This is a genomic window from Enterobacter ludwigii (assembly GCF_001750725.1).
GTDB classification, from domain to species: Bacteria; Pseudomonadota; Gammaproteobacteria; order Enterobacterales; family Enterobacteriaceae; genus Enterobacter; species Enterobacter ludwigii.
This window is the reverse complement of record NZ_CP017279.1, coordinates 2,289,972-2,347,642: the sequence shown is the minus strand read 5'-3', so window position 1 is coordinate 2,347,642 and position 57,671 is coordinate 2,289,972. Positions and strand designations below refer to the sequence as shown.

50 protein-coding genes (2 of these 50 cut by a window edge) are annotated in these 57,671 nt (G+C 50.1%); 47 read left to right on the top strand and 3 right to left on the bottom strand.

What is annotated here, in order from left to right; all coding sequences use genetic code 11:
• The 8 genes from ecpA to BH714_RS11055 form a co-directional block, all read left to right on the top strand.
• Window positions 1-304 carry the 3' portion of a common pilus major fimbrillin subunit EcpA gene (ecpA, locus tag BH714_RS11090; RefSeq protein WP_020883247.1) on the top strand. It extends 281 nt beyond the left edge of the window, so the window shows 304 of its 585 coding nt (coding positions 282-585); its start codon lies off the left edge, out of view; its stop codon occupies window positions 302-304.
• 51 nt (window positions 305-355) lie between these two features.
• A complete protein-coding gene (locus tag BH714_RS11085) occupies window positions 356-1,033 on the top strand; it encodes an EcpB family pilus assembly chaperone (RefSeq protein WP_032678543.1) in 678 nt (225 codons plus the stop codon).
• A 55-nt stretch (window positions 1,034-1,088) separates the two neighbouring features.
• The gene (locus BH714_RS11080) at window positions 1,089-3,581 is read left to right on the top strand and encodes a TcfC E-set like domain-containing protein (RefSeq protein WP_040017959.1); all 2,493 of its coding nucleotides are present in this window, start codon (window positions 1,089-1,091) and stop codon (window positions 3,579-3,581) included.
• A 4-nt stretch (window positions 3,582-3,585) separates the two neighbouring features.
• Window positions 3,586-5,202 carry a fimbrial protein gene (locus BH714_RS11075; RefSeq protein WP_167353664.1) on the top strand — a complete coding sequence of 539 codons (1,617 nt, stop codon included), beginning with the start codon at window positions 3,586-3,588 and terminating at the stop codon, window positions 5,200-5,202.
• On the top strand, window positions 5,202-5,894 hold the full coding sequence (locus BH714_RS11070) for a fimbrial biogenesis chaperone (RefSeq protein WP_472323098.1): 693 nt from the start codon (window positions 5,202-5,204) through the stop codon (window positions 5,892-5,894). The genes BH714_RS11075 and BH714_RS11070 overlap by 1 nt, the downstream gene beginning before the upstream one ends.
• 96 nt (window positions 5,895-5,990) lie before the next feature.
• Window positions 5,991-6,719: a winged helix-turn-helix domain-containing protein gene (locus BH714_RS11065; protein WP_014170839.1), complete on the top strand. Its 729-nt coding sequence runs from the start codon at window positions 5,991-5,993 to the stop codon at window positions 6,717-6,719.
• Window positions 6,694-7,167 (top strand): hypothetical protein, encoded by a 474-nt coding sequence (locus BH714_RS11060; protein WP_020883251.1) that lies wholly within the window; start codon window positions 6,694-6,696, stop codon window positions 7,165-7,167. The genes BH714_RS11065 and BH714_RS11060 overlap by 26 nt, the downstream gene beginning before the upstream one ends.
• A 359-nt stretch (window positions 7,168-7,526) precedes the next feature.
• Window positions 7,527-9,014, top strand: a complete 1,488-nt coding sequence (locus BH714_RS11055; protein WP_229216795.1) for an EAL domain-containing protein — start codon at window positions 7,527-7,529, stop codon at window positions 9,012-9,014.
• A gap of 41 nt (window positions 9,015-9,055) precedes the next feature.
• Here the strand turns inward: BH714_RS11055 and yegD are convergent, their stop codons facing one another.
• On the bottom strand, window positions 9,056-10,408 hold the full coding sequence (yegD, locus tag BH714_RS11050) for a molecular chaperone (protein WP_040017957.1): 1,353 nt from the start codon (window positions 10,406-10,408) through the stop codon (window positions 9,056-9,058).
• Window positions 10,409-10,538: 130 nt separating this feature from the next.
• Between yegD and alkA the strand changes: the two genes are divergently transcribed.
• Window positions 10,539-11,411, top strand: coding sequence for a DNA-3-methyladenine glycosylase 2 (gene alkA, locus BH714_RS11045; RefSeq protein ID WP_040019053.1), 873 nt, complete (start codon window positions 10,539-10,541; stop codon window positions 11,409-11,411).
• Here alkA and BH714_RS11040 read toward each other — a convergent pair.
• Window positions 11,376-14,705: a diguanylate cyclase gene (locus tag BH714_RS11040; RefSeq protein ID WP_040019052.1), complete on the bottom strand. Its 3,330-nt coding sequence runs from the start codon at window positions 14,703-14,705 to the stop codon at window positions 11,376-11,378. The genes alkA and BH714_RS11040 overlap by 36 nt on opposite strands.
• A gap of 343 nt (window positions 14,706-15,048) precedes the next feature.
• Between BH714_RS11040 and udk the strand changes: the two genes are divergently transcribed.
• The 3 genes from udk to asmA all read left to right on the top strand — a co-directional run bounded on the left by udk (window position 15,049) and on the right by asmA (window position 18,236).
• Window positions 15,049-15,690, top strand: coding sequence for a uridine kinase (gene udk / locus BH714_RS11035; protein ID WP_020883256.1), 642 nt, complete (start codon window positions 15,049-15,051; stop codon window positions 15,688-15,690).
• Between the two features lie 91 nt (window positions 15,691-15,781).
• Window positions 15,782-16,363, top strand: coding sequence for a dCTP deaminase (gene dcd, locus BH714_RS11030; RefSeq protein ID WP_020883257.1), 582 nt, complete (start codon window positions 15,782-15,784; stop codon window positions 16,361-16,363).
• A gap of 22 nt (window positions 16,364-16,385) precedes the next feature.
• Window positions 16,386-18,236, top strand: a complete 1,851-nt coding sequence (gene asmA / locus BH714_RS11025; protein ID WP_040017956.1) for an outer membrane assembly protein AsmA — start codon at window positions 16,386-16,388, stop codon at window positions 18,234-18,236.
• Between the two features lie 46 nt (window positions 18,237-18,282).
• Here the strand turns inward: asmA and BH714_RS11020 are convergent, their stop codons facing one another.
• Entirely contained in the window at window positions 18,283-19,866 is a 1,584-nt protein-coding gene (locus BH714_RS11020) for a TerC family protein (protein WP_020883259.1), read from the bottom strand.
• A 692-nt stretch (window positions 19,867-20,558) separates the two neighbouring features.
• Here BH714_RS11020 and BH714_RS11015 point away from each other — a divergent pair.
• The 35 genes from BH714_RS11015 to BH714_RS10845 form a co-directional block, all read left to right on the top strand.
• Entirely contained in the window at window positions 20,559-21,698 is a 1,140-nt protein-coding gene (locus tag BH714_RS11015) for a polysaccharide export protein (RefSeq protein ID WP_014170829.1), read from the top strand.
• Window positions 21,699-21,704: 6 nt separating this feature from the next.
• Window positions 21,705-22,148, top strand: coding sequence for a low molecular weight protein-tyrosine-phosphatase Wzb (wzb, locus tag BH714_RS11010; protein ID WP_032678535.1), 444 nt, complete (start codon window positions 21,705-21,707; stop codon window positions 22,146-22,148).
• A gap of 2 nt (window positions 22,149-22,150) precedes the next feature.
• A complete protein-coding gene (wzc, locus tag BH714_RS11005) occupies window positions 22,151-24,313 on the top strand; it encodes a tyrosine-protein kinase Wzc (protein ID WP_032680628.1) in 2,163 nt (720 codons plus the stop codon).
• 22 nt (window positions 24,314-24,335) lie between these two features.
• Window positions 24,336-25,178 carry a colanic acid biosynthesis glycosyltransferase WcaA gene (gene wcaA / locus BH714_RS11000; protein ID WP_032680629.1) on the top strand — a complete coding sequence of 281 codons (843 nt, stop codon included), beginning with the start codon at window positions 24,336-24,338 and terminating at the stop codon, window positions 25,176-25,178.
• Complete coding sequence (wcaB, locus tag BH714_RS10995) at window positions 25,178-25,669, top strand: colanic acid biosynthesis acetyltransferase WcaB (RefSeq protein WP_014170825.1); 492 nt, start codon at window positions 25,178-25,180, stop codon at window positions 25,667-25,669. Before wcaA ends, wcaB begins: the two co-directional genes overlap by 1 nt.
• Complete coding sequence (wcaC, locus tag BH714_RS10990; RefSeq protein WP_014170823.1) at window positions 25,666-26,883, top strand: colanic acid biosynthesis glycosyltransferase WcaC; 1,218 nt, start codon at window positions 25,666-25,668, stop codon at window positions 26,881-26,883. The genes wcaB and wcaC overlap by 4 nt, the downstream gene beginning before the upstream one ends.
• On the top strand, window positions 26,858-28,078 hold the full coding sequence (gene wcaD, locus BH714_RS10985) for a colanic acid polymerase WcaD (protein ID WP_020883262.1): 1,221 nt from the start codon (window positions 26,858-26,860) through the stop codon (window positions 28,076-28,078). Before wcaC ends, wcaD begins: the two co-directional genes overlap by 26 nt.
• Before the next feature lie 16 nt (window positions 28,079-28,094).
• A complete protein-coding gene (wcaE, locus tag BH714_RS10980; protein WP_040017955.1) occupies window positions 28,095-28,841 on the top strand; it encodes a colanic acid biosynthesis glycosyltransferase WcaE in 747 nt (248 codons plus the stop codon).
• A gap of 15 nt (window positions 28,842-28,856) precedes the next feature.
• Window positions 28,857-29,405 (top strand): colanic acid biosynthesis acetyltransferase WcaF, encoded by a 549-nt coding sequence (wcaF, locus tag BH714_RS10975; RefSeq protein WP_020883264.1) that lies wholly within the window; start codon window positions 28,857-28,859, stop codon window positions 29,403-29,405.
• Between the two features lie 24 nt (window positions 29,406-29,429).
• Window positions 29,430-30,551, top strand: coding sequence for a GDP-mannose 4,6-dehydratase (gmd, locus tag BH714_RS10970; RefSeq protein ID WP_014170819.1), 1,122 nt, complete (start codon window positions 29,430-29,432; stop codon window positions 30,549-30,551).
• Between the two features lie 2 nt (window positions 30,552-30,553).
• Window positions 30,554-31,519 (top strand): GDP-L-fucose synthase, encoded by a 966-nt coding sequence (gene fcl, locus BH714_RS10965; RefSeq protein WP_014170818.1) that lies wholly within the window; start codon window positions 30,554-30,556, stop codon window positions 31,517-31,519.
• Between the two features lie 2 nt (window positions 31,520-31,521).
• Window positions 31,522-32,001 carry a GDP-mannose mannosyl hydrolase gene (locus tag BH714_RS10960; RefSeq protein WP_072126435.1) on the top strand — a complete coding sequence of 160 codons (480 nt, stop codon included), beginning with the start codon at window positions 31,522-31,524 and terminating at the stop codon, window positions 31,999-32,001.
• A complete protein-coding gene (gene wcaI / locus BH714_RS10955) occupies window positions 31,998-33,221 on the top strand; it encodes a colanic acid biosynthesis fucosyltransferase WcaI (protein ID WP_025203687.1) in 1,224 nt (407 codons plus the stop codon). The genes BH714_RS10960 and wcaI overlap by 4 nt, the downstream gene beginning before the upstream one ends.
• A 3-nt stretch (window positions 33,222-33,224) precedes the next feature.
• Window positions 33,225-34,661 (top strand): mannose-1-phosphate guanyltransferase, encoded by a 1,437-nt coding sequence (gene cpsB, locus BH714_RS10950; protein WP_040017954.1) that lies wholly within the window; start codon window positions 33,225-33,227, stop codon window positions 34,659-34,661.
• Window positions 34,662-34,770: 109 nt separating this feature from the next.
• Complete coding sequence (cpsG, locus tag BH714_RS10945) at window positions 34,771-36,141, top strand: colanic acid biosynthesis phosphomannomutase CpsG (protein ID WP_032680630.1); 1,371 nt, start codon at window positions 34,771-34,773, stop codon at window positions 36,139-36,141.
• Window positions 36,142-36,203: 62 nt separating this feature from the next.
• Window positions 36,204-37,598 (top strand): undecaprenyl-phosphate glucose phosphotransferase, encoded by a 1,395-nt coding sequence (gene wcaJ / locus BH714_RS10940; RefSeq protein ID WP_040017952.1) that lies wholly within the window; start codon window positions 36,204-36,206, stop codon window positions 37,596-37,598.
• 1 nt (window position 37,599) lies between these two features.
• Complete coding sequence (gene wzxC, locus BH714_RS10935; RefSeq protein ID WP_014170812.1) at window positions 37,600-39,078, top strand: colanic acid undecaprenyl disphosphate flippase WzxC; 1,479 nt, start codon at window positions 37,600-37,602, stop codon at window positions 39,076-39,078.
• Window positions 39,079-39,095: 17 nt separating this feature from the next.
• Window positions 39,096-40,376 (top strand): colanic acid biosynthesis pyruvyl transferase WcaK, encoded by a 1,281-nt coding sequence (wcaK, locus tag BH714_RS10930; RefSeq protein ID WP_024908095.1) that lies wholly within the window; start codon window positions 39,096-39,098, stop codon window positions 40,374-40,376.
• Window positions 40,373-41,593: a colanic acid biosynthesis glycosyltransferase WcaL gene (wcaL, locus tag BH714_RS10925; RefSeq protein ID WP_014170810.1), complete on the top strand. Its 1,221-nt coding sequence runs from the start codon at window positions 40,373-40,375 to the stop codon at window positions 41,591-41,593. The genes wcaK and wcaL overlap by 4 nt, the downstream gene beginning before the upstream one ends.
• Before the next feature lie 12 nt (window positions 41,594-41,605).
• Window positions 41,606-42,997: a colanic acid biosynthesis protein WcaM gene (gene wcaM, locus BH714_RS10920; protein WP_025203690.1), complete on the top strand. Its 1,392-nt coding sequence runs from the start codon at window positions 41,606-41,608 to the stop codon at window positions 42,995-42,997.
• 177 nt (window positions 42,998-43,174) lie between these two features.
• On the top strand, window positions 43,175-44,071 hold the full coding sequence (galF, locus tag BH714_RS10915; RefSeq protein WP_040017950.1) for a GalU regulator GalF: 897 nt from the start codon (window positions 43,175-43,177) through the stop codon (window positions 44,069-44,071).
• A 354-nt stretch (window positions 44,072-44,425) separates the two neighbouring features.
• Entirely contained in the window at window positions 44,426-45,508 is a 1,083-nt protein-coding gene (gene rfbB, locus BH714_RS10910; protein ID WP_040017948.1) for a dTDP-glucose 4,6-dehydratase, read from the top strand.
• A 53-nt stretch (window positions 45,509-45,561) separates the two neighbouring features.
• A complete protein-coding gene (locus BH714_RS10905; protein ID WP_040017947.1) occupies window positions 45,562-46,506 on the top strand; it encodes an NAD-dependent epimerase/dehydratase family protein in 945 nt (314 codons plus the stop codon).
• Window positions 46,506-47,540 carry an MraY family glycosyltransferase gene (locus BH714_RS10900; protein ID WP_040017945.1) on the top strand — a complete coding sequence of 345 codons (1,035 nt, stop codon included), beginning with the start codon at window positions 46,506-46,508 and terminating at the stop codon, window positions 47,538-47,540. The genes BH714_RS10905 and BH714_RS10900 overlap by 1 nt, the downstream gene beginning before the upstream one ends.
• A complete protein-coding gene (locus BH714_RS10895) occupies window positions 47,541-48,101 on the top strand; it encodes a PglD-related sugar-binding protein (RefSeq protein WP_032678522.1) in 561 nt (186 codons plus the stop codon).
• Between the two features lie 38 nt (window positions 48,102-48,139).
• Window positions 48,140-50,026, top strand: coding sequence for a polysaccharide biosynthesis protein (locus BH714_RS10890; protein ID WP_040017944.1), 1,887 nt, complete (start codon window positions 48,140-48,142; stop codon window positions 50,024-50,026).
• Window positions 50,027-50,107: 81 nt separating this feature from the next.
• Window positions 50,108-50,647 (top strand): dTDP-4-dehydrorhamnose 3,5-epimerase, encoded by a 540-nt coding sequence (rfbC, locus tag BH714_RS10885; protein ID WP_032678520.1) that lies wholly within the window; start codon window positions 50,108-50,110, stop codon window positions 50,645-50,647.
• Window positions 50,644-51,462: an NAD-dependent epimerase/dehydratase family protein gene (locus BH714_RS10880; protein WP_032678519.1), complete on the top strand. Its 819-nt coding sequence runs from the start codon at window positions 50,644-50,646 to the stop codon at window positions 51,460-51,462. Before rfbC ends, BH714_RS10880 begins: the two co-directional genes overlap by 4 nt.
• Window positions 51,455-52,714, top strand: a complete 1,260-nt coding sequence (wzx, locus tag BH714_RS10875; protein WP_032678518.1) for an O45 family O-antigen flippase — start codon at window positions 51,455-51,457, stop codon at window positions 52,712-52,714. Before BH714_RS10880 ends, wzx begins: the two co-directional genes overlap by 8 nt.
• Window positions 52,701-53,675, top strand: coding sequence for a glycosyltransferase family 2 protein (locus tag BH714_RS10870; protein ID WP_040017942.1), 975 nt, complete (start codon window positions 52,701-52,703; stop codon window positions 53,673-53,675). Before wzx ends, BH714_RS10870 begins: the two co-directional genes overlap by 14 nt.
• Before the next feature lies 1 nt (window position 53,676).
• Window positions 53,677-54,825 carry an O-antigen polymerase gene (locus tag BH714_RS10865; protein ID WP_032678516.1) on the top strand — a complete coding sequence of 383 codons (1,149 nt, stop codon included), beginning with the start codon at window positions 53,677-53,679 and terminating at the stop codon, window positions 54,823-54,825.
• A complete protein-coding gene (locus BH714_RS10860) occupies window positions 54,818-55,354 on the top strand; it encodes a serine O-acetyltransferase (protein WP_032678515.1) in 537 nt (178 codons plus the stop codon). Before BH714_RS10865 ends, BH714_RS10860 begins: the two co-directional genes overlap by 8 nt.
• Window position 55,355: 1 nt before the next feature.
• Window positions 55,356-56,366, top strand: coding sequence for a WaaS/CpsH family glycosyltransferase (locus tag BH714_RS10855; RefSeq protein WP_040017941.1), 1,011 nt, complete (start codon window positions 55,356-55,358; stop codon window positions 56,364-56,366).
• Window positions 56,367-56,413: 47 nt separating this feature from the next.
• Window positions 56,414-57,286 carry a glucose-1-phosphate thymidylyltransferase RfbA gene (gene rfbA, locus BH714_RS10850; protein ID WP_040017940.1) on the top strand — a complete coding sequence of 291 codons (873 nt, stop codon included), beginning with the start codon at window positions 56,414-56,416 and terminating at the stop codon, window positions 57,284-57,286.
• 60 nt (window positions 57,287-57,346) lie between these two features.
• On the top strand, window positions 57,347-57,671 hold the 5' end (the start) of the coding sequence (locus tag BH714_RS10845; RefSeq protein WP_080765208.1) for a glycoside hydrolase family 1 protein. The gene runs 1,148 nt beyond the window's last position; only the first 325 of its 1,473 coding nucleotides appear in the window; the start codon lies at window positions 57,347-57,349; its stop codon lies beyond the right edge, outside the window.

Below are 57,671 nucleotides of genomic sequence, written 5' to 3'. Positions count from 1 at the left end.
CAATGCAAGCGGTGATGCATCTACACTGAATGTGGGCGTGGCATGGAATGGTCAGGCGCTGTCTAACTCTGCCGAAACCGTTCTGGTGAATGCGGCTTCCACTTCAGGTCTGGAAAGCCTGCTGGCCGATGGCGCCTATAACGGCGCTGAGCGTGTAAGCGATCAGTCCAGCTTCAAATTCTCCATCGCTTCAGCGACTTCTGACGGTTCGACTGCTGTAACTGACTATTCTGCGCTGCCGGATGGTTACTGGACGGGTGACGTAAAAGTTCAGTTCAATGCAACCTGGACCACTCCAGCGTAATGAATATTAATTCGGGAGAGGCTCTCTCCCGAATTTCTCAGGAATGCACTGATGAAGAAATATTTGCCACTCGCAGCGCTGGCAGGGATGGCTATATCCTTTTCCAGTCTGGCGATTAATGTGGGTGATATCACGTCGATAATGACGGCCGATCAAAACGCGTTATCAAAAGAAATTATTAACACCACTGATTCCGCCCGCTATGTGAGCGTTACCGTAAAAAGGCTCTCCTCACCGCTGCCTGACGGAACAGAAATGCAATTTGAAACGTCGGGAGAATTACTTTCTACACCGGCGAGCCTTATTTTACCCGGTGATGCGAAAGATGTTTTTCGCTTTTTCTATAAGGGCCCTGAAGATGACAAAGAACGTTATTACCGGCTGCAGTGGGTTGACGAACCCGTAAGCGAAAGCGCATCGACTAAGGCTGGCAAAGCCGCGATTGCGACGGCGTCGGCAGAAATCGGGACAATTCTGGTCGTGGCGCCACGCAAGGAACGATTTGAATACGGTCGTGACGGGGATGTCATCACCAACAAAGGCAACGTCTCGTTTCGGGTCATTGCTTACGGAGCCTGCAAAGAGGCGTCACAGGATCGGGGACGCGGGTGTCGCGAGCGTTATTACGTCATGCCAGGTACAAAAATAAGATTGCAGAAAAGCGATGTGTCAAACAGTCGCACCCGCATTGGGATTTGGCATGGCAAGCAATTTATTACAGTGAAGTAATACACGGCGTCATTTCCGGTACCAGTAATAAAAATACCGAAAAGTAAGGATGCGTATGTCTTTTAAATATCTTATAGGAGGGAGTTTATTACTCTCTTATGCGCTAACATCAGGGGTTGCGCATTCTGCACCGGTTAAGATTGGTAATTATGTTATTCCAGGGGCATTCGCGCGTTCTCTTGAACAGGGGATGACGGTCCCCGTTTATATCCGCTACCAGGAGACGGATACAAAAAGCCAACAAAAAATTGCTGATGCGGTCATCTCGCTGGTTGAGGGAAATATCGTTGTAAAATCCATTATGATTGCCGATTTGCCCAATAACGCGGTGCTTTCAGAGAAAACGCGCGAGATGGTGGAAAAAATAGGCGATGCGAAATTTATCGACAATACCTCTCTTGCCCTTTCGCGAGACGCACGGCTGAAATTAAACGTCTCCTCTTTTCATCTGGAGATGATTGTCAGCCGGGATGCCCTGACTGAAGCGGTGGTCGCCCGCAGTTCATTGCTGGGACCGTCCAGCGTTGATCGACTGTCTACTGTGCTGAATTACAACTTTGGCACCTATTACAATGACTACCGTAATGGCAGCAGCTCCCGCAGTTATTTAACACTGGATAACACCACCTCGTTGAGAGAGCACCACCTCAATATCAATGGCTCGGTCTATGGTATTGGCGAGAGTAACCGCTCCAGCAAACTGTATCGTGCCATGTATGAGCGCGATTATGAGGGTTATCGTCTGGCGTTGGGCATACTCGACACCTGGAACGTTCAGTCGATCGCCAGCCTCAATGCGCTGAATGGCGGCAAGATCTACGGCGTCAGCTACGGCAATAAAGGCAGTACGGTGGTTGAAAACACCTCCCTGTCCTTGATCCCAATAACCATATTTTTACCGTCTGCCGGTGAAGTGCATGTGTTTCGTGATGGGCGCTTGTTAAGCGTTCAGAACTTCAACATGGGCAGCTACGAAATTGACACCAGCCGGTTCCCTTACGGTGTGTATGACGTCACGGTGGATGTCGTGGTAAATGGCCGGACGGTGAACACCCGCGTCAGTCGGGTGAATAAAATTTTTGCCCGCCAGCAGGCCGCAGGCCTGCATGAAGTCGCATGGCAAATTTTTGGCGGTTCACTTGATTACGACCGCGTGAGTTATAAACGCAATCATTACCGTGATGCCGGCAGTGAACAGACCTGGATTGCGGGTGGTGCGGCCTCGTTAACCCTGGCAATGCTCTCCGGGCTAACCCTGAAAACGACAGGCTATGGGTTTGATGACAATGCCGTCAATGAAACGGACATTACCCTTAACGTCAACGAATATGTCAGTGTCGGGACACAAACGCTGGTGGCGAACGACGGAACATGGCGCAACGTCAGCAGCGCCAGTCTTAATGCTCCAGGCGGGTTTGGATCGCTGTGGGCGTCGCGGGAAGACAGCAAAATCGGTAACCGTCTGCCGGTGCAGGAGCGGGATAACTATTCGGTTGGCGCAACATTGAACCTGAGCCGGTTTATTCCGCACGGTGGCACGTTAACGGTCAGCCAGACCGAAAACCGCTATTCCGGTAATACCTACCGAAACCTGGATTACAGTACCACCCTCTATGCAGGACGGTACGCCACAGTGGGGTTACGGGCCGGGGTACAGCGCTATTACTACAACAATACGAATGATGACGGACGTCAGGAACGCTATGTCAGCCTGGATTTATCGCTGCCGCTGGCCTCGTGGATGAGTGTCGGGGTTTCACGCGATCGCTACGGCGCAACACAGGGCAATATCAGCGCGCGTAAACAATTTGAGGATAGCGTCATTACGTCTGCAGGCATTTCTGCCTCGACTCGCCTGAGTGGAGAGCAGAACTACGACAACAATTACTCTGTAAATGGCAACCTGAGTTATGACACCCGCTATAACGGCGGGACGGTTTCGGTGACCCGTTCAGCGGACAACTCGACCAATATGAACTTCTCCTCTCAGGGTTCCGTTGCCTGGGCGGGTGGGGATTTTGGTCTGAGCAAAGAGCGACAGCGCTCGGGCATTATTGTGAAAACCGATCTTGTGGGTGATGGAAAGCTGGCCGCAAAAATAAATAACCGAAATTATATTCTTAGCGGCAAATCGAGCTTTATTGCACTCCCGCCTTACGCGCAATACAAGCTGGAAATTATGAATGATAAAAACTCTGAAGACAGTTTTGACATTGTCTCGGGCCGTAAACAGGCGCTTAACCTTTATCCCGGTAACGTCGGCGTGGTGTCACCTGAGGTGAAAAGCATGGTGACCGTGTTTGGCCGGGTGCGATATCCCAATGGTGAACTGGCGTCAAATACGGACATCCATAACCACATTGGCAAAACGCGCACCGACGCGAAAGGTGAGTTCGCCATTGATATTGATAAGAAGTATCCCGTTATTACCCTGGTGTCCGCCAACGGTAATATCTGCGAAGCGGATTTAGATCTGGAAAAAGCCAGGGGCGCTGCGTGGGTAGGGGATGTTAAATGTGCACCGCAAACCACGATGGCGCAGAGATAATGCTATGAAAAAAAGTGCTTCCGTTTTTATTCCGCTCCTGTTTTTGGCGGGATTGATTCCCTTCACCGCAAGGGCACTGACCGCCTCATCGTCAGGGGCGATCAACAACACGTTTTTATTTATCGAGAACGACATTGACGGTGAGTATTTCATTACGCCGTCCGCGTTAGATCCCCGTTTCAGCGGCTCAAATACCTGGGTTAAATACGGCACATCTCAGGTCAGCCTCGGTTACCTGGGTTATGTCATTTGGACTGCGCCGGCCAATAATTATCAGGATATGTGGATTGATAATTCGCCCATTGATGCTCCTTTCACAGGAATACGCTGCTACCGAGGTTCGCAGTGTCCGACGACGGGCTACATTGCCGGGCAGGGGGTGGATAACAATGGTTTTTACCACGCGCAGGTTGGATCCGTGGCGGGGGTTATTGGCGGAGCGTATGGCTTTGCTTCGCTGAGCAACTCAGCCTATGAGTATTTTCGTAATATGCCGACGGGTGGCAGCGAAACCTATGTTTTTAACCGCTGCTATACCTCGGTTAACTATGATTACGCCTCAGGACAACGCTGTAAGGATCAGACAACAGGTCGCTGGAATTACATCAATTACACGTTAAACAAGCGGGGACATCTGGCGCTGGAATCAACAAGTGCCTTTCAGGAGCTGTGGATCGCCAGTGATGGAACCCCAAGCATCACAAATGATTCCGGATCCTGTGAGCTGGGTGTCGTCAGTAACGTTGATGGCGTAATTTGTAAAATGGTCAAATACAACCTTGAGCAGACGCAAAATTTGACGGCATCGTTGACGTTCAGAGCGTATATCGATTCTGCTGCGTTGGGTTTTACCCCTTCCGCAACCACCGTGAAATATTCGGGAAATGGCTCGACATGGTATAACTTCAGCGCCTCGACGGCGTATTACAACGTCTTTTCGACATCTGGCCAGTATATCTATGTCTTTTTGTCGAAAACATTCCTTAAGAATCTGGTGGATGCAGGCGTCAGTATTACCAACAGCCAGCCCTTTACGTTTGCGTTTACGAATGCATTAACTCCGGAGTCAGGCTATTACCAGTTTACCCCCTCTTTGCAGCTCAATATTGTGCCGAAGGAGTATGGGATTAGCATTGTCTCATCGAATAATACGGCCTCTGCCAGTGGAAGCGGCACCATCGGAGATGACGCGCCGATCGAGATGGATTACGTCGTCACCGTATCGGGACCCCGTCAGGCTGACAGTATTACGGCCCAGGTTATCGGGGACAGCACGACAATCAACGATATCCCTTACTGCCTGTTTACGTCGGCCCAGGGGGGGATAAACGTGCCTGTCCCTGCCTATCTGCAATACAACACCGCGTCGGGAAGCCCTACTCAGGTGAGGAACAGCTGCAGTGAAAATGCCATTAGTCTGAACGATGCGTTATGGCAACAGGTGCCATGGGATGCCAACAACACGGATGATGGCAGCTTTTTCAGCACCAACTTAACGCTGCTGTTCCCGATGAATGATTCCCGCTCAGCACTGACGGTGGCTGGCGCTGACTGGGAAGGCGTGGTCAGCGCCAGTGGTGAAATCAAAGTCACCGCGAACTGGCTGGGAGTAACAAAATGATGCGCTGGCGGAAGGTCACGGAGGGTGTGGTGGGACTCTGCATTGCGCTTTACACGCTTTCTGCCCACGCGCTGTATCTGGACTCCACGATCTATGATATCCCCGCAGAGCGGTCGTTCATTAGCAAACATATTTACAACGACAGCCACAAACAGAATGTGTACAGCATTTCGGCGATTAAAATCGACCGTCCAGGACCGGGTGGGGAAAAGCGTCTGCCAATAAAGGACGGGGAGTTGCTGTTTACACCGCTCACGTTTTCGCTCGCCCCGGACGCCGGGGAGTATTTTAAGATCTTCTATCGCGGGCCCGAGGATGACAAAGAGCGTTACTACCGGATTCAGTTTCGCGAGATGCCGGTAACGCTGTTTGCTCAACGTCATTCAGGCAAAGCAAGTGAAGCTGTGCCCGCTATTGCATTGGATACGATACTGGTGGTCAGGCCCAGAAAGCTGACGCTAGGTTATACTCTGGATGAGCAAAAAGGGGCGCTGACAAATACCGGCAATACGTTTTTCAGGATCATCGTACACAAGGGATGCCAGTCAACCGATGACGAGGCGACGATGCGCTACCTGCTGCCTGGAGAGACCTACCGAAGCAGCGCGTTAAACACTAAAAATAAAAAATTCATCGTTGCGTTGAAAAAATATATACCGATAGGCGATGGTTGTTTTAAAAATAACAGTTAAAGTTTAAAGAAACAGTTCTTATATTGCTAACTGAACTCTGGGAATATATTCTGTACTGCGTGCTGGCATTGCCGCCGATAATAAAAGAGTTCCCGGATGAAAAAGATAATCAATGATCATATTGTATACGATTCAGAGACCAGAGCGCTAAGTGTACAGGGAGAAAGAGTGGTTCTGTCCGCTGCAACGGCAAGATTACTGGAGCTCTTTATTGCGAATAACCGCAAACAATTACATCGGGATCTGATTATAGAAGAAGTGTGGGGAAGGTATGGGTTGATCCCATCAGGTCACAGTCTGAATAAAAATGTCAGTATTTTGCGCAAAACGTTAGCAGAACTGGGAATGGATAATCTGATCGCAACTATCCCCCGAGAAGGATTTGTTTTTCAGGCGCAGATCGAAAACGTAAAAGAAGATGCGTTGCCGCATAGCATCACTGCATTAACCTCCGCCACCAAACCCGGGTTAAGGCGATACGGTAAAACGATCGTTGGCGGAATGTTAGGCATCAGCCTGGTGATATCTGGCTTTGTCCTTCTGCCAAAATTATTACGAGATACCGATGGTGTCGTGCATGTACAAAAATCCGGTTCCTGTGAAATATTTACGACAGATGATAATTCAGTTGAGAAAATATCCACTTTTTTGAATTCATCCCGATGGCAGCAATTCAAATCTATCTGTAAGGGAAGAAATAAGGTCATTGTGTTTTATGATGACAATGGATTGTCTGCGGGTAATAAACTAAAGGAATCATTTTTCAGTATATGTACGTTAGGCTCCCGGGGAGTTGCACATGCGTGCGAAAATTATGTATTTTAGTCTTGCCGTAGCGCTTGTTATCATTTTTTTGTTTTTATTTAAACGTCATGAGGTTCCGGCAGCGCTGGTATGCTCAGCGAAGAACCATCTTGTGCTCAATACGCAAAAAACAGGTATGCACATCGAAGGGGAGGTATTGCTGGTTTTCAGGATATCATCTGCTGAAGAGGGGGTATTGTCACAAGTGGGCGTGATTAATGTTAATGGGAAAAGCTACGCCATTAACCGTTCCACGATGCTTAAATTTTTAGGTAATGATAGTGACGGCTACATACGTACCCAACGGGTTTCTGTGATCAAAAATGATAATGATGATTTGCCTGATGAGATCACGGGATTAATTATGTCTAAGCAACACAACTTCTATTATAAAATAATGCATATTGCGCACAATGTGTACGGTATACGCGATTTGCGACGCACCCTGTTGGTGTGTCGGGCAGCGTAATCCTCAGAATAGGGTATCGTCTTATTCTGAAATAATAACCTATGTGTCGCATCATTTATGGTTTTTTATTCTGTTAAAATAGTGTTTATTATCACTAAAGTTTGTCCGAATGTGAATATAAGCGCATAAGTTTGTACTCATTTCGGACCTCAGAATTCGCTACCGATACAGCAAGAATATTCTTATCATTTCCCCTGCGCTCAGTTTTATTGCAAGGGGGATGAGCTACTACACATTATGCAATCTAAAGGCATTTTATTTGTTTTACCTTAAGTATATGTGAATACCAGGTCAATTGTGAATACACTTTCCTGTTCGGGAAGGCTGCGTTTTACAATGAAAACGTGATGGTGATTATTATGAATAAGAAAAAGGTCTTCCTGCTCAGTTATGACATTTATCTTTTCGCCGGGCTTAGGGCTTTTTTGCCTAATCTGGTACTGGTCGACAGTCAGACATTTATATCAGAGTCAGACCTTTCTTTTCAGCAATACAACTCCTGTCTGTTAATTGTTGATAACCGGATGCCCTTTTTCCTGGTGAAGAAATGGCTACATCGTAACAGTAGCCAGTTTATCATGGTAAACAGCGTTGTTCTCAGGTTGAGCGAAAATGAGTGTATTAATCGAGGCTATGAATACAGTACCTCAATTGATGTAACACTGCATTATACGACCGTCATCGATATACTCACGCGTATACTGATGACCACCCCGCAACCGGAATCACGCGTAAAATCAGATGAGCTGGACGTTTTCGCGTTAACCGAATTTGAGGCAGACATGCTTAATGCCATGATGACGAAAGAGGGGCAGGCCGAATTCTGCCGGGCAAATTCATTGACCACAAAATCCCTGTATCGCTACCGGGATAAAATAACGCACAGGCTTGGTTTTAAAAATTTTATTGAATCTATTATTTTTCTTATCCGCAATGGTTTCCTGACTGAAAGAGATGTGGGGCAGAACAGTACGTTAATGCGCAAATCCACCGGGCGTAGTTATGATAATAATGATGCGGGGCGTCTGAGTCTGGCACTCAAAAATGATGAAATTTTACCTTATTATCAACCCGTTGTCGGTGCAGGTGGTGAGCTGTGTGGTATAGAGATTTTGGCCCGCTGGCCATTAGGGCATAATTACACGATTTCGCAGCGAGAATTTATTCCGCTGGCAGAAAGCTGTGGCCTGATTAATGAACTCACCAGCTATTTAATGCATAAAGTTGCCAGTGACTTAAAGCAAAAGAATAACGGGTTAAATACACCGCTGTTTGTGGCGTTTAATGTCAGTCCAACCACGTTAAGTAACCCGGTGTTTTATTGGGAGTGCCTCAATTTTTTAGAGCTGACAGAATCGTTACCGGTGAAGCTCATGATTGAGATCACCGAAAATCAAACGCTGGCCGTGACGCCTGCAATAAAAGAACTGATCCGTTCACTGCGTAATCGCGGGGTGATGTTTGCGCTGGATGACTTTGGTACAGGATACGCGAATTTATGCTATCTGAATGAACTCGAACTGGATGTCATAAAAATTGATAAGACCTTTATCAACGCTATCCAGGCTGATAACCAACCGCTGCCGATGCTGGAATCGATTATTAATCTGGCGATGATTCTTGGGCTGCGTACCGTGGCGGAAGGGGTGGAGTACGCTTATCAGCGAGAGTGGCTTATCAGCAAACAGGTGGATTACCTGCAGGGGTATCATTTCCTGCCCCCGGTGCCGTTCGCTGATTTCCGGCGATTTGTCGAGCAAAGCCAGCCGACGACACGAGAAGCGGCATGCAAAAAGGGCAGCGTGCTGCCAGGTAAAAAGGAAAATGTGCGTTTTAACGCGCTGTAAACGACGGAAGCCCTGCGCATTTCGAGGGCTTCCGTCGGGGCTTAACGGAACATCACCTGTGCCCAGCGGGCCAGACCTGCCGTTACGGAGCCAAAGTCATCGCCACCGGCAATCGGAATACCCGGAAGCTGTTCCGCCAGCGCTTTCTTGATAAGCGGTGAACGGGCGCTACCGCCGGTCAGGTAAATCACATCCGGCTTCTCTTTGCCATTCTCCAGCGCCAGTTGCACCTGCTCGAGGATCCGCTGCAGCGGCTGGGCGAGTGCCGTTTCCAGCCCTTCCTGCGATATCGCGGTCGCCAGCTCATCACTGATAAAAGGTAATGAGACAGCGTGTTCAGCACGGTCAGAGAGGGCGATTTTGCTCTCTTCAGCGGTACGCACTACGCGATAGCTGAGACGCTGACGCCACACTTTATAGAGCAGGGCGACTTTATCCGCGTCCTGCGCGTCGCGTACCAGATCGTTCAGGAAGCGCCCGTTCGCGGTGCTGTAAAAATCACTCTGCGCCGGAACGTCGTTGATGGCGATGGCGTTCCACCAGGGCAGAATTGGCAGGGCAATGCCTTTTTCGGTTTGTCCGCCCATGCCGAGCAGCGGCATCAGGCTTTTAAATGCCAGAGCAATGTCCAGGTCGTTACCGCCTACGCGGCAGCCGCTGTGGCCCAACAGGCTGGTTTCGCGGTCACGACGCTGATGCCATTGTGGCCCCATCAGCAGTAAAGAGCAGTCGGTGGTGCCCCCGCCGATATCCACAACGAGCACGCGTTGCTCTTGCGTTAATGTGGCTTCAAAATCCAGTCCTGCCGCTACCGGCTCATACTGGAAGACCACGTCACGGAAACCGGCTCGGTGTGCGGCGCGCTTGAGGATCCCCTGCGCTTGCTGGTTAGCCTCTTCACCGCCCAGACCCTGGAAGTTGATCGGGCGACCAATAACGGCCTGCGTGATGGGATCGGGTACCTGGGTCTGCGCCTGGTTACGGATGTGCAGCATCATGGCGCACACCAGGTCTTCGAACATCGCCACCTGCTGTGGTTTTAACCCGCTGGCGCCCAGAAACGACTTCGGGGATTTAACGAAGTAAACCTCTTCCGGATCGTCAATGTAATGGCCCAGCGATGAGAGGCCAAACTGCACGCTGGAAGGGGTCACGTCGATATCTTCGTCGCGGTTAAAACTGACCGCACGGCGCAGCAGCGCCTGGGTTTCCGCCGCGGTAGCGGGAACCTGATGATGACGGAACAGCCATTCGCTGACCGCTTCGCGAGTGGGTGCGCAGAGCATTGATGGCAGCAGCGTGCTCTCTTTTTCCATCTTCAGGAGCTGTGGTTGCCCGTTTTGCATAATGGCAACCGAACAGTTTGCCGTACCGTAGTCAAATCCAATAAACACGATTAATCCCCATGCCAGTGAGAAGGGGCGAGACTTTAGCGAAATGTCTGCCTGGCGACAACAGGAATATGAAAGCAAGGCGAAACAAGGCCTTTCGGTTTATGCTGAGGGGAACAAAAAAGGAGCGATGATGTATACCCTGACCTGGCAACCCCCTTACGACTGGCAATGGATGTTTGGTTTCCTTGGCGCACGTGCGGTAGCGGGCGTAGAGACCGTCACGGACCACTATTACGAGCGCAGTTTCGCCTGTGAGGGGCATCAGGGGATATTTCGCGTTACGCCGGACAGCCAAACCCCTACGCTTACCGTGACGCTCAGCCCGGGCTTGATTCCGGTTGCGCAGACCTGCCTTGAGCGTATCGGGCGACTTTTCGATCTTGACTGCGATCCTCAGGCGATCCGCTCGACACTGGGGGATCTGGGGGCAGCACGACCAGGCTTACGGTTGCCGGGGGCGATGGATGCCTGGGAGCAGGGTGTGCGGGCGATACTCGGGCAACTGGTTAGCGTGGCGATGGCGGCAAAATTGGCTTCCCGCGTTGTCGCCCTGTGCGGGGAGCCGGTTGAAGACGCCCCGGGTTATCTCTGCTTCCCGACCCCGCACGCGCTGGCCGCAGCGGACCCGCTGGCGTTGAAAGCGCTTGGAATGCCGGTAAAGCGGGCGGAGTCGATCGTTCACCTGGCTCAGTCTGTGGTTGACGGGACGTTTCCGCTTTCCCCTCCTGCGGATATTGAGGCGGGAATGAAGGCCTTACAGCAGCGGCCCGGGATAGGACGCTGGACGGCAAACTACCTGGCCCTGCGCGGCTGGCAGGCGAAGGACGTTTTTCTGCCGGATGATTATCTGATAAAGCAACGTTTTGCCGGGATGACGCCTGCGCAAATTCGGCGCTACGCCCAGCGCTGGCAGCCCTGGCGCTCGTATGCGTTGCTGCACATCTGGTATACCGACGGCTGGGCGCCATCAGTTGATGGCGAAATAGCTGGTATTAAGCAGTAGATCCAACGGCTGCGGCTCGGCGATGGTGTCGCCGTAAATAAAATCAATGCCGATGCCGGAGAGCGTGTCCATCATGATGGGCTGGTTACACGGACCGGCGATGGTTTTCATGCCCAGGCGCTGGGCGTGCCCCTGAACGATCGTCACCATCATCTCATCCATCAGGTTGCCATAAACATTCGTCACCATTTCCGTATCAAGCATCAGATAATCGGCCATATTGGCGCTGAGGTGGCTAAAGACGTTCATATCGCGTCCCACCTGGCTGAGCACGACGCGGCAGCCAGCATGGCGAAGCTTTTGCAGGCCCTGCTGCAGGTTCTCATCCGGATTACATACCACGTCGGCAGCGATAACCAGATGCAGCAGACGGCCTGGCATGGGGCTCTTCTCCAGTAGGTCGACAAGTTCATCAACCAGCGTGACGCTTGCTAAACCTGCTTCAGACAGCGGAAGCGCGACCCCCATGCCTTTGTGGGCGACCTGTGCGGCGGAGGTGCGGAAAAACTCGTTGAAGATACGTCTGTCAAGGGCGTGCAACAGTTCAGGCTCCGCAAGTCCGGAGCGGAACGCATGCTCTTCCTGCACTTCGCCCTGGCTGGTCCACAGGCGTAATGAAATCAGCCAGAAGTTGCAGCTTTCCGGTATCCGTGGAGACGCGACGCTGCGGGCAATCATCATCAGATGATTGTCTTTAATCATGTGCCACTGCTCATCAAGCGACATCATGCTGCGCATGCCGTGGTCCCGTTCCTGCTGGGGTTCATAAACCGTGACGACGCCGCGTCCGCTGTTTTTCGAGGCGTAACAGGCGATATCCGCCTGCGACATGATTTCTGAAGCCTGATGGTTATTTTCATCAATCAGAGTAATACCCGCGCTGGCGCCGATCCGGTGCAGACGTCCTTCCCACATAAAGTGATAGTCATTGATGGTGTTAATCAGGCGGCCGGTAATATAACGCGCGCTTTCGATATTGCAGTCCGGGAGCAACAACCCGAATTCGTCCCCGCCGAGACGAGCCAGCACGTCGCTGGAGCGGAGCATGGTCAACATTAATGACGAAAGCTCCCGCAGCAGAGCATCACCCGCCGCATGGCCTGCGGTGTCGTTGACGGCTTTAAAACGATCGAGATCGATAAACACCAGCGCATGACGCTGGCGTGTCTCCTGTACGGTCTGTAAGAGCCGTTTGAGGTGGTTTTCGAAACTGACCCGGTTTGCGAGGTGGGTGAGGGCATCGTGCGAGGCACTGTAACTGAGCTGACGCAGCATTTTGCGCGATTCCGTCACGTCCTGAATCACGATCACGGAGCCAATGTTTTGCCCGTCCAGCGTACTGAGCGGGGTGATGCTGTAGTGGATATCGTAGTTGCCGCCGGTACGGCAGTTCAGCACCACGTCCTGGTCTATATCGGAACGGGACATATCGCCGCTGTGAATATTCTCCATCAGCGGTCCCTTTTCACCAAAGGTAATGTGCAACACCTTCAGAACAGGCTGCCCGATAGCCTCGGTCTGCAGCCAGCCGCTCATCTTCTCGGCAACCGGGTTCATAAAGGTGACATTCATGTCGATATCGGTACACAACACCGCTTCGCCGATGGAATCGAGGGTAATGTGCAAACGCTCTTTTTCCTGGAACAGCGCTTCGTTGAGCTGCTTCACCTCGGTCATGTCCATGTTGATGCCGAGCAGGCGTTCGACTTCACCCTGTTTGTTCAGTACCCGGTTCGCCAGAGAGCGTATATGGCGCACGCCTTCTTTAACACGAATGCGGAACTCAAGCTTAAACGGCAAACGTGAAATGAGGGAATCCCGGAGCACCTTTTCAGCGTGAGCGCGGTCTTCCGGGAGCATCGTTTCGTGCCAGAGCTGCCAGGTGGGCTTGATGTGCGGCGGGATCTCATACAGCTCAAACATCCGCTTATCCCAGCTGATAATGTCTGGCTCCAGATCCCACTCCCAGATGCCGATACCGCCCGCTTCGTTGGCGAGGGTGATGCGCTCCATCAGGCGTTTATTGACCCACTCGGTCTGCTTCAGGTCGTTAATATCTTCAATCTGGGCGATAAAATAGAGCGGTGAACCGTCGGTGTGGCGCACCACGGAGACGGCAAGCAGGGCCCAGACCACTTCACCATTGCGGGTGTAGTAACGCTTCTCAAGGGTGTAGGTGTTGATGTCGCCGTTGACCAGCTGCTCCAGCTGTTCGAGATCGGTATTCAAATCTTCCGGCCAGGTTAACTGCTGGAAGGTGAGGGCCTGAAGCTCCGTCTGGCTGTATCCCAGGAAGTTACACAGGGCTTTATTGGCCTGAAGCCACTGCCCCTCAATGCTGACCAGCGCCATGCCGATGGCGGAATACTCCATCGCGTTACGAAAACGCGCTTCACTTTCGGTGATATGTTTGCGTTCGGCGCGAAAGGCATACATCACCATGGTCATAATATTGGCCGGCAACAGCATCATCAAAAAGGGCAGCCAGGGAGCGTTTAGCGTCACCAGCAGGTTTTGCGGCGTCATGGATGCAGGGTTACGCGTCATGATCAGCGAGACCATCATCACGGTGACCAGAAACACCAGAAACGCCTCCATTCGCGGCAGGCGCACGGCGCTCCACATAAGCAGAACGATAACGCAGGTGAAGGGCCACGGCAGCCAGGTAATCGCCATCCAACTGAGAGCCAGCGTCACGGCCATGGTGGCGAGCGTTTCCAGCAGCAATTTTGGGTTGCGGTGACGCAGCAGATAATGTGGTTTAAACAGTAACCCTAACGGCACCAGCGCCAGCGCACCAATGGCTTCTGATAACACCCAGACGAGGAAATTACGCAGCGGCTCCGGACCCGGCACCAGAAGATACACCAGCACTCCGCCAACCAGCGGTGGCACCAGCGCACTGCCGATGGACAGACGGATCCAGTCATTCAGATTCTGCAGGGGGTTATACCATGGGAGCAGTTTACGCAGTAACACCGCGCCAATCACGGCTTCAACCACGTTGATAGCGGTATAGGTCGGGTTGATCGACGACCAGGAGAAAAGCATCCACGCGGCCAGGATATTGCCAAACGAGCAGGCCAGGGCGATACCCGGCCACATCTTTCCTGCATGACGGTAAAAGGCCACCATCATGATGGCGGTAGGGAACCAGAGCGGGGCGAGCAGGGTGCCGAAGCGGGTCAGCTCCAGCGAAAATAAGGTAAAGATAAAGGTGACCAGGCCCAGACAGACAAGTCGCAATAAAGGATGTGTGGTGGTAACCAAAACCCGCTGGTATTGTTTATTCATTACCGCTTTATCCAGAGACGCCATGCCGTCAGGAGAGAAGTCCGGACGAGTGAATTTGATAATTTGGTTTATGCTAGTACAAACAATTTACAATTCATATGGCGACTGCTCATAATTTGACATCATAGACTTATTAAATAGTTACTCGGTAAAAAATCCCCGACAAACGCTGAAAAAACGTGCGTTTAAATTTCACAAAGGGATCATTTCGTCGCTTTTCACCCTGTCTCGCAGAACCTGCGCTTTCGACTGGTATCATGCCCGCGAAATCCCTATAATTGCCGCGTTTGACGCTCCGGCGTCGTCCTTCCTTAACATCCAGGTTAATCAGGTCGCTAAATTTATGACTGATAAGTCTCATCAGTGCGTCATTATAGGCATCGCCGGCGCATCGGCTTCAGGTAAAAGTCTTATTGCCAGTACGCTTTACCGCGAACTGCGTGAACAAGTTGGTGATGAGCATATCGGCGTCATTCCCGAAGACAGCTATTACAAAGATCAATCCCATCTGTCGATGGAAGAACGCGTAAAAACTAACTATGACCATCCTAATGCGATGGATCACAGCTTACTGTTCCAGCATTTAGAAGCACTTAAAAGCGGCCAGGCAATTGAACTTCCCGTCTATAGTTATGTAGAACATACCCGTACGCAGGAAACGATCCGTATCGAACCGAAGAAGGTCATTATCCTTGAAGGTATTTTGCTTCTGACCGACTCCCGTCTGCGTGAATCAATGAACTTCTCGATTTTCGTCGATACGCCGCTGGATATCTGCCTGATGCGCCGCATTAAGCGTGACGTGAATGAGCGTGGACGTTCGATGGACTCCGTGATGGCGCAATACCAGAAAACTGTCCGCCCGATGTTCCTGCAATTCATTGAACCATCCAAGCAATACGCCGATATCATCGTGCCTCGCGGCGGTAAAAACCGCATAGCCATTGATATCTTAAAAGCGAAAATCAGCCAGTTTTTTGAATAAGCCGCGCGAATTGTGTACCGTTCAGGGATAACCTGGTTTTGCCCTGAGTCTTTATGGCTTCAGGGTACGATGCATGAAAGGAGAAAGTGCGATGCGTCTTTGTGATCGCGATATTGAAGCCTGGCTGGATGAAGGCCGTCTGTCTATTACACCACGTCCACCCGTGGAGCGTATCAATGGTGTGACTGTTGATGTGCGCCTGGGAAATAAATTCCGCACCTTTAGCGGCCATACCGCACCGTTCATCGACCTTAGCGGGCCGAAGGATGAAGTCAGCGCCGCGCTTGATCGCGTGATGAGTGATGAAATCGTTATTGACGAGGGCGAAGCCTTTTATCTGCATCCGGGTGAACTGGCGCTGGCGGTGACCTATGAATCCGTGACGCTGCCTGCGGACCTGGTCGGCTGGCTCGATGGCCGTTCTTCTCTGGCGCGACTGGGGCTGATGGTTCACGTGACCGCGCACCGTATCGATCCAGGCTGGTCGGGCCGTATCGTGCTCGAGTTCTTCAATGCCGGTAAACTGCCTCTGGCACTGCGTCCCGGGATGATGATCGGCGCACTGAGCTTTGAACCGCTAACCGGTCCGGCAGATCGTCCTTATAACCGCCGTCAGGACGCTAAATATCGCGACCAGCAGGGTGCGGTCGCGAGCCGTATTGATAAAGACTGATCGTTAGTCCACTGAGGATGCTATGAGAAGAGTTCTGACAACGCTGATGATTTTGCTGGTGGTTCTGGTTGCTGGCCTTTCGGCGTTAGTCCTGCTTGTTAACCCTAATGATTTCCGTGCTTACATGGTGCGGCAGGTCGAAGCGCGTAGTGGTTATCAACTGAAGCTTGATGGGCCGCTGCGCTGGCACGTCTGGCCGCAACTCAGCATTCTCTCAGGCCGCATGTCGTTAACCGCGCCGGGTGCCTCCCAGCCGCTGGTCTCTGCCGATAACATGCGTCTTGATGTGGCGTTGATCCCGCTCTTTTCACACCAGTTGCAGGTCGACCAGGTGATGCTGAAAGGGGCGGTGATTCAGCTGACTCCGCAAACTGAAGCCGTGCGGGACTCGGATGCGCCGGTCGCCCCGCGGGAAAATACGCTGCCCGACGAGCCGACGGATACGGGTTGGTCATTTGATATAGCCAAACTGAAAGTCGCCGACAGCGTGCTGGTTTTCCAGCATGAGTCCGACGAGCAGGTAACCGTCCGTAACATCAACCTGAAGATGGAGCAGGACGCCCATCATGTTGCCTCGCTGGAGTTTAGCGGAAGGCTGAACCGCGATCAGCGCGATCTCAATCTGTCGCTGAACGCCAACGTGAATGCCTCAGATTACCCCCATCAGCTCACGGCGGATATTCAGCAGCTGAACTGGCAACTGATGGGAGCCGATCTTCCTGCCCAGGGGATCACCGGTCAGGGAACGCTGCAGGCCGTGTGGCGCGAAGAACAAAAACAGCTTGAGCTGGATAATCTCAACCTGCAGGCGAACGACAGCAGTCTGACAGGGCAGGCGAGCGTCACGCTTGAGGAGAAGCCGAAGTGGGTAATGAATCTGCAGTTTGACAAGCTCAATCTGGAGAACTTACTTCCGCCTCAGCCAGCAGGTGCAACCGACGGGAACGCTGCTCAGAATGGGCAAAGCCAGCCGTCCAAGCCGCGTCCGGTCATCTCCTCGAGTCTTGATCAGCCAGACTATAACGGTCTGCGCGGATTCACGGCCGATATCTTACTGAAAGCTAACAGCCTGCGCTGGCGCGGTATCGATTTTACCGACGTGAGCAGCCAGATGTTTAACCATAACGGTTTGCTGGTGATCTCCGAACTGAGCGGCAAAATGGGCGCCGGACATCTTTCTCTGCCGGGCACGCTGGACGTGCGTAAAGAGACGGCCAGCGCCGAATTCCAGCCGCGTCTCGACAACGTTGAGATTGGTACCATCCTTAAAGCCTTTAATTACCCGATCTCCTTAACGGGCCAATTGACGCTGGCGGGTGACTTCTCGGGGACGAAGATTGATGCTGAGGCTTTCCGCCGCGAATGGCAGGGGCAGGCCCATCTTGATCTGAAAGATTCCCGTATGGAAGGGCTTAACTTCCAGCAGCTGGTGCAGCAGGCGGTGGAGCGCAGCAGTGATGTCAAAGCCCAGGAAAATTACGACAGCGCAACGCGCCTCGACAGCTTTACCACTGACCTGACGCTGGATAACGGGCAGCTTACCCTCGACCGAATGCAGGGAACCTCTTCACTCCTGTCGTTAACCGGTGAAGGTAAGCTGGATCTGGTGAAAGAGACGGCGGATACCCGATTTAACGTGCGGGTACTTTCCGGCTGGCAGGGTGAAAGTAAACTGATCGACTTCCTTAAAGAGACGCCGGTTCCACTCACTGTCTATGGCAAATGGCAGGCGCTGAATTACAGCCTTCAGGTGGATCAGATCCTGCGCAAACATCTGCAGGACGAAGCGAAACGTCGTCTGAACGACTGGGCGGATCGGAATAAAGATTCACAGTCAGGGAAGGATGTGAAGAAGCTGTTAGATAAGCTTTGATGCCCGAGCGCCCGGTAGCGCACATGCTACCGGGCAAAACAACTCACTAAACCTCATAGTCCAGTTCTTCTTCATCCCGCAGTGGAATGAGCTGCACCTTCTGTACACGGTGGCTCTCAACCTGCAACGTTTTAAGCAGATAGTCCCCCACCTGAACCTCTTCTCCCGGTTGCGGGATACGCTGCAAATATTCCATCAGCAGACCGGCAATAGTGTGGTATTCGCGTTTTTCATCCAACGGCAGCGGCACATATTGCACCAGGTCTTCCAGCGGCATATGGCCGTTCGCCGTCCACGACCCGTCGGCATTTTTCTGGATGTCGTGGCGCGCATCAATCTCATCCACCTCGTTGGGCAAATTACCGGCGATGGTTTCCATGACGTCGCTGAGCGTGACCAGTCCTTCAACGGAACCGAATTCATCCACCACAAAGGCAAAGTGAGTGCGCGCGTTACGGAACTGCTCAAGGGCAGAAAGCAGCTGCAGTCCTTCAGGGAAGACCAGCGGCTGGCGTACCAGGGCACGCAGATTGAGTGCTTCACCGTGCAGCTGCTGTTGCAGCAGGTCGATGACGTGCACCACGCCCAGCAACTCCTCTTCCTCTTCACCGCCGGTGACAACCACGCGGGTGTGCTGGTTTTTATCCAGCAGTGCGCGAATGTGCTCCTCCGGTGCCGTCAGGTCGATATGCTCAATGTCATGCCGTGATGTCATGATGCTGCTGACCGTCCGCTGATTCAGATTGAGCACCCGCTCAATCATCAGTCGCTCCTGCGGATTAAAGATCAGCCCGTCACTGTGATCGGCAAGCATCGCGGCGGATTCCGCATCCAGTTCTGCATCCTCTTTTTTCCCGCTCAGCAGGCGCATGACCGTGTCGGCCGTGCGTTGACGTAACGTCTGATTCGCTGAGAGGAAGCGGCGACGGTTGAATATCGCCAGCTGGTTCAGCGCTTCAATCATTACTGAGAAACCAATGGCGGCATACAGATAGCCTTTCGGAATGTGGAATCCAAACCCGTCTGCCACCAGGCTAAAGCCAATCATCAGCAGGAAACTCAGGCAGAGAATAACAATGGTCGGGTGGCTGTTAACGAACCGGGTCAGGGCTTTACTTGCCATCACCATCAGCGTAATGGCAATGATCACTGCGGCCATCATCACGGCCAGGTGGTCAACCATCCCGACGGCGGTGATCACCGAGTCCAGTGAGAAGACGGCGTCCAGCACCACGATTTGCGCCACCACAGGCCAGAATTTTGCCCCGCGTCGCTGGGTCGGGTTTTCACTGTCTTTGCCTTCGAGCCGCTCATTAAGTTCAACCGTCGCTTTAAACAGCAGGAACAAGCCACCGAAGAGCATGATCAGGTCACGGGCGCTGAAGCTCAGGCCGTGAACGGAGAACAGAGGCTGTGTCAGCGTGACCAGCCAGGAGATAGAGGCCAGCAGCAGCAACCGCATCACCATCGCCAAAAGCAGGCCCGTTACGCGAGCGCGGTCACGCTGAGAAGGGGGCAGTTTTTCGGCGAGGATGGCGATAAAGACCAGATTATCAATACCGAGCACCAATTCGATGACGACCAGCGTCACCAGTCCGGCCCAGATTGATGGATCGGCAATCCATTCCATAGTAATAGCAATACCTTCTGTTATATGACGAATGTCACACTTCGATCATGGATAAAGCGGCGGGAAATTGCAATGCCGGGCTGAGATTTCTCTTAATAAGGCCGAACAAAAAGAGAGCAATACGCTGGCGCTGTAAATAAGGTAATTACGTATATTTTATTACGCACAGTACATTTTAGGATATATCGCAATTAATGGTTTTTATTGTTTCTTTGTCAATATAAAGAAAATCCTAAAAGGTCAAAAGTTTGCTCTTAATATTAATCTTAAAAACAGTTATTAGGACAGTTGTCTCCTTGCCTGCTATTAGGTTAGCTGCAACAATTCCTCCAGCATCAAATGTTAAATCTCCTTGTTGCTATTATTGTTTCGGTCTTCAGGAATGGTTATTGATTATCCGTCGGGCGTTTTTGCGGCTGATATATTTCCAGAAGACCTTGTTCAAGAGGGTGTCTATCCATAACACATTGTTTAGTCAGTGGATTGGTAACTGAAAGCCAAGGGCGGTAGCGTGCCTGAAAGCGTGTGAATCAGCCTCGATTATTCTGTCAATAGCCAATGGATGAATAAGCTTTTTTTAGGACTGATGCCAGTTATATTTCTATTTGATTAACTGCATGCTGAAACCCAATACGACCCGGCTTATTTTAAATTGCACAGGATAATTACTCTGCCAAAGTGATAAATAATCAATGATGAAATCCAAAATGAAATTGATGCCATTATTGGTGTCTGTGACCTTGATGAGTGGTTGTACGGTCTTTCCCGGCAGCAATATGTCAACAATGGGTAAGGATGTGATCAAGCAGCAGGATGCCGATTTTGATCTCGACAAAATGGTGAATGTTTATCCACTCACGCCACGTCTGGTCGAACAATTACGCCCACGTCCGAATGTTGCTCAGCCGAATATGTCTCTGGATCAGGAGATTGCCTCCTACCAGTACCGCGTGGGGCCGGGTGATGTTATCAACGTCACCGTCTGGGACCACCCTGAACTGACCACACCAGCGGGCCAGTACCGTAGCTCAAGCGACACCGGTAACTGGGTACAGTCAGACGGCACCATGTTCTATCCCTATATTGGCAAGGTACACGTTGCCGGGAAAACGCTCGCCGAAATCCGCAGTGATATTACCGGCCGCTTAGCGCAGTACATCGCCGATCCGCAGGTGGACGTTAATATCGCCGCATTCCGCTCGCAAAAAGCCTATATCTCCGGACAGGTGAATAAATCCGGTCAACAGGCCATCACCAACGTACCGCTGACCGTTCTGGATGCCATTAACGCCGCCGGCGGTTTAACCGACGGTGCCGACTGGCGCAACGTGGTTCTGACGCACAACGGCAAAGAGCAGCGCATTTCGCTGCAGGCGCTGATGCAAAACGGTGACCTGACTCAGAACCGTCTGCTCTATCCGGGCGACATTCTCTACGTACCGCGCAATGACGATCTGAAAGTGTTCGTGATGGGCGAAGTTAAGAAACAGAGCACCCTCAAAATGGACTTCAGCGGCATGACCCTGACCGAAGCGCTGGGTAATGCAGAGGGTATTGATCTGACCACCTCCAACGCCACCGGTATCTTCGTGATCCGTCCGCTGAAAGGTGAGGGCAGTGCGAAAGGCAAGATTGCCAACATCTACCAGCTGGATATGTCCGATGCGACGTCTCTGGTGATGGCAACGGAGTTTCGTCTCCAGCCATACGATGTGGTGTATGTCACCACCGCACCGGTTGCCCGCTGGAACCGTCTGATCAACCAGTTGCTGCCAACCATCAGTGGCGTTCGCTACATGACGGATACGGCGCGCGACATTCATACCTGGTAATCCGCGATGTTTAACAAAATTCTGGTGGTATGCGTGGGGAACATTTGCCGTTCCCCCACGGCTGAACGGCTGCTGAAACTCTACCAGCCCGAACTGACCGTTGAATCCGCAGGGCTGGGTGCGCTGGTCGGTAAAGGTGCCGATGAGCGCGCAACGAGCGTGGCCCGCGATCATAACCTTTCTCTCGACGGGCACATCGCCCGTCAGGTCACCGGCCGTATGTGCCGGGAGTATGACCTGATCCTGACGATGGAAAAACGCCATATCCATGCGCTGTGTGATATCGCACCGGAGATGCGCGGCAAGGTGATGCTGTTTGGTCACTGGGACAATGAACGCGAAATCCCCGATCCATATCGCAAAAGCCATGAGGCCTTCGAGGCGGTATACACCTTACTTGACCAGTCTGCCCGTCAGTGGGCGCAGGCACTGAAAGTTCAGCAGGGATAACAATGACAGAAAAAACAAAACCTTCTGCCGCCCCGACTTCGGGCAGTGATGAAATCGATATTGGTCGCCTGGTCGGCACCGTCGTAGAGGCAAAGTGGTGGGTGCTTGGGATCACCGCCGTGTTTGCCGCGGCGGCCGTCGTCTATACGCTGTTTGCGACGCCCATCTACAGTGCCGATGCGCTGGTGCAGATTGAGCAGAATACCGGTAACTCGCTGGTGCAGGACATTGGCTCCGCACTGGCGAACAAACCGCCGGCTTCCGATGCGGAAATTCAGCTGATCCAGTCGCGCCTGGTTCTGGGTAAAACCGTGCACGACCTCGGCCTTGATATCTCCGTCACCAAAAATACCTTCCCGATCTTTGGTGCCGGCTGGGACCGTCTGATGGGACGCAGCAACGACACGGTCAAAGTGACTGACTTTGTGCTGCCAAAAGGAAGCGCGGATCAGACCTTTACCCTGACGGTGTTAGGCCCAAAACAGTACCAGTTAACCAGCGATGCGGGCTTTAGCGCGCGCGGTGAAGTGGGGCAGATGCTGACGAAAGAGGGTGTCAGCATGATGGTCAGCGCGATCCACGCCCAGGAGGGCGGTGAATTTACCGTGACCAAATTCTCCACGCTGGGAATGATTAACAATCTGCAGAACAACCTGACCGTCACCGAAAACGGCAAGGACACCGGTGTCCTGAGCATGACCTTTACCGGTGAAGATAAGGATCAGATCCGCGACATCCTCAACAGCATCACCCGTAACTATCTTGAGCAGAACGTTGAGCGTAAATCGGCTGAAGCAGCGAAAAGCCTGGCATTCCTCGCCAAACAGCTTCCGGAAGTCCGCGCCCGTCTGGATGATGCCGAGAACAAGCTGAACGCCTATCGTCAGGATAAAGACTCTGTCGACCTGCCGCTGGAAGCGAAATCCGTTCTCGACTCGATGGTTAACATTGATGCCCAGCTTAACGAGCTGACCTTCAAAGAGGCGGAGATTTCCAAGCTTTATACCAAGCGTCACCCGGCCTACCGTACGCTGCTGGAGAAACGCCGCACGCTGGAAGAAGAGAAGGCGAAACTCAACGATCGCGTCACTGCGATGCCTAAAACGCAGCAGGAAATCGTACGTCTGACCCGCGATGTGGAATCCGGACAGCAGGTGTACATGCAGCTGCTGAATAAACAGCAGGAGCTGAAAATTACCGAAGCCAGTACCGTTGGTGATGTGCGCATCGTTGACCCGGCCATCACCCAGCCAGGGGTGCTGAAGCCGAAGAAAGCCCTCATCATTCTCGGCAGCATTATTCTGGGTCTTATCCTCTCCATCGTTGGCGTGCTGCTTCGCTCGCTGTTCAACCGTGGAATCGAAAGCCCGCAGGCACTGGAAGAGAGCGGTATCAACGTCTACGCCAGCATCCCGCTGTCGGAGTGGCAAAAATCGCGTGACAGCGTCAAAACAACCAAAGGCGTTAAGCGTTACAAACAAAGCCAGCTGCTGGCCGTGGGTAACCCAACCGATCTGGCCATCGAAGCGATTCGTAGTCTGCGTACCAGTCTGCACTTCGCCATGATGCAGGCCAAAAACAACGTCCTGATGCTGACCGGTGTCAGCCCGTCAATTGGTAAGACCTTTGTCTGTGCCAACCTGGCGGCGGTGGTGAGCCAGACCAATAAACGGGTGCTGCTGATCGACTGTGATATGCGTAAGGGCTATACCCACGAACTGCTGGGTACCAATAACGTCAACGGGCTGTCGGAAATCCTGCTGGGCAAAGGTGAGATTAGCCAGAGTGCAAAACCGACGACGGTGCCGAAGTTTGACCTTATTCCGCGTGGTCAGGTGCCGCCAAATCCATCAGAGCTGCTGATGAGTGAACGTTTTAGCGAGCTGGTGGAGTGGGCGAGCAAAAACTATGACCTGGTGTTGATTGATACCCCACCAATTCTGGCGGTGACCGATGCCGCCATTGTGGGCCGCCATGCCGGCACCACGCTGATGGTGGCGCGTTACGCGGTGAACACGCTGAAGGAAGTGGAAACCAGCCTGAGCCGCTTCGAGCAAAACGGAATTGAAGTGAAAGGGGTGATCCTGAACTCCATCTTCCGTCGTGCGACCGGTTACCAGGACTACGGTTACTACGAGTACGAATACAAGTCTGACAGTCACTAATCGTTAGCTTTCGGGGAAGACCATGACTACACAACGCCCTTTAGTTTCTATTTATATGCCGACATGGAATCGTCAGCAGCTGGCGATCCGCGCAATAAAATCTGTGCTGCGACAGGATTACGATAACTGGGAACTGATCATCGTTGATGACTGTTCTTCCTCATACGAACAGCTGCAAAAGTTTGTGACTGACCTTAACGACCCGCGCGTGGTTTACACGCACAACGAGATTAACTCCGGTGCGTGCGCGGTGCGTAACCAGGCGATTATGCAGGCTAAAGGCCAGTATCTGACCGGCATCGACGACGATGACGAATGGACGCCGAACCGTCTGTCGATCTTCCTGTCGCACAAAGCACAGCTGGTGACGCATGCGTTTTTGTATGCCAACGACTATGTCTGTCAGGGTGAAGTTTACTCGCAGCCTGCCAGCCTGCCGTTGTACCCGAAATCGCCTTACTCACGCCGCCTGTTCTTTAAACGCAACATCATTGGTAATCAGGTCTTTACCTGGGCGTGGCGCTTTAAGGAGTGCCTGTTCGATACCGAGCTGAAGGCTGCGCAAGATTACGACATCTTCCTGCGCATGGTGATGGAGTATGGCGAGCCGTGGAAGGTGGAAGAGGCGACGCAGATCCTGCATATCAATCACGGGGAGATGCAAATCACCTCGTCGCCGAAGAAATTCTCTGGTTACTTCCACTTTTACCGCAAGCACAAGGACAAGTTCGACCGTGCCAGCCGGAAGTATCAGCTGTTTACCCTCTATCAGATCCGCAATAAGCGCATGAACTGGCGCACGCTGCTCACGTTGTTGTCCGTGCGTAACGGCAAGCGTCTGGCTGATGGACTTCGGGGGAAATAATGTTTCTGGAAGATTGCCGCGCTAACAGCTGGAGCCTGCGCCCGTGCTGCATGGTTCTGGCGTACCGCATCGCGCATTTTTGCTCGGTGTGGCGCAAGAAAAATGTTTTAAACAATCTCTGGGCAGCACCGGTGCTGGTGCTGTACCGCATCATTACTGAATGTTTTTTTGGTTATGAAATTCAGGCCGCTGCCACCATTGGTCGCCGTTTTACCATTCATCACGGTTATGCCGTGGTGATCAACAAATTCGTTGTAGCCGGTGATGATTTCACTATTCGCCATGCGGTCACCATCGGTAACCGTGGGCCCGACAGCCTGGCCTGCCCGGTGATTGGCAATAACGTCGAGCTGGGCGCGAACGTGGTCATCATTGGCGACATCACGATTGGTAACAACGTCACGATAGGCGCAGGGAGCGTGGTGCTGGACAGTATTCCGGATAACGCGCTGGTGGTGGGTGAGAAAGCCCGCGTGAAGGTGATCAAATGAACATTCTGCAATTTAACGTCCGTCTCGCAGAGGGCGGGGCGGCCGGTGTGGCGCTGGATCTTCACCAGCGCGCGCTGCAAAAAGGACTTCAGTCTCGTTTTATTTACGGTTATGGCAAAGGCGGTAAGAAAAGCGTCAGCCACGATAACTACCCGCAGGTGCATAAGCACACGCCGCGCCTGACTTCCGTGGCCAACATTGCCTTGTTCCGCCTGTTTAACCGCGATCTGTTTGGCAATCTTAATACCCTTTATCGCACCGTGACGCGCTCCCAGGGGCCGGTTGTGCTGCATTTCCACGTGCTTCACAGCTACTGGCTGAATCTGGAAGAGGTGGTGGCGTTTTGTCAGAAGGTGCAGGCCCACAAACCGGATACCCGCTTCGTCTGGACGCTGCACGATCACTGGAGCGTGACCGGTCGCTGCGCCTTTACCGACGGGTGTGAAGGCTGGAAAAGCAACTGCCAGAAGTGCCCGACGCTGAGCAACTATCCGCCGGTGAAAGTGGATCGTGCCCATCAGCTGGTGGCCGGAAAGCGCCAGCTGTTCCGCGACATGCTCTCGCTCGGCTGTACGTTTATCTCTCCAAGCCAGCACGTGGCCGATGCCTTTAACAGTCTGTATGGGGCAGGGCGCTGTCAGATCATCAATAACGGTATCGACGTGGCGACGGAAGCGATTCTGGCCGAACTTACCCCGGTTGCAGAAACCCCGGGTAAACCAAAAATCGCTATCGTTGCGCATGACCTGCGTTACGACGGCAAAACCAATCAGCAGCTGGTGCGCGACATGATGGCGCTGGGTGACAAGATTGAACTGCACACCTTCGGCAAGTTCTCGCCGTTCGAAGGGGCTAACGTGGTGAATCACGGGTTTGAAACCGACAAGCGCAAACTGATGAGCGCCCTCAATGGGATGGATGCGCTGGTATTCAGTTCGCGCGTGGATAACTACCCGCTGATCCTGTGCGAAGCGCTCTCCATCGGTGTGCCGGTGATTGCCACCCACAGCGATGCGGCACGTGAAGTGCTGGAAAAATCGGGCGGGACCACGTTTGCGGAGCATGAGGTGCTGCCCCTGGTGCAACTGCCGAAGGCGCAGATCGCGCAGGCCGTTTTTGGCACCGACCTGGAATCGTTCCGCAACCGCAGCCGCAAGGCCTACAGTGGACAACAGATGCTGGAGGAATATGTCTCGTTCTATCAGAGTCTGTAGTTATCTGCTGCTGCCGCTGATTTACCTGCTGGTCAACGTCAAAATTGCCCAGCTTGGCGAAAGTTTCCCGATAACCATAGTGACCTTCTTGCCCGTTCTGCTTCTGCTGTATGTCGACAAAATCAACCTCAAGAAGCTGATGATGGCCTTAGGGCTGGGCGTGGGTCTGACGCTATTTAACTACATCTTTGGTCAGTCTCTGGATGCCAGTAAATACGTCACCTCCACCATGCTGTTTGTTTATATCGTCATTATTATTGGCATGGTCTGGAGTATTCGCTTCAAGGTTATTTCACCACATAATTATCGGAAAATCCTTAGGTTCTTTTATATTGCCGTTGCGTTAATTGTTATGCTTGCTGCACTGGAAATGGCACAAATTATTTTGACCGGTGGCAGTAGCCTGATGGAGATAATTTCGAAATATCTCATTTACAGTAACAGCTATGTATTGAACTTCATCAAGTTTGGCGGAAAGCGTACGACAGCCCTCTATTTTGAACCGGCGTTTTTTGCTCTGGCACTAATCTCAATTTGGCTCAGCATCAAACAGTTTGGTATCAAAACCCCTAAGACCGATGCTATGATTCTTGCAGGAATTGTTCTGTCAGGATCGTTCTCAGGGGTAATGACATTTATCCTGTTTTACCTGCTGGAGTGGGCGTTCCAGTACCTGAACAAAGATGCGATTAAGAAAAAACTGCCGCTGGCGATTATCTCTCTGACAGTATTTATGGTTGGCGTGATATTTGCCTTCCCATACATCTCAGAACGCCTGGGAGATTTGGGAACCGAAGGCTCGTCATCCTATTATCGTATCATTGGTCCGCTGGTGATGGTGGGCTATTCCTTAACCCATATCGATGGTGTAGTAAGATTCGGCTCACTTTACGAATATGTTGCATCATTCGGAATCTTTAACGGTGCGGATGTCGGTAAAACCATAGACAATGGCCTGTATCTGTTAATTATCTATTTTTCGTGGTTCGCCGTACTGTTGACACTGTGGTATCTGTTTAAAGTTTTCAAAATGATGATTAACGCGTTTGGTGATAACCAGAACTTTCGCGTGCAGCTTTATCTGTTTACACCGGTGTCGTTGTTTTTTACCGGGTCAATATTTAGCCCGGAATATGCTTTCTTGATTGTCTGTCCGTTTATTCTGCGCAAAGCGCTTAATATTACGAACGTATGACGAAATGAGGTGATTTATGTTTCTTAGCGTCATTACTGTCGCTTTTCGTAATTACGAAGGGGTGGTAAAAACCTGGCGCTCGCTGCGCAACCTGGCGCGCGATCCAAGCCTCACCTTTGAGTGGATTGTGGTCGATGGCGGCTCGAACGATGGTACGGCAGAGTTTCTGGAAAAACTCAACGGTGAGTTCAACTTACGTTTCATCAGCGAGAAAGATAAAGGCATCTACGATGCGATGAATAAAGGCATCGACATGGCGCAAGGCCGTTATGCCATCTTCCTGAATTCCGGTGACGTATTCCATGAGGATGTGGCGTTATTTGCCCGTCAGCTGGCACGCCAGAAAGAGGATGCGATGTACATTGGCGACGCGCTGCTCGATTTTGGCGATGGCCATAAAGTTTGCCGCGGTGCGAAACCCGGCTGGTATATCTACCACAGTTTGCCTGCCAGCCATCAGGCCATTTTCTTCCCGGTAAAAGGTCTGAAAAAACAGCCTTACGATCTGCAGTATAAAGTTTCTTCAGATTATGCGCTGACTGCCAGTCTGTATAAATCAGGTTACCCGTTCCGTCGAATTAAAGGGCTGGTATCTGAATTTTCAATGGGCGGCGTGTCAACGTCTAATAATCTGGAACTGTGCCAGGATGCCAGAAATGTGCAGCGTAAAATATTAGGCGTGCCGGGGTTCTGGGCGGAATTATCTTATTTATTACGTCTGCGTACCACGGGTAAAACGAAAACCTTATATAACAAAGCCTGAATATAAGGAAACGTAATGCAGGATCTTAAAGGTTTCTCCGTGCCGAAAGGCTTTCGGGGCGGGAGCGGTATTAAAGTGCAGTTGTGGTGGGCCGTACAGGCCACCTTATTTGCCTGGTCACCGCAAATACTGTACCGCTGGCGAGCTTTTTTATTGCGACTGTTTGGCGCAAAAATCGGAAAAAACGTAGTCATTCGCCCGTCGGTAAAAATTACCTACCCGTGGAAATTAACGCTTGGGGATTATGCGTGGGTAGGGGATGACGCGGTGTTATATACCCTTGGCGATATTACGATTGGCGCAAATTCAGTGGTTTCACAGAAGTGTTATTTGTGCACCGGCAGTCACGATTTTATGAGTCAGCATTTTGATATTACCGCCACTCCGATTGTGATTGGAGAAAAATGCTGGCTGGCGACAGATGTTTTTGTTGCACCTGGTGTTTCTGTTGGCGATGGCACGGTAGTCGGTGCCCGCAGCAGCGTTTTTAAATCGCTACCGGCAAATAAAATTTGCCGTGGCAACCCCGCAGTGGTGATACGCGAACGCGTTGAAACTGATTAAATTCATAAGTAGAGGAATATAAACATGTCTAAAGTCGCTCTCATCACCGGCGTTACCGGACAGGATGGTTCTTACCTGGCAGAACTGCTGCTGGAAAAAGGTTATGAAGTACACGGTATTAAGCGTCGTGCTTCTTCATTCAACACCGAACGTGTGGATCACATTTATCAGGATCCTCATGCGGCGAACCCGAAATTCCATCTGCACTACGGCGACCTGACCGATACTTCCAACCTGACCCGTATTCTGCAGGAAGTGCAGCCGGATGAAGTGTACAACCTGGGCGCGATGAGCCACGTTGCGGTCTCCTTCGAATCTCCGGAATACACCGCTGACGTTGACGCAATGGGTACGCTGCGTCTGCTGGAAGCGATTCGCTTCCTCGGCCTTGAGAAGAAAACCCGTTTCTACCAGGCATCCACCTCTGAGCTGTACGGTCTGGTGCAGGAAATTCCTCAGAAAGAGACTACCCCGTTCTACCCACGTTCTCCGTACGCCGTGGCGAAATTGTACGCGTACTGGATCACCGTGAACTACCGTGAATCCTACGGCATGTATGCCTGTAACGGCATTCTGTTCAACCACGAATCCCCACGTCGCGGTGAAACATTCGTTACCCGTAAAATCACCCGCGCTATCGCTAACATCGCACAGGGTCTGGAATCTTGCCTGCACCTCGGCAACATGGATTCCCTGCGTGACTGGGGCCATGCCAAAGACTACGTAAAAATGCAGTGGATGATGCTGCAGCAGGAAAAACCAGAAGACTTCGTTATCGCAACCGGCGTGCAGTACTCCGTACGTCAGTTCGTTGAGATGGCTGCCGCTCAGCTGGGTATCAAACTGCGCTTCGAAGGTACCGGCGTGGAAGAGAAAGGCATCGTGGTTTCCGTAACGGGCCATGACGCACCGGGCGTGAAACCGGGCGACGTGATTGTACAGGTTGACCCACGTTACTTCCGTCCTGCTGAAGTGGAAACCCTGCTGGGCGACCCAACCAAAGCACACGAAACACTGGGCTGGAAACCAGAAACGACTCTGCAGGAGATGGTTTCCGAGATGGTTGCCAAAGATCTTGAAGCAGCGAAAAAACACTCCCTGCTCAAGTCTCATGGCTACGAGGTTGCCATCGCGCTGGAGTCCTGAGAATGACAAAACAACGTATTTTTGTCGCGGGTCATCGCGGAATGGTGGGTTCCGCGATTGTTCGCCAGCTTGAACAGCGCGGTGATGTCGATGTGATTGTCCGTACCCGTGACGAGCTGAACCTGCTCGACAGCAAAGCGGTACAGGACTTCTTCGCCAGTGAACGTATAGACCAGGTGTATCTGGCGGCGGCGAAAGTGGGCGGCATTGTTGCCAACAACACGTATCCGGCGGATTTCATCTACGAGAACATGATGATTGAGAGCAACATCATTCACGCAGCGCATCTGCACAACGTGAATAAGCTGTTGTTCCTCGGCTCATCCTGTATCTACCCGAAAATGGCGAAGCAGCCGATCGCTGAGAGCGAACTGCTGCAGGGCACGCTGGAAGCAACCAACGAGCCGTATGCGATTGCCAAGATTGCCGGGATCAAGCTGTGCGAATCCTACAACCGTCAGTATAACCGCGACTATCGTTCGGTGATGCCAACCAACCTGTACGGACCGCATGACAACTTCCACCCGAGCAATTCGCACGTGATCCCGGCGTTGCTGCGTCGTTTCCACGAGGCAACGGCCGAAAATGCACCGGATGTGGTGGTGTGGGGCAGCGGTACGCCAATGCGTGAATTCCTGCATGTGGATGATATGGCGGCTGCCAGCATCCACGTAATGGAGCTGGATCGTGAGGTGTGGCAGGAAAACACCGAACCGATGCTGTCGCACATTAACGTCGGTACTGGCGTGGATTGCACCATTCGTGAGCTGGCGCAAACCATCGCGCAGGTGGTGGGTTACAAAGGCCGCGTGGTCTTTGACGCCACCAAACCGGACGGCACGCCGCGCAAACTGCTGGACGTGACCCGTCTGCATCAGCTGGGCTGGTATCACGAAGTATCACTGGAGCAGGGGCTGGCAAGCACCTACCAGTGGTTCCTTGAAAACCAGCACCGCTTCCGGGGGTAATGATGTTTTTAAGTCAGGAAGATTTTGCCACGGTAGTGCGTTCCACTCCGCTCATCTCAATTGATTTGGTGGTGGAGAACGAACGCGGCGAGTTCTTGCTGGGAAAACGAACCAACCGTCCTGCACAGGGCTTTTGGTTCGTGCCCGGCGGGCGCGTGCAGAAGGATGAGACGCTGGAAAATGCTTTTGAGCGTCTCACTCTGGCGGAACTGGGCCTGCAACTGCCGATGGCGGCAGGCCAGTTTTACGGGGTCTGGCAGCACTTCTATGACGATAACTTTTCGGGCACCGGTTTCACCACGCACTATGTGGTGCTCGGTTTTCGCCTGAAGGTGAGTGAGGCAGACCTGCGTCTGCCTGATTCTCAGCATGACGACTACCGCTGGCAGACGCCAGAGGCGTTGCTGGCCAGTGACAATGTGCATGACAACAGTCGTGCCTATTTCCTGGCCGATCGTCAGTCCGGAGTGCCGGGCTTATGAAAATTCTGGTGTACGGAATCAACTATTCGCCGGAGTTAACCGGAATCGGTAAATACACCGGCGAAATGGTCGAGTGGATGGCGAGCCAGGGACATGACGTGCGGGTCATTACCGCGCCGCCATACTACCCGGAATGGAAAGTTGGTGAGCGCTATTCAGGCTGGCGCTACCGTCGCGAAGAGGGTGCCGCGACCGTCTGGCGTTGCCCGCTGTACGTGCCGAAACAGCCCTCAACGCTGAAGCGGTTACTTCATCTGGGCAGCTTTGCCCTGAGCAGTTTCTTCCCGCTGATGGCGCAACGTCGCTGGAAGCCGGATCGCATTATCGGTGTGGTGCCAACGCTGTTCTGCACCCCAGGCATGCGCCTGCTGGGCAAACTCTCCGGCGCGCGCACGCTGCTTCACATTCAGGATTATGAAGTGGACGCCATGCTCGGCCTGGGAATGGCCGGCAAAGGTAAGAGCGGGAAGGTGGCGAAACTCGCCAGCGCCTTCGAGCGCAGCGGCCTGCATAACGTGGATTATGTCTCGACCATCTCGCGCTCAATGATGAACAAAGCGCAGGAGAAGGGCGTACCGGCGGAAAAAGTGATCTTTTTCCCCAACTGGTCTGAAGTGGCGCGTTTTCGCGACGTGACAGACAGTGACGCGCAGGCGCTACGCGCTCAGCTCGGTCTGCCTGACGACCAAAAAATCATTCTTTACTCAGGCAACATCGGCGAGAAGCAGGGGCTTGAGAGCGTCATCGACGCCGCACAGCAACTGAGCCATCAACCCTGGATGTTTGTCATCGTCGGGCAGGGCGGCGGAAAAGCGCGACTGGAAAAGATGGCCAGCGAGCGCGGCCTGACGAACGTGAAATTTTTCCCGCTTCAGTCCTACGAGGCACTGCCTGCGTTGCTGAAGATGGGCGACTGCCATCTGGTGGTACAAAAGCGCGGTGCGGCAGACGCGGTGTTGCCGTCCAAGCTGACCAACATTCTGGCAGTGGGCGGTAACGCGGTGATCACGGCAGAAGCCGAAACAGAATTAGGCCAGCTGTGCGACAGCTATCCGGGGATCGCCGTTTGCGTGGAACCGGAATCGGTCCCGGCGCTGGTCACTGGCATTGAACGGGCACTTGCCATGCCAAAAACGAACACGGTGGCACGTGAATATGCCGAACGTACGCTCGAGAAAGAGAACGTGCTGAGCCAATTTATTGCAGATATACGGGGATAAATCATGAGTCAAACCACTTTGTATCCGGTTGTGATGGCAGGTGGCTCTGGTAGCCGGTTGTGGCCGCTGTCCCGCGTGCTCTATCCAAAACAGTTCCTCTGCCTGAAAGGGGAGCTCACCATGCTGCAGACGACGGTTAACCGCCTGCAGGGTGTGGAGTGTGAAAGCCCGGTGGTGATTTGTAACGAACAACACCGCTTTATTGTCGCCGAGCAGCTGCGCCAGCTGAACAAACTCACAGAAAATATCATTCTGGAGCCTGCCGGACGTAACACCGCCCCCGCGATTGCGTTGGCTGCGCTGGCGGCCAAACGCAGCAGCCCGGATTGCGATCCGCTGATACTGGTTCTGGCGGCAGACCATGTTATTCAACAGGAAGAGTCGTTCCGCGAGGCGGTACGCGCGGCTATTCCTTACGCCGAAAACGGCAAACTGGTGACTTTCGGCATCGTGCCGGACCTTCCGGAAACCGGCTACGGGTATATTCGTCGTGGCAATGTGACCCCGGGCGAAGGCGACAGCGTAGCGTTTGACGTGGCGCAGTTTGTCGAAAAACCGAATCTGGAAACCGCGCAGGCGTATGTGGCCAGCGGTGAATATTACTGGAACAGCGGGATGTTCCTGTTCCGCGCTGGCCGCTACCTGGAAGAGCTGCGCAAATATCGCCCGGATATTCTGGACGCCTGCGAGAAAGCGATGGCGGTAGTGGATCCGGATCTCGATTTTATCCGCGTTGACGAAGCGTCTTTCCTCGCCTGCCCGGAAGAGTCAATTGACTATGCGGTAATGGAACGCACGGCCGATGCCGTTGTGGTACCGATGGATGCGGGCTGGAGTGATGTTGGCTCCTGGTCCTCCCTGTGGGAGATCAGCGCCCATACCCCGGAGGGTAACGTCCACCACGGTGATGTTATCAGCCACAAAACGGAAAACAGCTATGTCTACGCCGAGTCCGGTCTGGTGACCACAGTTGGCGTGAAGGATCTGGTGGTCGTACAGACGAAAGACGCCGTGCTGATTGCTGACCGTAATGCCGTGCAGGACGTTAAAAAAGTGGTGGAGAAGATCAAGGCCGATGGTCGCCATGAACACCATATCCACCGCGAAGTGTATCGTCCGTGGGGCAAATATGACTCCATCGATGCCGGTGAACGTTACCAGGTGAAACGCATCACCGTGAAACCGGGTGAGGGGCTGTCGGTACAGATGCACCACCACCGTGCCGAGCACTGGGTCGTGGTGGCGGGTACCGCCAAAGTCACGATTGATGGCGAAGTGAAACTGCTGGGTGAAAACGAGTCAATCTATATTCCGCTGGGAGCCACGCACTGTCTGGAAAACCCGGGGAAAATTCCTCTCGACTTAATTGAAGTGCGCTCCGGTTCGTACCTGGAAGAAGACGATATTGTCCGTTTCCAGGACCGTTACGGGCGGGTATAGCGCCGTCTCTAAAGCCGGATAGCGTTTCGCGCATCCGGCCTGCGAATGAATAAAAACAAATTTGCCTGTTAATCGGGCGGGCCAACTGTTGCCTGAAAAAGGGGTCATCATGGAAAAATTAACCTGTTTTAAAGCCTACGATATTCGCGGCAAGCTGGGCGAAGAGCTGAATGAAGACATTGCGTGGCGCATTGGCCGCGCATACGGCGAATATCTTAAGCCACAAACGATTGTCCTGGGCGGCGATGTGCGCCTGACCAGTGAGTCCCTGAAGCTGGCGCTGGCAAAAGGGCTGCAGGATGCGGGAGTGGACGTGCTGGATATCGGCTTGTCCGGCACCGAAGAGATTTACTTTGCCACCTTCCACCTCGGCGTGGACGGCGGTATCGAAGTGACGGCCAGCCATAACCCGATGGACTATAACGGTATGAAGCTGGTGCGCAAGGGCGCGCGTCCAATCAGCGGCGATACCGGTCTGCGTGACGTGCAGCGTCTCGCCGAAGCTAACGATTTCCCGCCGGTGAATGAAGCGAAACGCGGCAGCTATAAGCAGATCGACCTGCGTAAAGCGTACATCGACCATCTGCTGGGCTACATCAACGTTGCAAACCTGAAACCGCTGAAGCTGGTGATCAACTCCGGTAACGGCGCGGCCGGCCCGGTGGTGGATGCGCTCGAAGCCCGCTTTAAGGCCCTGAACGTCCCGGTAACCTTCGTTAAGGTCCATAACACCCCGGACGGCAACTTCCCGAACGGTATCCCGAACCCGCTGCTGCCGGAGTGCCGCGACGACACCCGTAACGCGGTCATCGAACACGGTGCCGATATGGGTATCGCCTTTGACGGCGATTTCGACCGCTGCTTCCTGTTCGACGAAAAAGGCCAGTTCATCGAAGGCTACTACATTGTCGGTCTGCTGGCGGAAGCGTTCCTCGAGAAGAACCCGGGCGCGAAGATCATTCACGATCCGCGTCTGTCCTGGAACACCGTGGATGTGGTGAACGCCGCGGGCGGCCAGCCGGTGATGTCCAAAACCGGTCATGCCTTCATCAAAGAGCGTATGCGCGAAGAAGACGCCATTTATGGCGGCGAGATGAGCGCCCACCACTATTTCCGCGATTTTGCCTACTGCGACAGCGGGATGATCCCGTGGCTGCTGGTCACCGAGCTGCTGTGTCTGAAAGGGCAGACCCTTGGCGAGCTGGTACGCGACCGCATGGCGGCCTTCCCGGCAAGTGGCGAAATCAACAGCAAACTGGCGCAGCCGGCCGAGGCCATTGCCCGCGTGGAGCAGCATTTTGCCCTCCATGCGCTGGAAATTGACCGTACCGACGGCATCAGCATGGCGTTCCCGCAGTGGCGTTTTAACCTGCGCTCTTCAAATACCGAGCCGGTGGTGCGCCTGAACGTGGAATCCCGTGCGGATACCGCGCTGATGGAAGCGCGAACGAAGGACATTCTGGCGCTGTTGAATCAGTAAATAGCTTTCCCCCTCACCCTGATGTGGGGTGAGGGGGCAGGTGTTGAACTAAAGGAACAACGATGACGAATCTAAAAAAACGCGAACGAGCGAGAACGAATGCATCGTTAATCTCCATGGTGCAGCGTTTTTCTGATATCACCATCATGGTCGGCGGATTATGGGTGGTGAGTTGGGTAAGCGGGCAATCCTTCTTCTACATGCATCTGCTCATGGCGCTGATTGCGCTGGTTGTGTTCCAGATGATCGGGGGGATGACCGACTTCTACCGTTCGTGGCGTGGTGTGAAAATGACCACCGAACTGATGCTGTTGCTGCAGAACTGGACATTAAGCCTGATCTTCAGCGCAGGGCTGGTGGCATTCAGTCAGGATTTTGATAATCGCCTGGTGACGTATCTGTGCTGGTACCTGATTACCAGCGTCGGCATGGTGGTATGCCGCACCCTGATCCGTTTTGGCGCCGGCTGGCTGCGTAACCGCGGTTATAACCGTCGCTTTGTCGCCGTGGCGGGGGATTTGCTGGTAGGGAAGGTGCTTCTCGATAGCTTCCGCAAAGAGCCATGGTTAGGTTTTGAAGTGGTCGGGATTTATCACGACGCGAAGCCTGGCGGCGTGCCTTCAGACTGGGCCGGTAATTACGAACAGCTTATTGAGGACGCGAAAGCCGGCAAAATTCATAATGTCTACATCGCGATGCAGATGAAAGATGAATCCCGCATTAAGAAACTGATGCGTGAACTGGCCGATACCACCTGTTCGGTGATCCTGATCCCGGACGTCTTTACCTTTAACATCCTCCACTCCCGTATTGAAGAAGTGAACGGCGTGCCGGTCGTGCCGCTGTATGACACCCCGCTGTCGGGTATCAATCGCGTGCTCAAGCGCCTGGAGGATATCGTGCTCTCTTCACTGATCTTACTGCTGATCTCCCCGGTGCTGTGCTGCATTGCTCTGGCGGTGAAGCTGAGCTCCCCGGGCCCGGTTATCTTCCGTCAGACCCGCTACGGCATGGACGGTAAGCCCATCATGGTGTGGAAATTCCGCTCAATGAAGGTGATGGAGAACGACAAGGTCGTGACCCAGGCGACGCAGAACGATCCACGTGTGACGCGGGTGGGGAACTTCCTGCGCCGTACCTCGCTGGATGAGCTGCCGCAGTTTATCAACGTCTTTACCGGTGGCATGTCGATTGTCGGACCCCGTCCCCATGCCGTGGCTCACAACGAACAGTACCGCTCGCTGATTGAAGGCTACATGTTGCGCCATAAAGTGAAGCCAGGCATTACCGGCTGGGCGCAGATCAACGGCTGGCGCGGCGAGACCGACACGCTGGAAAAAATGGAAAAACGCATCGAATTCGACCTGGAGTACATCCGTGAATGGAGCCTCTGGTTCGATATCAAGATCGTCTTTCTGACCATCTTCAAAGGTTTCGTGAACAAAGCGGCGTACTAAGATGAGCTTACGTGAAAAAACCATCAGCGGCGCCAAATGGTCAGCGATGGCGACCATTGTCATCATTGGCCTCGGCCTGGTGCAGATGACGGTGCTGGCGCGCATTATCGATAACCACCAGTTCGGTCTGCTGACCGTCTCGCTGGTGATTATCGCGCTGGCCGATACGCTGTCTGACTTCGGCATTGCTAACTCGATTATCCAGCGCAAAGAGATCAGCCATCTGGAACTGACCACGCTCTACTGGCTGAACGTTGGGCTGGGGGTGTTCGTTTTCGTGCTGGTGTTCCTGTTGAGCGATACCATCGCCAGCGTGCTGCACAACCCCGATCTGGCACCGCTGATGCGTACGCTCTCGTTTGCTTTTGTGGTGATCCCGCACGGGCAACAGTTCCGCGCGTTGATGCAGAAAGAGCTGGAATTCAACAAAATTGGGATGATCGAGACCAGCGCCGTTCTCGCAGGGTTTACCTTTACCGTGGTCAGCGCCCATTTCTGGCCGCTGGCCATGACCGCTATCCTCGGGTATCTGGTTAACTCTGCCGTGCGTACGCTGCTGTTCGGCTACTTTGGCCGCAAGATTTACCGTCCTGGGCTGCATTTCTCTCTCGCTTCGGTGTCATCCAACCTGCGTTTTGGCGCGTGGCTCACCGCCGACAGCATCATCAACTATGTCAACACCAACCTCTCCACGCTGGTGCTGGCACGCATCCTCGGCGCGAGCGTCGCGGGCGGGTACAACCTGGCGTACAACGTCGCGGTAGTACCACCGATGAAGCTCAACCCGATTATCACCCGCGTACTGTTCCCGGCGTTCGCCAAAATTCAGGACGACACCGAGAAGCTGCGCGTCAATTTTTACAAGCTGCTCTCTGTGGTGGGCATTATCAATTTCCCGGTTTTGCTGGGGCTGATGGTGGTCTCGAGCAACTTCGTGCCGCTGGTGTTTGGCGAGAAGTGGAACAGCATTATCCCGATCCTGCAGCTGCTGTGCGTGGTGGGGCTGCTGCGATCCGTTGGCAACCCGATTGGCTCACTGCTGATGGCTAAAGCGCGGGTTGATATCAGCTTCAAATTCAACGTGTTTAAAACGTTCCTGTTTATTCCGGCGATTATCGTCGGTGGACATATGGCCGGCGCCATTGGGGTCACGCTTGGTTTTCTGCTGGTGCAGATCATCAACACCGTTCTGAGCTACTTCGTGATGATCAAGCCGGTGCTGGGCTCCAGCTACCGGCAGTACATTCTGAGCCTGTGGCTGCCGTTTTATCTGTCACTGCCTACCCTTGCGGTGAGCTATGGCCTGGGCATCGTGCTCACTGGCCATCTGCCGCTCGCGGCCATGCTGGCAATACAGGTCGCAGCAGGTGCACTGGCGTTTGGCGTGATGATTGTGCTGTCACGTAATGCGCTGGTGGTGGAGATGAAGCGCCAGTTTTGCCGTAACGAAAAAATGAAAACGCTGCTTCGCGCAGGCTAGTTATTTAAGAGGCCATTATGAAATTACTTATTCTTGGCAACCATACCTGCGGCAACCGTGGCGACAGCGCCATTCTGCGCGGTTTATTGGATGCGATTAACACCCTTAAGCCTGAGACTGAAGTGGACGTGATGAGCCGTTATCCGGTCAGCTCTTCCTGGTTATTGAACCGCCCGGTAATGGGCGACCCGCTCTACAGCCAGATGAAGCAGCACAACAACGCCGCCGGCGTGATGGGACGCGTGAAGAAAGTTCTGCGCCGTCGCTATCAGCACCAGGTGTTGCTGTCCCGTGTAACTGATACTGGCAAGCTGCGTAACATCGCCATTGCTCAGGGCTTCACGGATTTCGTTCGACTGCTGTCGGGCTACGACGCCATTATTCAGGTCGGCGGATCGTTCTTCGTCGATCTTTACGGTGTGCCGCAGTTTGAGCACGCACTCTGCACATTCATGGCGAAAAAACCGCTGTTTATGATTGGTCACAGCGTCGGGCCGTTCCAGGATCCGCAGTTTAACCAGCTGGCAAACTATGTCTTCGGCCACTGCGATGCCCTGATCCTGCGTGAGTCGGTAAGCCTCGATATGATGAAACGCAGCGAGATTGACACTTCGAAAGTGGAACACGGGGTGGACACCGCCTGGCTGGTGGATCATCAGGACGACAGTTTCCAGGCGAGCTACGCAGTGCAGCACTGGCTGGACGTGGCGGCGAAACAAAAAACGGTCGCCATCACTCTGCGCGAACTCGCACCGTTTGATAAACGTTTAGGCACCACCCAGGCGGCGTATGAGAAAGCGTTTGCTGACGTGGTTAACCGTGTGCTGGACAGCGGATACCAGGTGCTGGCGCTTTCAACCTGTACCGGCATAGACAGCTATAACAAAGATGACCGCATGGTGGCGTTGAACCTGCGCAACCTGGTAAACGATCCGTCCCGTTATCACGTAGTAATGGATGAACTGAACGACCTCGAGATGGGCAAATTGCTCTCAGCCTGTGACCTCACCGTGGGCACGCGTCTGCACTCGGCGATCATTTCGATGAACTTTGGCACGCCGGCCATTGCGATTAACTACGAGCACAAGTCAGCCGGTATTATGCAGCAGCTTGGCATGCCTGAAATGGCCGTTGATATTCGTCATCTGCTGGATGGTTCGCTTGGCGCGATGGTGGGCGATACCCTGGGGCAATTGCCTGCCATCAATGAACGCCTGGCCGTCGCGGTGAAAGCCGAGCGCGAGAAGGGAATTGGGATGGTGAAATCGGTGCTCGACCGCGTCCGGGAGGGGAAATGAAGGTTGGTTTCTTCTTACTGAAATTTCCGCTGTCGTCTGAAACCTTTGTGCTGAACCAAATCACCGCGTTTATCGATATGGGATACGACGTGGAGATCATCGCCCTGCAAAAGGGCGATACACAAAATACCCATGCGGCGTATACGCAGTATGGGCTGGAGGCGAAAACCCGCTGGCTGCAGGACGAGCCCTCAGGAAGAGTAAATAAGCTGCGCCACCGGGCCAGCCAGACCTTACGCGGGATCCATCGTGCGTCGACCTGGCGCGCGCTGAATGTTTCCCGCTATGGCGCGGAATCTCGCAACCTGATCCTGTCTGCCATTTGTGGTCAAACGGCGCAGCCGTACCGCGCCGATGTGTTTATTGCTCACTTTGGCCCGGCGGGCGTGACCGCCGCCAAACTGCGTGAGCTGGGGGTGATTGACGGTAAGATTGCGACCATCTTCCACGGTATCGACATCTCCAGCCGCGAGGTATTGAACCACTACACGCCGGAGTATCAGCAGCTTTTCCGCCGTGGCGACATGATGCTGCCCATCAGCGACCTGTGGGCCGGGCGTCTGAAAAACATGGGCTGTCCGCAGGAAAAAATCACCGTTTCGCGTATGGGCGTGGATTTAGAGCGCTTTACCCGCCGCCCGGTCAAGGTACCGGGAAAACCGCTGCAGATTATTTCTGTGGCACGTCTGACGGAGAAAAAAGGTCTACACGTGGCCATCGAAGCCTGCCGCCAGCTGCGAGCGCGCGGCGTGGATTTCCGCTATCGCATTCTCGGTATTGGCCCGTGGGAGCGTCGTCTTCGCACGCTTATCGAACAGTATCAGCTGGAAGATTACGTGGAGATGCCAGGCTTTAAGCCAAGCCACGAGGTGAAGGCCATGCTGGATGAGGCGGATGTATTCCTGCTGCCTTCCGTGACCGGCGCCGATGGCGATATGGAAGGGATCCCGGTTGCGTTAATGGAGGCGATGGCCGTCGGTATTCCGGTGGTGTCGACCCTGCACAGCGGGATCCCGGAGTTAATCAAGTCTGATTACTCCGGCTGGCTGGTACCGGAGAATAATGCGATGGCCCTTGCGGATCGTTTAGCCGAATTTAGCGGCATCGACCAGCAGGCGCTGGAGCCCGTTATCCACAACGCCCGACAAAAAGTTGAAGCAGATTTTAACCAGCAGGTGATTAATCGCCAGTTAGCGAGCCTGCTGCAAACGTTGTAACGCCGAGGTTGTATGCTGAAAAAGATTACCCGACGCACCTTTGTCTCTTCATTATCCGTCCTGGCGGCTACGCCGCTGCTGTCGTCCCGCATTGCGCGGGCGGCAACCGGAAAGACGGTCTCTGTTAACCAGTACAACAACAACGACTGGATCGCCGCCTTTAAGCAGGCATTTAACGAAGGCGACACCGTTGTTGTCCCTGCCGGGCTCACCTGTAAAAACATCAATACGGGCATTTTCATTCCTGACGGTAAAACGCTGTTGATCCGCGGTGCGTTAACGGGAAATGGTCGCGGACGCTTTGTGCTGCAGGAAGGCAGTAAAGTGATTGGTGAAGGTGACGGCCGCACGGAGAACATTACGCTGGACATTCGCGGTTCAGACTGTGTGATCAAAGGGCTGGCAATGAGCGGCTTTGGACCGGTGACGCAGATCTACATTGGCGGCAAAAAGCCTCGCGTCATGCGCAACCTGCTGATTGATAACATCAGCGTAAGCCAGGCTAACTACGCCATCCTGCGCCAGGGATTCCATAATCAGATAGATGGCGCGCGCATCACCAACAGTAAATTCAGCCATTTGCAGGGCGACGCGATTGAGTGGAACGTCGCCATTAATGACCGTAACATCCTGATCTCCGATCATGTGATTGACAACATTAACTGTACAAACGGCAAGATCAACTGGGGCATCGGCATTGGTCTCGCCGGCAGCACCTACGACAACGATTATCCGGAAAAGCAAACGGTGAAGAACTTCGTGGTGGCAAATATCACCGGTAGCAACTGTCGTCAGTTAGTCCACGTCGAAAACGGTAAGCACTTTATTATTCGCAATATTAAGGCCAAGAATATCACTCCTGACTTCAGCAAGAAGGCGGGAATAGACAACGCCACGGTAGCCATTTATGGCTGTGATAATTTCATTATTGATAATGTCGATATGGTCAATAGTGCTGGCATGCTGATCGGCTACGGTGTAATAAAAGGTGACTATCTCTCGATACCTCAGAACTTTAAGCTGAACGACATTCGCCTGGATAATCGCCAGCTTGCGTACAAACTGCGCGGAATACAAATTTCATCCGGCAACGCCACCTCCTTTGTGGCCATCACCAACGTTGAGATGCAGCGGGCAACGCTTGAGTTGCACAACAAACCGCAACACCTCTTCTTGCGTAATATCAACGTGATGCAGGAAGCTGCCGTCGGCCCGGCGCTGAAGATGAATTTCGACCTGCGTAAGGATGTGCGAGGCAAGTTTATGGCTAAAGATGAGACCTTACTGTCGCTGGCGAACATCAAGGCTGTGAATGAGAAAGGGCAGAGCTCCGTGGATATTGACCGCGTGGACCAGCAGGTGGTGAATACGGAGCGGCTGAATTTTGCGCTCCCGCACAGATAATCGACAATTGTCTTTTTTTGCGACTATTCCTGGCACAGAAACGCGATCTATTCAGATTACAACTACTGTTTTTTGTGATGTGGTCCCCTAACATCATATAAGAATCACGGCAAATCATGCTGGCGAAAACAGGTTAAAGAGCTATAATTCGTCAACCATTTTAAGGTGGAAGAAATAATGATTAATTTGAAAGCAGTCATTCCGGTAGCAGGCCTGGGCATGCATATGTTGCCAGCCACAAAAGCCATTCCTAAAGAGATGCTGCCGATTGTCGACAAACCGATGATTCAATACATTGTCGATGAAATTGTTGCTGCAGGGATCAAAGAAATCGTCCTGGTTACGCACTCCTCCAAGAATGCGGTAGAAAACCACTTCGACACCTCTTACGAACTCGAAGCGTTGCTTGAGCAGCGCGTAAAACGCCAGCTGCTGGCTGAAGTGCAGTCTATCTGCCCTCCTGGCGTAACCATCATGAACGTGCGTCAGGCACAGCCGCTGGGTCTGGGCCACTCCATTCTTTGCGCACGCCCGGTCGTGGGTGACAACCCGTTCATCGTTGTTCTGCCGGATATCATTATCGACAGCGCATCTGCCGATCCGCTGCGTTACAACCTGGCGGCAATGGTGGCGCGCTTCAACGAAACGGGCCGCAGCCAGGTGCTTGCTAAGCGCATGAAAGGCGATCTCTCCGAGTACTCTGTTATCCAGACTAAAGAACCGCTGGAGACGGAAGGGCAGGTGAGCCGTATCGTTGAGTTTATCGAGAAACCGGATCAGCCGCAGACGCTGGATTCTGACCTGATGGCCGTTGGCCGTTATGTTCTCAACGCGGATATCTGGGCCGAGCTGGAAAAAACCGAGCCGGGTGCCTGGGACCGTATCCAGTTGACCGATGCGATTGCTGAACTGGCTAAGAAGCAGTCTGTTGACGCGATGCTGATGACCGGTGACAGCTACGACTGCGGTAAGAAACTGGGCTATATGCAGGCATTTGTGAAGTATGGCCTGCGTAACCTGAAGGAAGGTCAGAAGTTCAGAAGCCGGATTGAGAAGTTGCTGGCTAACGACTGAACCACATCTTCTCACTTTATATAAGCGGTAGTCGGTATTTTGGTGTTGTAACATAACCAGAATGCGGGCTACCGCTTTTTGTTATTAATTTCAGTGATAACAGAGAGTTATCTGATTTAAATCTCGACGAATTTGTAACGATTTGTGCTTGTTTCTGATGCCATTTAGGACGACAATTAACGCCAGTTTTTTGTCTGTATCCAGACAAGAAAAATCATTTAATCAAAAATCGCTCAGTGCACTGGTAGCTGTCAAGCCAGGGGCGGTAGCGTGCTTAATTTCTGAAAGCGTTAATAAACGATCGGATTTCAGAGCGCCAGTATCCAGACATTTCCAACAGGCGGAATAGATAACGTGAAAATTCTTGTGACGGGTGGAGCCGGCTTTATCGGCTCAGCGGTTGTACGACATATTATTAAGAATACCCAGGACGTCGTCGTCAATGTGGATAAACTGACTTATGCCGGCAACCTTGAGTCGCTTAGTGAAGTCAGTGACAGCGAACGATATGCTTTTGAACATGCGGACATTTGCGACAAAGACGCCTTGGAACGTATCTTCGCAAAGCATAAACCTGATGCGGTAATGCATCTGGCTGCTGAAAGTCACGTCGATCGTTCAATTACCGGCCCGGCCGCGTTTATTGAAACGAATATCGTCGGCACTTATGTGCTGCTGGAAGCCGCTCGCGCGTACTGGTCAATGTTGGATGAGCAGGCGAAGAACACGTTTCGTTTCCATCACATCTCTACCGACGAAGTGTATGGTGATTTACCGCATCCTGATGAGCATCCGGCATCAATTGAGCTGCCACTCTTTACGGAAACTACCGCGTATGCACCTAGCAGCCCATATTCAGCGTCGAAAGCCTCCAGCGACCATCTGGTTCGCGCCTGGCTGCGTACCTACGGTTTCCCGACCATTGTCACCAACTGTTCAAACAACTACGGCCCATACCACTTCCCGGAAAAGCTGATCCCGCTGGTTATCCTGAATGCGCTGGACGGTAAAGCACTGCCTATTTACGGCAAGGGCGATCAGATTCGTGACTGGCTGTATGTAGAAGATCATGCGCGTGCACTCTACACCGTTGTCACCCAGGGGAAACCGGGAGAGACCTATAATATTGGTGGCCATAACGAGAAGCAGAACCTGGAGGTCGTACATACTATTTGCGATCTGCTGGATGAGATTATGCCAAAAGAGGGCTCTTATCGCGATCAGATTACGTATGTTGCTGACCGTCCGGGCCATGACCGTCGCTACGCCATTGACGCTGAGAAAATTGGAATTGAGCTGGGCTGGAAGCCAGTGGAGACCTTCGAAAGTGGGATCCGTAAAACTGTTGAATGGTATTTGGCAAATAAAGAATGGGTGGATAACGTTAAAAGCGGTAATTATAAATCCTGGATTACACTCAATTATCAGAATCGTTAAGGGCTGTTCATTTCGTTTATTGCAAAAAGTTAATTAGCTGATAGGGGATGATAATGAAAGTTTTAGTGACAGGGGGGACTGGTTTTCTCGGTGCTACTTTAGTCAATACGTTGAGAGCAGCAGGTCATCAGGTAATATCTACTACGCGTCGAGAAGAGAATATCGAGCAGGGTATGTACAACCTTGGAGATATCTCTGCGCAAACTGATTGGAGCACAATTTTACAAGGTTGTGATACCGTCATTCATACAGCTGGCAGAGCACATATCCTTAATGATGACGCCAAAGATGCGCTGACCGAATTTCGTCGTGTAAACCATGATGCGACAATGAAATTAGCGAATGACGCTGCAAACTGTGGCATAAAACATTTCATCTTCATCAGTTCAATAGGTGTTAATGGCAATTCCACTTCAGGGATGCCTTTCAGTGAATTGACACCGGCCAAGCCCACGTCCGATTATGCTATATCTAAGCTCGAAGCCGAGGAAAGTCTTCTCAAGAAATTTTCAGGGAGTGCAATGGCTATAACCATCGTCCGCCCGGCATTGATCTGTGGTCCAAATGCTCCTGGCAATATTCAACGCTTATTAAAACTAGTATCTCGAAATCTTCCATTACCATTTAAATCAGTAAAAAACAAACGTGCTCTGGTTTCTTTAGACAACGTAGTCAGCTTTGTCAGCGAATGTGTTACGAATGAAAAAGCAAAGAATCAGCTCTATCTATTAGCCGACCAGGAACATCCTTCGACCGGAGAAATGATAAAAGCATTCTCAACCGGGATGGGGATGAAAGGGCGGATGGTTTATTTTCCCAAGAGTATATTGAAAGTATTGCTTTCAGTATTAGGTAAAAAAAATATCTATGATCAACTCTTTGGCGATCTGGAAGTAGATTCAAAGAAATCAAGAGAGCAACTTCAGTGGACGCCACCTGTTACATTGCAAGAAACGATGGTAAAAACAGCAAAGAATTTTATTGAAGGTAACAAATAATGTTGTATCTGGAGATTATCGTTTTTGCATTCTGTTTATCATGTGCATTGACCTGGGGATTAAGATTATACGCCATCAAGAATAATGTGATCGATCAGCCAAACCAACGAAGCTCACACAGTGTGCCAACGCCACGTGGGGGAGGGGTAGCTATAGTATTAACATTGTTAGCTACATTAGTTTGGCTGGTATTCACCAGCCATCTCTCTCTGGAGACATTTTTAGGTTTCTTCGTGCCGGGGGTATTGATTGCTGTTATTGGTTTCCTTGACGATCATGGCCATATTGCAGCACGTTGGCGTCTGCTAATGCATTTTTTAGCTGCAGCAATAGGGCTCTATTTCTTAGACTCATTCCCTGAAATTGATATGTTTGGCTATGTCGTGTCCTTGTCATGGATTGGAATGATTCTCGGAAGCGTCTATTTAGTGTGGATGCTTAATCTCTATAACTTTATGGATGGCATTAATGGTCTTGCAAGTGCGCAAGCTATTACCTTTTCGCTGTGCAGCGTCGCGTTGATAACGCTCAATCACTACTCTGGCTCCTCTGATGCGATGGCGATGATTGCAATGGCGCTCGCTGGGGCTGCGGTGGGATTCATTGTCTGGAACTTCCCAGTGGCGAGGATCTTTATGGGGGATGCCGGAAGTGGTTTTTTAGGCATTACCATTGGCCTGATGATTCTTTATTTTGCTAAGCTAGATCCCCATGTGTTGATCGCGGAACTCTGCCTGCTTGGTATTTTCGTTGTTGACGCAACCACAACCTTGCTTCGAAGATTACTCGCGGGAAAAAAGGTATACGAAGCACATGCAAGCCATTGCTACCAAATACTTGCCCGGAAATATAAGAGTCATGTGCCAGTTACTTTGGCAGCGATCGCAATCAATATCATTTGGTTATTCCCCATTGCATACCTAATCATTTCGGCAAAAATTGACGGAATCACAGGCCTAATCATTGCATGGTTACCGTTGATTTTTATTGCTTTCAAATGTGGTGCTGGAGTCAAAGATAAAGAGAACACATAAATGTATGACCTGATTATTGTAGGCGCTGGTGGTCATGGACGTACGCTGTATGATACGGCTAAACTTTTAGGGTATGAAAATATTGCCTTCCTCGATGATAATGAATTGTGCTCTGACATGGCAGAAATTCGTGTTATCGGAAAAACCTCCGAGCTTAAGCTCTATGCGAGCACTGCCAAATATATTGTTATTGGGATTGGCAACAATAAGCTTAGAGAGTTGTTCCATCAGCAGCTTTACTCCTTAAACATTACCCCTATAACGCTCGTTCACCCTTTTACATTCGTGAGTCCTTCCGCTACTTTGGGGAACGGCAGTGTAGTTTTAGCCGGTGCCGTTATTGGCGCAAACTCAGTCTTGGGGCAGGGAACGATAGTTAATTGTCATTCAACGGTGGATCATGATTCTACTCTTGGTGATTTTGCGCACTTAGGTGTGGGTGTGCATCTTGCTGGGGGAGCGAATATCGGTAAATCGGCATTTCTCCAGGCGGGAACAGTGGGTGGATATAGTGCTACAGTGGACGAGCATGTCATATGCCCTCCTGGTACTATTTTATAAACTAATAGCAAGCTTTAACGAGGCGACTAGTTTTTAGTATGCTAACTTATTTAATTTCTTTGCCAAGACCGGTAAAACGGATTATAACACTCTCTATTGATGTTGTTCTGTTAATGTGCGCATTCTGGTTTGCATTTTGGGTCCGTATTGACTCTATGACGCCATTAACTAGCGTATCGCATTGGCTATTACTTACATCAGTAATTGTCATTACTTTGGCAATATTCGTTAAACTGGGTCTTTATCGGGCAGTAATACGTTATATAACAGCGAAAATACTACTTGTTGTAGCTGTTGGGATGATGACTTCATCGTTGCTACTGATTATCGCCGCCTTTTATACTAATTTATATCTCCCAAGGACAATTCCGTTCATTTACTTCTCGTTTGGCGTCTTGCTCATTGCCGGCTCACGTCTTGGAATGAGAATGTTGATAAACCGCGGTTTAAAATTAGGCACTCGAGTAATTATATATGGGGCCGGAGCTTCCGGACGCCAGTTACTTCCCGCCTTGAGTCAGATGGACGAATACTATCCTGTTGCGTTTGTCGACGACAATCGCTCCTTGCAGGGTCAGGTCATCCATGGAGTAAGCGTATTTTCACCAGAAAAATTAGCATGGCTGATTGATAAGTATGAGGCGAAGAAAATCCTGCTGGCAATGCCAAGTGCAAGCCGCGCGAGAAAAAACGAGGTAATATCCACCCTGGAGGGGCTCCCTTGCGAGGTACTTTCAATTCCGGGGATGGTTGACCTGGTTGAAGGAAAAGCAAGAATCGATTCCTTGCGTAAAGTTGTGATTACCGACCTTCTGGGCCGCGATCCTGTTTCTCCAATCCCTGAGTTAGTATCAAAGAATATTCAGGGTAAAACAGTCATGGTCACTGGCGCAGGTGGCTCGATCGGTTCTGAGTTATGCCGACAAATCATCAGAAATAGGCCTTCTCAACTAATTCTTTTCGAATTATCAGAGTTCTCACTATATTCTATTGATTCTGAACTCCGAAATTTAATTGTATCGAAATCGCTCAATATTAAGATTTACCCAATCCTGGGGAATGTTCAGGATATGGAACATCTTGAAAGGCTAATTAAGGCATTCAACGTTGAGACGATTTACCATGCTGCAGCCTATAAGCACGTTCCGCTAGTTGAATTCAACGTAATTGACGGTATCCGAAATAATATCTTCGGAACCTGGAGTTGTGCTCAAGCTGCGGAAAATTGTGGCGTCGAAAGTTTTGTTCTGATCTCTACGGACAAAGCTGTGCGGCCAACAAACACTATGGGTGCAACGAAGCGTATGGCGGAGCTCATCCTTCAGGCGCGAGCATCAGAGTCCCGTAAAACCTGTTTCAGTATGGTCAGGTTCGGAAATGTCTTAGGTTCGTCTGGTTCCGTTGTTCCATTGTTTGAAAAGCAGATTGCTGCAGGTGGCCCGGTAACGTTAACGCATCCTGATATCACTCGTTATTTCATGACCATTCCTGAGGCTGCACAGCTTGTGATTCAAGCTGGAGCAATGGGCAGCGGAGGGGATGTCTTCGTGCTGGATATGGGTGAGCCGGTTAAAATTATTGATCTCGCGCATCGAATGATTGCTTTACAGGGGCTTACCGTTCGTGATGATAAAAATCCTTATGGGGATATTGCTATCAAAATGACGGGATTGCGACCGGGTGAGAAACTTTACGAAGAACTGTTAATTGGTGATAACGTCTCCATTACACAGCATCCGAGAATCAAAACTGCGAATGAAGTCATGCTTCCTTGGGTGGAAATGAAAGACATTCTTGCAAAGCTTGATACCTCATGTAGCAATTTTGATTATGAGCAGGTACGTGAAATATTGCTAAACGCGCCAACCGCATTTAATCCAACCGATGATATCTGTGACTTACTCTGGAAAGAGAATAAAAGCTAAGCAGTATTAGTCACGACGTTAATCTGATTGTAATCAACAAACTTGATGGGAAAGTGATACTTTCCCATCGAAGGATTTTAAATGAAAGTAATTCAAACCCCTTTAAAAGATTGTGTGATCATTGAGCCTCAGGTTTTTGGTGATACCCGTGGTTTTTTCCTTGAAGCCTGGCATAAAGAAAAATACGAAGATGCAGGAATTAAAGGTAATTTTGTACAGGATAACCGCTCACGTTCGAGTCGAAATGTTTTGCGCGGATTGCATTTCCAGAAAACGAAACCCCAGGGGAAATTAGTCAGCGTAATCAGTGGTGAAGTTTATGATGTTGCAGTAGATCTTCGCCAGGATTCTGATACGTTTGGTCAGTACGTAGGTGTTATTCTTTCTGGCGAGAAGAATAACCAAATATACGTTCCCCCTGGGTTTGCTCATGGATTCTGCGTATTAAGTGAATATGCCGATTTCCATTACAAGTGTACTGACTTTTACGATCCAAAGGATGAAGGTGGGATTATATGGAACGATCCGGATATTGCGATTGAATGGCCGGTAACATCACCACTACTCTCTGAAAAAGATGTTAAATTAATTACACTTGCTGAGTACAAAAAAACGTTATGAAAATACATTATACAGTGATCGGTGGACGTGGTTTTATTGGCAGCGAAATCGTTGAAAACCTTCTGGCGAAAGGCGAAACAGTTGTGGTTCCACCGCGAGATGATGAGACTCTGTTTGAAAAAGATCTGGGGATTGTAATCTATGCTGCTGGCAATGGTGATTGTGCAAACACACCATTTGATGTTTACAAATCGAACACCGAATTGCTCGCTACAGTACTTGAACGCGCCAAATTCTCAAAGTTAATCTATATTTCATCAACGCGTGTATATATGGAACAAGATGGCGCGTCAGAGGATGATAATCTTACGGTATGCAGTAACGATAACCGAAGACTTTTTAACTTAACCAAACTAGTGAGTGAAGAGTTATGCTTAAAAAGCACTAGAGATACGATTATTGTCAGGCCGAGTAACGTATATGGTTTGGCATTGAAGAGTAAGCTATTCCTGCCAAGCATTATCAGAAATGCGATTTCGAATAAACATATTGACATGTATGTTGCTCCTTCATATGCAAAAGATTATGTTTCAGTTAAGGATGTCGCAGAAGTTATTTATCAGATCAGTCGTAAGAATGAGTATGATATTTACAATATTGCTTCTGGTGTGAATACAACAGCCTCTGATATTGCTGATTTAATTGCTAGTCGAACAGGTTGTTCGATCAAATGGCATGAAGGCTTTAAAGGTGAATACTTCCCACCGACAGATAACACCAGAACTGTAAATGAGTTTGGTCATGTCTATAACAATGTCTTGTCAGATATAGAGATAATGATTGATAACTTTAAAAAGAATATGACAGATGTCTAAATTTTTATTGTTAGCTATAAAAAAAATTGTGGCGGAAGAAGATAAAAGAAAAGTCTTTATTAACTTTTTTTATCTTAGTCTTGAGCGAATCACTCAGCTTGTTATAATCATTATCATTAACCGGTTGTTAATTAATCACTATGATTTTGGTGATTTCAGTAGCTGGCAATATTCTCTCGTCATTTTAGCCATATTTATGACAGGCACCTGGATCTGTGGTGCCGAGGTGGTTATTCCTAAATTGCTGGATGCGCCATCCAAAATAAACTCCATAATTAGCAATGTAATTGTATTACGTCTTGCAGCAGGGATTTGCGTTGCATTATGCATGATGGCATGGGGAATGTTTGCTGCCAGTGGATTGTCCAGACAGTTTATTATTGGTTTGGCTATATCTGTGGCATTGCGAGAAACGTTCATTGTCGGTTTAACATGGTACCAAAGCCAGGCCCGCCTCAAATTGCCTTGCCTTGTGCTGATGCTCGCTGCAATAATTAAGCTGATTGTCATTTATATTGGTGTAAAAAATCAATTACCAATAAACTATCTCTGGGTGGCTTGGGTTATCGAATCACTTTTACCTTGTGGCTTTATCTTTTATACGTTTAGAAAGGCTACAGGTTTTAGATTCGTGAAAGTTGATACGGAGGTTTTTGCGTATTTCAAGATTGGAGTCGCAGTATGGTTCTGTCTGATTATGCAGCAGGTGACCATGAAGTTTGACCGAGTATATCTCGAAGGAAAAATTTCCGGAGAAACGTATTCAAACTATGCAGCAGCACTCCAGTTAGTCGATAATTGGTATGCAATATGTATTCTTTTTGTTCAGGCAATTGCACCAATCTTTATCTTTAAATTTATTGATATTGCAACAATAAAAAGAAAATTGCCGTTCTGTATCTTCGCTACACTTGCCGTTACCTGTGCCGGTGCACTAGCTACCACAGTACTTGCCGATATAATAATTCATATTCTTTATGGTACTAAACTCGTTAATGCCTATAGTTATTTACGGACTTTTGTATGGTTAACACCTATTTTAGCTATAGACCAATTACTCAGTATGGTTTTAATCAGAATGAAGCAATTAAAGAAATTAGCGATTAAATGGCTAATAGCTTTCTGTCTAGTTGTCGCTATTGTGCCGGCTATTTTCCATTATGTAGGCGTGAGTAATATTGTCATTGGTTTAGCAGTGGTTTACGCTTTCAATATAATTTATTCTTCGAGGTGCATTAGTGCAGTACAATGATAAGATTTCAATAGTGGTTCCTGCTTACTGTGAACCATCGAAAGTCAAGCGGTTCATGGAAGCCATACTGAAAATTGATTATCCAAACAACCTTGTTGAATTAATTCTTATTGACGATTGCAGTCCGGTTTCTCTGGCTGAAATCGCAGCATCTTATGCGGAAACATTTAAAGATAAGATAACTTTCTTATTCCACAGGAATCATGTCAATTCTGGTCGGGCAATTTCCCGCAATGTGGGTATTTCTCTTGCGTCAAATTCGTTGATAATGTTTATTGATATCGATAATCTTATTGAACCTAAGGCGATAAAAAAGATTGTTTCCTTTTTTCATGGAAAGCAATACACAGCAGCCAGAATTAATATACGAATCGATCCTGCCAGACTCTACACTAGCAATTATCTCCGCTATTTTGATAGTCGTTACCTGGGGGCACGAAATATACCTGAAGGGACTATAAGTACCCGCTTCTTCGCAAGCGATGGCATTATCCTGACGCGGGATATTATTGATACGATTGGTTGTTTTGATGAGACATTTTATCATTACGGCTGTGAAGATGAAGAACTCGGTATCCGAGTTGCAAAAGCAAAGTATGACTTTTATTTTTTACCCGATGCAAGGGCAGAAGACAGCGATACTCCTACGTTGCGCCGAGCTTCAGAAAGAATGATTGTGTATGCATCTAAATCATTCCCTGTGCTGAAAGAAAAACATCCAGAGTGTGTTAAGGATAGCCTCTTTTCATCCTATGAAGTGATGTTGGACGATAATAGACTCCTCAGTAAATTGCTCATCAGTATCATACATAAGCTTCCTCTAACAACGACAAGAAAATTCCTTCTTCGGTTGTGCGAAATGTTAGATACCAAAGCAATTAAAATACCAGATTTCTTATATAAGATCGTATTGGCACTTTCATACATTGAAGGTGGAAGACTTCGATTCTTGAGGAACTAGGATGAGTATTTTTTTTATGTCCCCAGGGTTTGTATATGCTTCAACCTGGCTTTTCACAATCTTATTGTACTCACTTGGGCTGACGACTAATATCAGCTCACTCTCAAATGAGATGACTGTATTTTTATCCATTAATATCGTTCTGGGTTTGATTTTTGCACTTCCATTTGTCACACCTGGTAGTATTAATCGTGTTCGCCTTAATGACATTATGCCGTCCTGGCGAGCGACTAAAATATGGCTAATTATTTGGTGCTTTGCGATAATTCCAGATGTAATTGTGGCAGGTGGCATTCCGATGATTATGCAATTTAGAGGGGGGTATAATTACACTGAGTTCGGAATACCGACATATCATGGGATAGTTAATATGCTATTCCTTTTTATTTTCCCATCTCTGTATTATCATTTCCTTTTATCAAGGCGGAAAATGTTCCTCCTTATATTACTTTTAATGAGCATTTGGGAAATGCTGGTTTTCAGACGAGGGATCCTTATGTCTGGCCTCGTGGAAATATTCTTTTTATTCTTTATCTATAAAAAATTCACGAGAAAGATGTTTATTTATACAGTTCTTGCTGTTGTGACAATAGTGTTACTGTTCGGAGCTGTAGGTGATATTAGGGGAGCAGAAAACCCATATCAATATTTATTGTCACCCCAAGGACAATTCCTGGGAAGTCTGCCTTCTGGTTTTACATGGTTTTATGTTTATATTACTGCTGGGCTTGCTAACCTGGCATATAATTTTGCGCACATAGTTCCGGTATACGACTTCACAAGCTTCCAGGATCTTTTCCCTAGCGTTATCCGAAATCTAATTTACACTGATCTAGGCTTTCACGATACTATGGCATTGGTAGATGATAATGCCAATGTTTCAACAATGTTTGAAAAGTTAATGCCCGATCTTGGCATCGCGGGTTCACTTATTGTGGTCACTTGTTTATTGTTGCTTTTTAGTGTGGCCTATAAGAATTTATTAAGATCGTATCGTTATAGTCTTTTTCCTTACGCGATTGCGATGCAATGTGCGATATTTAGTGGTTTTTATAATTTGTTTTTTATCCAGACGTATTTCTTGCTTTTCATTGTAACTCTTGTCTTTGTGAGAATTAAAATAAATATTCGGAGTCAACCTCATGTTTGAGTTGGTAAAAGATGATGTACTGAGATATTACAATCTGACTGGGCGTAACAAATCAAAAGTATCTTTACTAGGAATAGTGTCAGCATTTTTTGGTATGAAGATGACTCCTGTTATATTATATCGCATGAGTCATTTCTGCTATAAAAAAAGAATTCCTGTTATAGGGAAAATCTTCTCGCTACTTAATTTTATTATTTTTGGTGTTGAGATCGCTTCCAATTGTGAAATTGGCGGTGGTTTTTTTATTCCGCACTCGCAAGGTGTCGTTATTGGTGCATCTAAAATTGGCGTTAATGCAACGATTTACCAACAGGTTACTCTTGGTGCGAAGAATGTAGATATCCCCTTTAATCACGCAAATCGTCCTGTTTTGGGTGATAATGTGGTGATTGCTTCAGGAGCGAAAGTTCTTGGTGGTATTCGAATTGGCGACAATGTTATTGTTGCTGCTAATGCTGTTGTAATGCAGTCCTGTGATGACAATGTACTACTTGTAGGCATTCCGGCGATTGTGAAGAAGAGTATTTGAAATGAAAGTGTTGTTTTTATGCCCACGCTTTTTTAATTATGAAAACGAAATATCAGATGGTTTGAGACGAGCCGGTGCCACCGTTGATTATTTCGATGAAAAGCCATTTAATAACGTATTTTTTAAAATATTACTCAGGCTTTGGAAAGAAAATAACTTTCTTAAACGCATTTCAGATGCGTATTTTGATAGGGTTTTGCTTCAAACTTCTGATGATTATGACTATGTCATTGTCCTCAAAGGTGAGTCTCTTAACAGAAAAAATCTACTTAAATTTAAAGAGAAATACAAGAATGCCACGTTTATTTACTATGCATGGGATTCTATTAAAAATTATCCCCATATACAGGAGTATTTAAACTTATTTGATCGGGTATTTACATTCGATGATAACGATGCGCGTGAGTATGATTTTATGAATCATCTACCATTATTTTACTCACCTGATTTCGTAAGCACTGCGAAAAAAAATGCATTACCGAATGTTAAGCCGAGCATTGCATTTCTGGGCACCGTTCATAGTGACAGATACAAACTGCTGGGCGCAATTTATAAAAAGTATAAAAATGAATATGATTTAAGATTTGTTCTTTATTTTCCATCAGTTGTTGTATTGGCGGGTTTTCTTGCCTCCAATATCAAAGATGTAATTAAGTTCAGACTTTTCAGTTTTACACTTCGCTCCAGGAATAAAAAGCAGATTGCAGCATTTTTCTCCGATGCTGATGCTGTTCTTGATATTCAGCATCCCCGTCAGACTGGTCTGACTATGAGAACAATAGAATGTTTGCCTCTAAAGAGGAAATTTATAACCACGAATTCCAGAGTTAAAAACTACGATTTTTATTCAGCGAAAAATTTTTATTTCATCAACCGTGAAAATATCTATATTGACTCTGCTTTTTTTAATGTCTCGTATGACGACACTTACTCAGATGAAATTTCGCGTTATAGTGTAGACTCTTGGATAAGCACATTGTGCTCAGCTGATATCAGTAAAGATGCAGTTTAATTCATAAATATCTAATCTAATTTAGCTTAAAGTATTGAGGTAGTAGAATGAAGGGTATTATTCTGGCAGGTGGTTCAGGAACTCGTTTGCACCCAATTACGCGTGGAGTCTCTAAACAGCTCTTGCCCATATATGATAAACCGATGGTTTATTATCCAATGTCGGTGCTTATGCTTGCGGGTATCCGAGACATTCTCTTAATCACAACGCCTGAGGATCTGCCATCATTTAAACGTTTGTTGGGCGATGGTAGTCGTTTCGGAATTAATTTATCCTATGAAATTCAACCGTCTCCTGATGGCCTCGCGCAGGCATTCATTATTGGTGAAGAGTTTATCGCTGGTGATAAATGTGCCCTGGTATTAGGCGATAATATTTTCTTCGGGCAGAGCTTTGGCAGGAAACTTGAATCGGTTGTTTCAGTCAATACAGGCGCTACTGTTTTTGGTTATCAGGTAATGGACCCTGAGCGGTTCGGCGTTGTTGAGTTTGATGAAAACTACAAAGCATTAAGTATAGAAGAAAAACCTGCGGCACCAAAATCCAACTGGGCGGTTACTGGTCTCTACTTTTATGATGAAAACGTGGTTGATATGGCTAAACATGTCAAGCCATCAGCTCGCGGTGAGCTTGAAATTACTACCCTTAATGAGATGTACCTGGAGCAGGGAAATCTTCAGGTAGAATTGCTTGGCCGTGGCTTTGCATGGCTCGATACCGGTACCCATGATAGTCTAATCGAAGCATCACAATTTATTCATACGATTGAGAAGCGACAGGGCTTTAAAATTGCCTGCCTTGAGGAAATTGCTTACCGCAATGGTTGGCTCACTGTGGATGAAGTTCTGACCTACGGGAATGAGATGAGCAAGACCAATTACGGTCAATATTTGATTAATTTAATTAAGAATAGCAAATAGCGATTACAGAAATATCATAATATTATATGTTTTATGGCTATCAGGTTATAATTATCTAATATGAAAGCAAAATATTTTTTCTTTACCTCTGTATTTTTGTTACCCCCTGCATTTTCTGACGAAAAACAGCAATGCGATTTCCTCTGGGGCACTGCATCCTCCTCATATCAAGTTGAGGGTGGTTGGAATGAAGGTGGAAAGGGCCATTCAAATTGGGATTACTTTACCCATAATGAAGTGACCAAATATATTATTGGTACCGCTGAAAATGGCGATGTCGCGGCTAATCAAATTTCACGTGATGTTTATCTGAAAGATATACAACTCATGAAGGAATTAGGAGTAAATTCATACCGCTTCTCCATTTCCTGGTCTCGAATAATGC

What these genes read in the sequence shown, in the direction of transcription:
- BH714_RS11085 (WP_032678543.1), top strand. Translation starts at nt 356, where the DNA reads ATGAAGAAATATTTGCCACTCGCAGCGCTGGCAGGGATGGCTATATCC.
- BH714_RS11080 (WP_040017959.1), top strand. Translation starts at nt 1,089, where the DNA reads ATGTCTTTTAAATATCTTATAGGAGGGAGTTTATTACTCTCTTATGCG.
- BH714_RS11075 (WP_167353664.1), top strand. Translation starts at nt 3,586, where the DNA reads ATGAAAAAAAGTGCTTCCGTTTTTATTCCGCTCCTGTTTTTGGCGGGA.
- BH714_RS11070 (WP_472323098.1), top strand. Translation starts at nt 5,202, where the DNA reads ATGCGCTGGCGGAAGGTCACGGAGGGTGTGGTGGGACTCTGCATTGCG.
- BH714_RS11065 (WP_014170839.1), top strand. Translation starts at nt 5,991, where the DNA reads ATGAAAAAGATAATCAATGATCATATTGTATACGATTCAGAGACCAGA.
- BH714_RS11060 (WP_020883251.1), top strand. Translation starts at nt 6,694, where the DNA reads ATGCGTGCGAAAATTATGTATTTTAGTCTTGCCGTAGCGCTTGTTATC.
- BH714_RS11055 (WP_229216795.1), top strand. Translation starts at nt 7,527, where the DNA reads ATGAATAAGAAAAAGGTCTTCCTGCTCAGTTATGACATTTATCTTTTC.
- alkA (WP_040019053.1), top strand. Translation starts at nt 10,539, where the DNA reads ATGTATACCCTGACCTGGCAACCCCCTTACGACTGGCAATGGATGTTT.
- BH714_RS11040 (WP_040019052.1), bottom strand. Translation starts at nt 14,705, where the DNA reads ATGAATAAACAATACCAGCGGGTTTTGGTTACCACCACACATCCTTTA.
- udk (WP_020883256.1), top strand. Translation starts at nt 15,049, where the DNA reads ATGACTGATAAGTCTCATCAGTGCGTCATTATAGGCATCGCCGGCGCA.
- dcd (WP_020883257.1), top strand. Translation starts at nt 15,782, where the DNA reads ATGCGTCTTTGTGATCGCGATATTGAAGCCTGGCTGGATGAAGGCCGT.
- asmA (WP_040017956.1), top strand. Translation starts at nt 16,386, where the DNA reads ATGAGAAGAGTTCTGACAACGCTGATGATTTTGCTGGTGGTTCTGGTT.
- BH714_RS11020 (WP_020883259.1), bottom strand. Translation starts at nt 19,866, where the DNA reads ATGGAATGGATTGCCGATCCATCAATCTGGGCCGGACTGGTGACGCTG.
- BH714_RS11015 (WP_014170829.1), top strand. Translation starts at nt 20,559, where the DNA reads ATGATGAAATCCAAAATGAAATTGATGCCATTATTGGTGTCTGTGACC.
- wzb (WP_032678535.1), top strand. Translation starts at nt 21,705, where the DNA reads ATGTTTAACAAAATTCTGGTGGTATGCGTGGGGAACATTTGCCGTTCC.
- wzc (WP_032680628.1), top strand. Translation starts at nt 22,151, where the DNA reads ATGACAGAAAAAACAAAACCTTCTGCCGCCCCGACTTCGGGCAGTGAT.
- wcaA (WP_032680629.1), top strand. Translation starts at nt 24,336, where the DNA reads ATGACTACACAACGCCCTTTAGTTTCTATTTATATGCCGACATGGAAT.
- wcaB (WP_014170825.1), top strand. Translation starts at nt 25,178, where the DNA reads ATGTTTCTGGAAGATTGCCGCGCTAACAGCTGGAGCCTGCGCCCGTGC.
- wcaC (WP_014170823.1), top strand. Translation starts at nt 25,666, where the DNA reads ATGAACATTCTGCAATTTAACGTCCGTCTCGCAGAGGGCGGGGCGGCC.
- wcaD (WP_020883262.1), top strand. Translation starts at nt 26,858, where the DNA reads ATGTCTCGTTCTATCAGAGTCTGTAGTTATCTGCTGCTGCCGCTGATT.
- wcaE (WP_040017955.1), top strand. Translation starts at nt 28,095, where the DNA reads ATGTTTCTTAGCGTCATTACTGTCGCTTTTCGTAATTACGAAGGGGTG.
- wcaF (WP_020883264.1), top strand. Translation starts at nt 28,857, where the DNA reads ATGCAGGATCTTAAAGGTTTCTCCGTGCCGAAAGGCTTTCGGGGCGGG.
- gmd (WP_014170819.1), top strand. Translation starts at nt 29,430, where the DNA reads ATGTCTAAAGTCGCTCTCATCACCGGCGTTACCGGACAGGATGGTTCT.
- fcl (WP_014170818.1), top strand. Translation starts at nt 30,554, where the DNA reads ATGACAAAACAACGTATTTTTGTCGCGGGTCATCGCGGAATGGTGGGT.
- BH714_RS10960 (WP_072126435.1), top strand. Translation starts at nt 31,522, where the DNA reads ATGTTTTTAAGTCAGGAAGATTTTGCCACGGTAGTGCGTTCCACTCCG.
- wcaI (WP_025203687.1), top strand. Translation starts at nt 31,998, where the DNA reads ATGAAAATTCTGGTGTACGGAATCAACTATTCGCCGGAGTTAACCGGA.
- cpsB (WP_040017954.1), top strand. Translation starts at nt 33,225, where the DNA reads ATGAGTCAAACCACTTTGTATCCGGTTGTGATGGCAGGTGGCTCTGGT.
- cpsG (WP_032680630.1), top strand. Translation starts at nt 34,771, where the DNA reads ATGGAAAAATTAACCTGTTTTAAAGCCTACGATATTCGCGGCAAGCTG.
- wcaJ (WP_040017952.1), top strand. Translation starts at nt 36,204, where the DNA reads ATGACGAATCTAAAAAAACGCGAACGAGCGAGAACGAATGCATCGTTA.
- wzxC (WP_014170812.1), top strand. Translation starts at nt 37,600, where the DNA reads ATGAGCTTACGTGAAAAAACCATCAGCGGCGCCAAATGGTCAGCGATG.
- wcaK (WP_024908095.1), top strand. Translation starts at nt 39,096, where the DNA reads ATGAAATTACTTATTCTTGGCAACCATACCTGCGGCAACCGTGGCGAC.
- wcaL (WP_014170810.1), top strand. Translation starts at nt 40,373, where the DNA reads ATGAAGGTTGGTTTCTTCTTACTGAAATTTCCGCTGTCGTCTGAAACC.
- wcaM (WP_025203690.1), top strand. Translation starts at nt 41,606, where the DNA reads ATGCTGAAAAAGATTACCCGACGCACCTTTGTCTCTTCATTATCCGTC.
- galF (WP_040017950.1), top strand. Translation starts at nt 43,175, where the DNA reads ATGATTAATTTGAAAGCAGTCATTCCGGTAGCAGGCCTGGGCATGCAT.
- BH714_RS10905 (WP_040017947.1), top strand. Translation starts at nt 45,562, where the DNA reads ATGAAAGTTTTAGTGACAGGGGGGACTGGTTTTCTCGGTGCTACTTTA.
- BH714_RS10900 (WP_040017945.1), top strand. Translation starts at nt 46,506, where the DNA reads ATGTTGTATCTGGAGATTATCGTTTTTGCATTCTGTTTATCATGTGCA.
- BH714_RS10895 (WP_032678522.1), top strand. Translation starts at nt 47,541, where the DNA reads ATGTATGACCTGATTATTGTAGGCGCTGGTGGTCATGGACGTACGCTG.
- BH714_RS10890 (WP_040017944.1), top strand. Translation starts at nt 48,140, where the DNA reads ATGCTAACTTATTTAATTTCTTTGCCAAGACCGGTAAAACGGATTATA.
- rfbC (WP_032678520.1), top strand. Translation starts at nt 50,108, where the DNA reads ATGAAAGTAATTCAAACCCCTTTAAAAGATTGTGTGATCATTGAGCCT.
- BH714_RS10880 (WP_032678519.1), top strand. Translation starts at nt 50,644, where the DNA reads ATGAAAATACATTATACAGTGATCGGTGGACGTGGTTTTATTGGCAGC.
- wzx (WP_032678518.1), top strand. Translation starts at nt 51,455, where the DNA reads ATGTCTAAATTTTTATTGTTAGCTATAAAAAAAATTGTGGCGGAAGAA.
- BH714_RS10865 (WP_032678516.1), top strand. Translation starts at nt 53,677, where the DNA reads ATGAGTATTTTTTTTATGTCCCCAGGGTTTGTATATGCTTCAACCTGG.
- BH714_RS10860 (WP_032678515.1), top strand. Translation starts at nt 54,818, where the DNA reads ATGTTTGAGTTGGTAAAAGATGATGTACTGAGATATTACAATCTGACT.
- BH714_RS10855 (WP_040017941.1), top strand. Translation starts at nt 55,356, where the DNA reads ATGAAAGTGTTGTTTTTATGCCCACGCTTTTTTAATTATGAAAACGAA.
- rfbA (WP_040017940.1), top strand. Translation starts at nt 56,414, where the DNA reads ATGAAGGGTATTATTCTGGCAGGTGGTTCAGGAACTCGTTTGCACCCA.